Here is a 54,253-nt window from a genome sequence, read left to right as displayed (position 1 = left end):
ACGTCGAAGAAGCCGAGGCGGTCGAGCCACGGCCCGGTCGTGGGGTTCTGGGCGAGGTAGTCGGAGACCCGGCCCGCATCGATGTTGCGCTGCGGGAACACCGAGCCCGGCACGGCGGCCACGGAGAGCAGGAGCAGCAGGAAGAGCGCCGTGCGCATGCTGGTCAGCTGGCGCCAGGCCCACCGGGCCAGGCCGAGCGGTCCGAGCTGGGGCAGCTGGGGCTCGCGGGGAGCCGTGGACAACGACGTATGCCGCTGGGCCGGCTCCGCGTCGCGGGTGGCCCGGGTGGTGGGCTCGGTCATCAGATCGCCACCTGGAACGTTGCGATGAAGTTGATCTGGAGCCAGACGATGACGTTCTCCCACAGCCCGGTCACCATGAGGAGGCCGACGATGATGAGCATGACGCCGCCGAAGGTCTGGATGACTCCGCGGTGCCGGCGCAGCCAGTCGCTCGCCCGACCGGCCCGCTCCCACAGCGCCGCCATGAGGACGAACGGCAGGCCGAGGCCGACGGAGTAGATGGTTGCGAGGATGAGGCCTCGGCCGATCGAGCCGGTCTCTGCGGAGATGGGCGCGGCCATGGCCTGGATCGCCCCGAGCGTCGGCCCCCAGCACGGGGACCATCCGACGGCGAAGGCCGCACCGAGCAACGGGGCCCCGAGCAGACCGGCACGGGGACGCCAACCGAGCTGAGCAGCATACGACTTGCCGGCGCCGAGGAAGAGGACACCCATGACGATGACGAGGGCGCCACCGATGCGCAGCAGCAGGCTCTGGTGCTCCCGGAAGGCCACGCCGATGGCCGACAGGGCGGCCGCCGCAATGAGGAAGACCACCGTGAAGCCGGCCACGAAGAGCAGCGCGCCGAGCACGAGCCGGCCGCGGGAGCGCTGCTCGAGCGACTCGTCGGACAGCCCGGTGACGTAGCCGAGGAACCCGGGGACCAGCGGAAGGACGCAGGGCGAGGCGAACGAGACCAACCCCGCAAGCAGCGCGACGAGGGAGGCGAGGACGAGGGATCCGGTCGCGAGGTCGACGTTCACGGGCGGCGGCTGCTCATGCCTGGGGCTCGGCGAGCACGTCGTCGACGAGGGCGATCACCGTGCTCGTCGTGACGGGTCCGGAGACCCGCGCGGCGATCCGGCCCGCCCGGTCGAGGACGAGTGTGGTCGGGGTGGCGGTGGCCTTGCCCTGGAGCGCCAGGATCGGCACGCCCCCGTCGTAGGCGAGGGACGGGTAGGTGACCCTGTTGGCTTTCTGGAAGGCCAACCCCGTCTCCGGGCTCTCCATCTTGTCGAGCCCGATGAACTGCACGTCCAGCCCGTCGGCCTGCACCTGCTCCCACGCCTTCTGCAGGTCGGGGGTCTCCTCGATGCAGGGCGGGCACCACGAACCCCATACGTTGACGACGAAGACCGTGCCGGTCTTGCCCTCCGTCGACCAGGGCTCACCCTCGAGCGTCGTGCCCTCGAGGCGCACCGCGGGGCCGCGGTTGTCGGGGGCGAGCCGCTCGATGGTGCCGTCGCCGGAGACGTAGTTCTTGCGGTCACCGGCCTTGGCCTGGGCGGCCACGGAGTTCGGGTCCTCGGAGCAGGCGGCAAGCGTCGTGACGAGCCCGCCCGCGATCGCCACGGCTCCCCAGCGCAGGGCCGAACGCCGGTCCAGCTCGCCCATCAGGCGCCCACGCTCTTGCTGGCCCGGGCCAGCAGCGAGGCGGCGGGCTCCGAGTAGGCGACCGACTCGAGCTCGCCGTCCTCGTAGGTGAGGGAGGTGAGGGAGGCCAGGGTGCACTCACGCTTGCGGGGGTCGTGCCAGAGCCGCCGGCCCTCGAGCTTGTTGCGCACCGTCCAGACCGGGAGCTGGTGGGAGACGATGACGGCCTCGTGGCCCTCGGCGGCCTGTCGGGCGTCCTCGATGGCGGCGAGCATGCGCGTCGCGATCTCCTCGTAGGCCTCCCCCCACGACGGCTTGACCGGGTTGAGCAGCTGGGGCCAGTGGCTCGGGTGCAGCAGGTCCTTCAGCCCGACCTGCCTGCCCTCGAAGTAGTTGGTCGACTCCAGAACCCGCGGATCCGTGCGGATCTCCACCCCGTGGGACGCAGCGATCGGAGCCGCCGTCTGCTGGGCCCGCTCCAGCGGGGAGGCGATGACGACCGTGATGTCGTTGGGCGCCAGGTGCCGCGCGACGAGCTCGGCCATCTCGCGGCCCAGGTCCGAGAGGTGGTAGCCCTCCAGCCGTCCGTAGAGGACGCCGGTCGGGTTGTGCACCTCGCCGTGCCGCATCAGGTGCACGACCGTGCGCGTCGGCACGTGCGGTCTCGAGTCTGCGGGCCAGGCGGTCATGGCTCCCAGTCTCTCAAACGTCGTGCCCACGTCCGAATCGGCGTTCGGATGGCGCGACGCCGCGCCCTCAGTCCCCCGCCGCCGCGGCGCGCGCCGCAGCCGGCAGGGCGTCGACCACGTGCGCGACGGCGGCGTCGTCGTGGGCAGCGGAGACGAACCAGCTCTCGAACGAGCTCGGCGGCAGGTGCACGCCCTGCTCGAGCATCGAGTGGAAGAACCGACGGAAGGCGTCGACGTCCTGCGTCTTGGCCTCGTCGTAGTTCCGCACCGGACCCTCCCGGAAGAAGATCGAGAACATCGACCCCGCCCACTGCACCGTGTGCGGCACGGACGCGGCGGTGAGGGCCTCCGAGGCCGCGTCGGCGATCGCCCGGGCTGCCACGTCGAGCCGCGCGTAGACCTCGTCGGTGCACCCACGCAGCGTCGCCAGGCCGGCCGCGGAGGCGACCGGGTTTCCCGACAGGGTTCCCGCCTGGTAGACCGGGCCCGCGGGGGCGAGCAGCGCCATGACGTCGGCGCGGCCGCCGAAGGCGGCGGTGGGGAAACCGCCACCCATCACCTTCCCGAAGGTGAACAGGTCAGCCGGCCCAGCGGCATACGGCCCCTCGACGCCGTAGAAACCGGCACGCGAGCAGCGGAAGCCGGTCATCACCTCGTCGCTGATGAGCAGGGCGCCGTGCTCCCGCGTGATCCGCCGCAGGCCCTCGGTGAAGCCGGGATCCGGAGGCACGACGCCCATGTTGCCCGGGGCTGCCTCGGTGATGACCGCTGCGATCTCATGGCCCCGCTCGGCGAACGCCGCCTCGACCGCATCGAGGTCGTTGTAGGGGAGCACGATCGTCTCGCCCGCGCTCGACCGCGGCACGCCCGCGGAGTCGGGAAGTGCGAAGGTCGCCACCCCGGAACCGGCCGAGGCGAGCAGCGCGTCGACGTGCCCGTGATAGCAGCCGGAGAACTTCACGATGACGTCGCGCTGGGTGTAGCCGCGCGCCAAGCGGATCGCCGACATCGTCGCCTCGGTGCCGCTGTTGACGAGGCGCACCTGGTCGACCGGCTCGATGCGGGCGACGATCTCCTCCGCCAGGGCGACCTCGTTCTCCGAGGGCGTGCCGAAGGAGAAGCCGCGGGCGGCCGTCTCCTCGACCGCCCGGAGGACGTCGGGGTGGGCGTGCCCGAGGATCATCGGCCCCCACGAACAGATCAGGTCGACGTAGCGGTTGCCGTCCACGTCGGTGAGCCACGCACCCTTGCCGGAGGCCATGAAGCGCGGGGTCCCGCCGACGGCCCGGAAGGCTCGGACGGGCGAGTTGACACCCCCCGGGATCACGGCGCTCGCCCGGGTCAGGAGGCCCTCCGATCCCCGGAAGCCGTCGCCTGCAGTCGATCCAGAGAGCGCACCTGAAGTCATGGGGCCATTGTCCCAGCGGCCACCCGGTGGGCAGCGGGCGGGTCAGGCGTCGGTCAGCCCCTGGGGGTCGAGGTGGTCACGGACGATGCCCATGGCATCACCGATGGCCTTGAACTGCTCGGCAGTCATGATGTCGACGATGTTGTCGCGAACGCTCTGCACGTGCACCTTGGCGATGTCCTCGACCGCCTGCCGGCCGCTCGGCGTGAGCACCAGCTCGACCCCGCGACGGTCACCGAGGCACTGCTCCCGCGCGACCCAGCCGCGCGCCTCGAGGCGCTTGGCCGTGTGCGTCAGCCGGCTGCGCGACTGGACCACCATCGCGGCGAGCTCGGACATCCGCAGGCGCTGGGAGGGGTGCTCGGAGAGCATCGAGATGATCTCGTACTCGCTCAGCTGGAGGCCCGACTCGTGCAGCGCGTTGTCGAGTGCCGTCTCGAGCAGTCGCGTCCCCCGCAGGATGGCCCGCCAGGACCGCTGCTCGGACTCGCTGAGCCACTTCACGTCGTCAATCACGGACATCACCTCGACCACCCCCTTCGACCGGTTGGAGCGCGCTCAATCCCCGCGGCTGACCAGATCCTAGTTGGCTCGGACGCTCGCGCAGGTCATGACGTGCGGTAAGGAGGCTATCGAATCGCCGGCTCAGCCGAGCCAGTCGGCTGCTTCCAGGGCGAAGTACGTGAGGACGACGTGGGCGCCGGCCCGCCGGATCGACAGGAGCGACTCCAGGGCGGCGGCCCTTCGGTCGATCCAGCCGTTCGCCGCCGCGGCCGAGATCATCGAGTACTCGCCCGACACCTGGTAGGCCGCGACCGGCACCGAGGATCGCTCCGCGGCAGCCGAGACGACGTCGAGGTAGGCCATCGCGGGCTTGACCATCACCAGGTCGGCTCCCTCGGCGAGGTCGAGGTCGATCTCGCGGAGCGACTCGACGATGTTGGCCGGGTCCTGCTGGTAGGTGCGCCGGTCGCCCTCGAGGCTCGACTGGACGGCGTCGCGGAACGGCCCGTAGAAGGCCGAGGCGTACTTGGCGGCGTAGGCGAGCACGACGGTGTCGGTGAAGCCCGCGTCGTCGAGCGCCTCGCGGATCGCGGCCACCTGGCCATCCATCATCCCCGACGGGCCGACGACGTGCGCTCCCGCGCGCGCCTGGGCGACCGCCATCTCGCCGTAGATCTCGAGCGTCGCGTCGTTGTCGACGCGCCCGCGGTCGTCGAGCACGCCGCAGTGACCGTGGTCGGTGAACTCGTCGAGGCACGTGTCGGCCATGACGACGAGATCGTCCCCGACCTCTGCCCGGACCCGCTCCAACGCAACATTGAGTATGCCGCTGGGCTCGGTCCCGCCCGAGCCGCGCGCATCCTTCGTGGTCGGGACCCCGAAGAGCATGATGCCGCCGACCCCGAGGTCGACCGCGCGCCGGGCCTCGGCAGCGAGGGTGTCGAGCGTGTGCTGGACGACCCCGGGCATGCTCTGGATCGGCCGGGGCGAGTCGGCGCCCTCGGCGACGAAGGCCGGCAGGACGAGGTCCTTGGGGTGCAGGCGCGTCTCCGCGACGAGGGCCCGGAGGGCGGGGTTCTGACGCAGCCGGCGCGGTCGTTCGATCATCGGGTGAGGTCCTTGGGTCAGCGGGCTCGGCGCCGCGAGGCGGGCCGCTTGTCGCTCGGTCGCTGGAGGGGCTGACCCGACTCCGCCGCCGCCACCGCCAGGCCGACACCGTGGCCCGCCAGGGCATCGACCAGGCTGATCGCCGATGCCTCGGGGGCGAGAACGTCGACGCTCAGGCCGTGCTCCTCGGCGGTCTTGGCCGTCGCCGGGCCGATGCAGGCCACCACGGTGGCCGCGTGGGGCTTGCCCGCGATGCCGACGAGGTTGCGCACCGTCGAGCTCGACGTGAAGAGGACCGCGTCGTAGTCGCCGCCCTTGATCGCGTCACGAACGTGCTGGGCGGGGGGTGCCGCACGCACCGTCCGGTAGGCGGTGACGTCGTCAACCTCCCAACCCATGTCCCGCAGCCCGGCGACGAGGGTCTCGGTGGCGATGTCCGCCCGCGGGAGCAGGACCCGGTTGATCGGGTCGAGCACCTCGTCGAACTCCGGCCACACCTCGAGGAGCCCGGCGGCCGACTGCTCGCCGCTCGGCACGAGATCCGGGTTGATGCCCCAGTCGCGGAGGGCGTCCGCGGTGACGCCACCGACGGCGGCGACCTTCAGGCCGGCGAAGGCCCGGGCGTCGAGGCCGAGCTCCTCGAAGCGCTCGCGAACCGCGCGCACCGCGTTGGTCGAGGTGAAGCCGATCCACTCGTAGCGCCCGGTGACGAGGCCACGGATCGCCTTCTCCATCTGCTGCGGCGTGCGCGGCGGCTCGACGGAGATGGTCGGCACGACGTCGGCCACCGCGCCGTAGCCGGCCAGCCGGTCGATCATCGGGCCGGCCTGCGCCTGGGTGCGCGGGACGAGGACCTTCCAGCCGAAGAGCGGCTTGGTCTCGAACCACGAGAACTCGTCACGCATCGCGACGTTCGGCGAGACCACAGCAGCGGAGATCTCACCGGTGAGGCGGCCGAGGGTTCCCTCGGCGTCGGCGAGCGTGGTCGTCCACGAGGTCTGGCGCACCGTGGTGCCCTGCTCGACGAGGGCGACCTGCGACTCGGCCGGTCGGCCGCACTCGAGCAGGCCGGTCAGGGCCGCACCGATGGCCTCCGGGGACCCGAGGATGACGAGCGTGTCGTCGTCGGTGCAGTAGCGGGTCAGGTCGTGGCCGGACTGGTCGGCGTTGAGGACGTGCACCGACGACGTGCCCTTGGACGTGAGGGGCACCCCGGCATACGTGGCCACGGCGGTCGCGGCGGAGACACCCGGGACGACGTCGAAGGTGATGCCGGCCTTGCGACAGGCGCGCACCTCCTCGACGAGTCCGTTGAACGTGGCGGGGTCGCCATCCATGAGACGCACGACGATGCCGCCGTTGACCACGGACTTGGCGGCCTTGACGACGAGCTTGGCCCGGACGGCGTGGGTCAGCTCCTGGCCGTTCTCGCCGTGGGCCGCGTCGACGATCTGCACGTCCTCGCGGGTGTGCTGCAGCACGAGGTCCTCGCGCATCAGGCCGTCGAGCACGACGACGTCCGCCGCTGCGAGCAGGTCGCGCGCCCGCACGGTCAGCAGCCCCGGGTCGCCTGGGCCGGACCCGACGAAGGCGACTCGCGCCGGCATCGTCGGGACCGTGGGGGTCGTCGCCGTCTGCTCTGACGGCTGGCGTGTGCGAGTCACGAAACTGGCTCCGAGGGTCGGGATGCGGGGGTGGAGGGCCGGTCGAGGTCGGCGGCGCCGTCCTCGAGCAGGATCTGTGCGAGTCGTCGGCCGAGCGCCTCTGGATCGTCATACCGACCCGTGAGGGACCGACGCAAGTCAATTCGGCCGTCCTCGGTCCCGGCGAAGGCGCGCAGCGACAGCTCGAGCCCCTCCTCGCCGTCGACGACCTCGGCCAGAGCGCCCACCGGGGCCGTGCAGCCGGCCTCGAGGGCGGCGAGCAGGGCCCGCTCGGCCGTGATGCTCGCGCGGGTGTCCGCGTCCTCGAGGATGCCGACGGCAGCGATGACGTCAGGGCGGTCCGCGCGGCACTCGACCGCGAGCGCACCCTGGCCGGGAGCGGGCAGGACCTGGATCGGGTCGAGCACCTCGGTGACGACGTCGAGCCGGCCGAGGCGGGCCAGGCCGGCGCGGGCGAGGATGACGGCGTCGAGCTCACCGGAGCTGACCAGGCGCAGCCGCGTGTCGACGTTGCCGCGGATCGGGCGGATCTCCACGCCGAGTCCGAGGGCGGCGAGCTGAGACGTGCGGCGCGGCGAGCCGGTGCCGATGACGGACCCGGGCGGCAGCTCGCCGAGGGTCAACCCGTCGCGGGCGACGAGGACGTCGCGGCTGTCCTCGCGGGGTGGCACGGCAGCCACGACGAGGCCGGGCTCGGGGGCGGTGGGCAGGTCCTTGAGCGAGTGGACGGCCACGTCGACGCGGCCGTCGGCCAGGGCCTGGCGGATCGCTGCGGCGAAGACACCCGTGCCGCCGATGGTGGTCAGCAACCCGCCGGAGACGTCACCCTCCGTGGTGATCTCGACCAGCTCGACCTCGTGGCCGGCCGCGCGAAGCTGGTCGGCGACCCAGCCGGACTGGGTCGTCGCCAGGGCAGAGCGCCGGGTGCCGAGACGGAGGACCGTCATGAGACTCCTCGCTTGGGTGGTGAGGACACGTTGGCCACATCCTTGGGCTCGAGGTCGAACAGCTCACGCAGCGCAGCCGCGTAGTCCGGACGGTTGGGGTCGACCGCGAACTCCTTGATGCGCGCCGTCGGCGTGTGGAGCAGCTTCTCGACGATGCGGTGCACGGCGCGGCCGATCTCGGCACGGGTCCCGTCGTCGAGGTCGGGCACCTTCTGGTGGAGCCGGTCGAGCTCGGTGGCCACGACGGCGGCCGCCCGAGACCGGAGGGCCGCCACGGTGGGGGCCACCTTCTTCTCGATCCGACGGGTCAGGTAGTCGGCGACCTCGGCGGTCACGAGCTCACCGACGCGGTCGACCTGCTGGAGATCCGCGCGGCCGGCGAGGAGCACCCCGAGCTCCTCGAGGTCGATCACCCGCGCGGTGGCCACCGGCTCGGCCCAGCTGTCCGCCGGGGCGACGTCCCGGGGCAACGCGAGGTCGATGAACACCTGCGGTCGCCCGTCCCGAGCAGCTGCGCTGCGAGCCACGAGCTCCGCGGGGATGACGTGACCGACCGCTCCCGTGCACGTGATGACCAGGTCGCTCGCCAGGATGACGTGCTCCAGCTCGCCCCAGGGGCGGGCCGTGCCGCCGACCGACGCCGCGAGACGCTCGGCGCGAGAGGGCGTCCGGTTGACGACGGTCAGGTCGTTGATTCCGGAGCGTGCCGCGGTGGCCACGGCGAGGCCGCTCATCGCGCCAGCGCCGACGACGGCGGCGCGGCAGCCCGAGAGGTCGCCGAGGACCTTCTCCGCTTCCTCGAGCCCCATCTGGACGAGCGACAGGGAGTGCTGGTCGATGTCCGTCTCGGAGTGGGCCCGCTTGCCCACCCGCAGCGCGTGCTGGAAGAGGGAGTTGAGCGACTCCCCGGCGCGGCCGGTCTGCTGGGCCACGGCGAGCGCGTCCCGCATCTGACCGAGGATCTGGGCCTCTCCGACAGCCATCGAGTCGAGGCCGCAGGCGACGGTGAAGGTGTGCGCCACGGCGCTGTCGTCGAAGCGGACGTAGAGGTGGTCGGCGATGCCCTCGGCCCGGACGGCGAGTTCCTCTGCCGGGTCGGCCGGCCGGACGTCGAGGCCGCAGGGCAGCCCTTCGGGCCGCGTGCCGGCCGCGGTGGCGAGCGCCTCACCGATGGCCGCCACCGCCGGGTGGAAGGCGGGGACCTCGGCGTAGACCTCGAGCCGGTTGCACGTCGACACGACGACGACCTCGGTCGCCGTGGCCGAGGAGAGAACTGTCGACGCGATGTTGGCCGCCCGGTCCGGCGACTCCGCCAGCCCTTCGAGGACGGCGAGCGGCGCCGTGTGGTGGGACAGTCCGATCACCAGCAGGCTCATGTCGCCACCGCCTCGGGGTCTGCAGCGTGGGCCACGCAGCCGTCGAGGGCGTGGGCCGCCCCGACCGGCTGGAGCCCCGCCAGGGCCTTCTGCTGTGCATGGAAGGCAAGGATCTGCAGCTCCGTCGAGAGGTCGACGCGCCGGACGTCGACGTCCTCGGGCACGGAGAGGACCGCTGGAGCGAAGTTGAGGATCGACCGGACGCCGACCTCCACGAGCTCGTCACACACCGTCTGCGCGGCAGCGGCCGGGGTCGCGATCACGCCGATGGCGATGGGATCGGCCCCATGCCGGGAGCGCAGCTCGCGAAAGGGCTGGATCGCCACCCCTGCGACCGTCTCGCCCCGCAAGGCAGGGTCGTCGTCGAAGAGGGCGACGATGCGGAACCCCTTGGTGACGAAACCGGAGTAGGAGGCGAGCGCGTGGCCGAGGTTGCCCATCCCGACGATGGCCACGGGCCAGTCCTGGGTCAACCCGAGAGCGCGGGAGATCTCGAAGGCGAGGGTGTCCACCTCGTAGCCGACGCCGCGGACACCGTAGGACCCCAAGTGGCTCAAGTCCTTGCGCAGCTGGGCCGAGCGCACCCCAACGGCCGCCGACAGCTCCTCTGACGAGACGGACAGCACACCCTGCTCCGCGAGCCGCGAGAGGGATCGAAGGTACTCAGGGAGCCGCGCGACGGTCGCGTCGGGGATCTCGCGACGCACTGCTGGGTCGGCCGACACGCTTGGTCACCGGCTCCTCTCATCTGAGGCGGTCGGGCCCTCGCGGGTTCGCCCGGAAGGCCACGAACGCGGAGCACGTGGGTACCCATTCAGGCTAGACGTTTGTGAACCTATGCACAAAGTGAGCGAGCATTACCTCCACCACATGGACATTGCTGCCACCATGTGCTGCCTGGCTCAGCGTCGTGGGGACTGCAACGCGGCGCGCAGCCTGGCCTCGTCGACCCGCCAGAAGTCATGCCGCTGCCCGTCGACCAGCGTCACGGGGATCTGATCGGCGTACTTGGCGCGCAGCTCGTCGTTGTCGTCGATCGAGCGCTCCTCCCACGACTCACCGAGCTCGCGGGTCACCCGCTCGATGACGAGCTTCGCCTCGTCGCAGAGGTGACAGCCGGGTCGGCCGACCAGGGTGACTCGAGGCTCGCCTGCACGCATGGGCCCATGCTAGGCCTGCGGCGTCGACGCGTCGTTCCAGCGCAGGATGGCCCCGATGCCGTCCTTGGCCTCGAAGGGCTGGGCCACCAGCGACAGCTCGGCACCGACCGGGGCGAGCGCCCAGAGCAGCGCGTCCTCGTCATGGTTGCTCCCGCCGTCCCGCGTGGCCGCGGAGTCCGGCCGCTCCCAGACGTCCGGGTGGAGCAGCACGTGGGCGACCTGGGCCTTTGCGATCGCCGCCTGCACGGCGTCCCAGCCCTCGACGGCCGACCCCGCACCCGTCGCGTCGCCGAACCGTTCGATGAGGCGAGCATCCCGCTCCGCGCGCAGCCGAGCCAGCTCCCGGTCGCGCGCCGTGACCTCAGCGGCCTCGGACGTGCCGGCCGCCCGGCCCCCGGTGTCCAGCCGCACGATGCGGTCGGCCAGCGCGCCCGGCGCCTGCTCCACGAGGTAGGAGGTCATGTGGTCCTCCCCCTCGAGGAACACCACACCGGGCCGGATCCTCCGGACCAGCCGGTCCAGCTCGGCGGCCACCTGCGTGGCGTTGCGCTTCCAGGAGTCCTCCGCCCGAGCCTGGAACCGCCGCTGGGACGCTCCCCCGGCAGCCACCTTGCGAAGCTCGTCATGGTCACCGGTGACGTCCGTCGCGCTGACGAGGGCTCCGGTCGGGTCGATCACCTCGATGTCGGCACCCTCCCGGTCCAGCTTGACCACGGCATACGTCTCCTTGCCGTCGAGGCCCCGGACGACGTCCATGAGCCGCGGGACGGGGCCGAAGGACGCACCCTCGCGACGTGGACGACCCTCGATGCCGATGTCGAGCAGGAGGCTGCCGTTGCTGGCGCAGGCGACGTGCGTGCGCTCCCCCACACCGTTCGCGTCTCCCATCAGGGCCGCGTCGAGGGCATCGAGGGTGGCGTCGTCGGCACCGGATCGCTCGAGGTCCCTGCGGGCAGAGCCCCACGAGGCGAGTCGATGGCTGCGACTGGTCGGATCGATGTTGCTCGCGTCGAGCGTCGCGCAGGCGAAGGGCCCCTCGAGGTCCACCAGGGGTTTGAGCCAGTCGAGTTGCATCGGTGCCTCCAAGAGTCGTCACGAATCGTCACGAGTGGTCTCGGGCTCGTCTCCTCGAGCATCTCCTCAAAACGCTACCCCTCCCGGCCGGCGGGTGCCCACCGAACCGTCGACGGGGTCCACGACCACACCACGGTCCGGACCGTCGCCAAGGCCGTCTCCATCGTCTTCCTGCTCCGTCCGCACCCGCGCGCGACCACGGCTCGGGACGCCGTGACCCACCCAAGGGGTTGACACGTCAGCGACACTGGCGGGATGCACGGCCCCTTGACGGCGCAGTTCAGCCGTCCCAGCACAGCGGCCGCCGGACCTCCGGCGCCGCTGTTTGCTGTGTCGGGAGCCGTCGCCCATCCGGGAGTGGCCCCTGCGTGGCCGCCGAGGTCTGCGCCGTCCTGGCGCACCGCCCTCGACGCGCTCTGGGCGGCCGTCGAGGGGGGCGACACCAGCAGCGCGACCGTCGGGGCCGACTGGGGCGCCCAGCGCCACGGCCCCGATGCCGGCGCCGGGTCGATCCCCGGCCAACGGAGTGTGCCTGGCCCTGCGCCGCGGAGTGCCCGCGACGAAGCCGCGCAGACGCGCATCGAGGCGCTCGTCCGCCTTGCCCAGGAGGGTGACCGCGAGGCCTTCGCCCAGCTCTACGACGCCTACGTCGACACGGTCTTCCGCTACGTGCTCGTCCGCGTGGGCAACCGCCCCCTGGCCGAGGACCTCACCTCGGAGACCTTCATCCGCGCCATGCGTCGCATCGACAGCTTCACGTGGCAGGGCCGCGACATCGCCGCCTGGTTCGTCACCATCGCGCGTAACCTCATCGCCGACCACGTCAAGTCCGCCCGGTTCCGCTTCGAGGTGACGACGGCCGACATGCGTGACGCCGACGAGCAGGTCGACGCACCCGAGGCCGAGGTCCTCGCGCGGCTGCGGGACGAGCGCCTGGTCTCAGCCATCCGCCAGCTCGGTCCCGAGCAGGCGGAGTGCATCACCCTGCGCTTCCTCCAGGGACTCAGCCTGGCCGAGACAGCGAGGGTTCTCGGCAAGTCCGAAGGGGCGGTCAAGCAGCTCCAGCTGCGCGCCACGCGAGCCCTGCGCAAGTCGCTGGAGGGAGTGGAGCTCTGACCGCGTAACCCCGGCCCACCCCTCGTCGTTTGCCGCACGCCGGGCGTCCCCGACCACCGCACCCCTCGACGGACCACTCACCAGACCACCCACCAAACCCACCCACCAGACCACCCACCAGACCTGGAGCAGCGCATGGACCTCGGCCCCGGCACGGACGCCGACCTCCTCCAGCGTGCCCTCGACGGCGAGCCGGTCGAGCGCCCGGGCATCGTCGAGCTGGTCACCGTGCTCCACGCCATCGAGGCGGTCGACCAGACGCGGCTGGCGCCGCGCGCGGAGTTCGTCTCGAACCTGCGGGAGCGTCTGCTCTCCGAGGCGCACCCCATCGCGGCCACTTCCACCGCGGACACCGCCGTGGACACCACCGTGGACACCACCGTGGACACCGCCGTGGATGTCCCCGACCTGCGGACCACTCCTGAGGGCGCCTCCGTCTCCGTCCTGCGGGTGTCGCGCCCGCTGCGTCACCTCGCGGCTGCGGCTGCCGCCGTCATCCTGCTGGCAGGCGGCCTCGGCGTCATGTCGCGGCAGGCGGCCCCCGGCGACCTGCTCTATCCGATCAAGCAGGTTCTCGACCGGGCTGCGGTCCAGCTCGCTGGCAGCACGCTCGACGCCGGGCTGACCCACGTCGCGCAGGCCGAGCAGCATGTCGCCGAGGCCCGCGAGCTGATCGACCGCGGCGACGTGGTCGCCGAGGACCTGTCGGTGGCCTTCGACGCCGCCGCACAGTCGACGACGTCGGCGCGGGCGCTTCTCCTCGAGGTCTACCGCACCGAGGGACGGCCCGAGGCGCTGACCTCGCTGGCCGACTTCGTCGCGCGCACGCTGCCGCAGGTCGAGGCGATGCGCCCCGCCGTCCCGGCCGGCGCCGTTCCCGCGTGGGAGCGGCTCCACGGGCTGCTCGCCCAGACCCAGCTGGAGTCCCTGCGCGAGCTCACCGCCTGCTCAGCGTGCGGTGAGCGGGCGGCCGCGGCCGAGCTTCAGCTCGAGCTGCTGCTCGGTGGCTCCGGCGTCGCGACTCCCGGCCTGACGGTCGGTCCCGTGGTTCCTCCGGCCGCCGGGCTCCCCGGCGCACCGGAAGCCACCGTCCCGGCGCCGCTGCCGACCGAGGGGACGCCGCTCCCCGGAGTGAGCGTCGCCCCGCCACCAGCCACGATCGGCTCGGCCACCGTGAGCCTGCCCGGGGTCGGCATCACGACGAGCGACGCGACCGTGGGTGGGGGCGGGGTCACACTGCCCAGCGCGACCATCAGCCTGCCGACGATCGGGCTGTCCTCGACCGTGGCGGTCGGGGGTGGCGGCGTGACCCTCTCCGACACCACCCTCTCCGACACCACCCTCACCGCTCCGAGCCTGTCCGTGGACCTCGATCCCACGCTCCCCTGAGCCGCGATCGAGCGCGACGCGGCCGTCAGATGAAGACGGACCGTCGCTGCATGAGCAGGCTGTAGAGCGTCTGCTGGATCGTCTCGCGCACCTGGTCGGTGAGGTCGAAGACGAGCATCGGGTCGTCCGCCGCCTCCGGGCCGAAGGCCGTGGTGTCGATTGGCGGGCCGAACTCGATGAGCCACTTGCTCGGCAGCGGGATGGCACCGAGGGGCCCCAGCCAGGGGAAGGTCGGAGTGATCGGCACGTAGGGCAGGCCGAGGAGACGGGCGAGCGTCGGCATGTTGCCGATCATCGGGTAGATCTCCTCGGCGCCCACGATGGAGCAGGGCACGATCGGCACGCCCGCGCGCAGGGCTGCGGCGACGAAGCCGCCTCGCCCGAACCTCTGGAGCTTGTAGCGATCGCTGAACGGCTTGCCGACGCCCTTGAACCCCTCGGGCCAGACGCCGACGAGGTGCCCGCCAGCGAGCAGCCGCTCGGCGTCCGTGTTGGCGGCGAGCGTCGATCCGGAGCGCCGGGCGATCGGCCCGACGAACGGGGTCTGGAAGACGAGGTCCGCACCCAGCATCCGCAGGTGGCGGTGGCGCGGGTGCTCGTCGTAGACGGCGACCTGGGTCATCAGCGAGTCCATGGCGACCGTGCCGGAGTGGTTCGCCACGACGAGGGCACCACCGGTGTCGGGAATGTTGTCGATGCCCTTCACCTCGACGCGGAACCACGACTTGTAGAGCGGCCGCAGGATGGGCAGGTGGACGTGCGTGGTGTAGTCCTCGTCGAAGCCGAACTCGTCGACCGTGTAGTCGCCCGTCAGCCTCCTGCGCACGTAGGCGAGGGTCTCGGCCACCTGGCGCTCGACCTCTTCCGCGGGGACGCCGGCGGCCGTCGCCGCGGCACGGAGCAGGTTGACCGCGAGCTCCACGAGCTCCGCCGGCCCGGGTCGGGCCTCGGAGGAGAACTCGGCGGCCTCGAGCACGGCACCGACGATCCGCTCCGCCGTGTGTTGCAGCCCTTCCGCGAGGCCCGCCGGTCCTGTGGCGGGCTCCGGCGCCGAGTCCGTATGCCGCTGGGCCGGCTCCGCGAGCAGCGCCACCTTCTCGTCGGGGGCAGGTAGCGACGGCACCGGACGCAAGGCTCGCTCCCGAGCCCGTTGCTCGCGCCGATCCCGGATCGCCCTGCGCGGTGGTCGCTTCCGGGTCGGGGTGCCCGCAGACCGGTCCTTTTCGGCTGTTGCGTCGCCGGCGACCGGAAGGCTGGCGTCCTCCGGCAGGGCGGCCGTGGCGTCGCGCCGCGCCGCACTGACCTCCAGCGGCGTTGCACTGGTGATCAAGGGGGTGCCGGACCGTCGGCGCCGCTCGCCGGTGGCCCGAGCGGCTCCGGCCGCGAAGGCGGAGCGCGAGGCCGGCACTGGTCGAACGGCGGCCTCGGCCTCCGCGGCCTGCGTGCCGGCGGCCTTCGTGGGGGCAGCCGCCTTCTTCGCCCCGGGGGTCTTCTTCGGAGCAGCCGCCCTCTTCGGTGCAGCCGCCCTCTTCGGTGCAGCCGCCCTCTTCGGTGCAGCCGCCTTCTTCGGCCCGGCGGCCTTCTTCGGGGACTGCTTCGCGGCCGTCACTGGGAGAGCCTCTCGAAGACGCGCGCCAGGGCTGCCGCGCCGCCACCGGCCGCGCCGGTGACCGCCCCGGTCACGGCCTCGCCGACGCCCTCGACGTCCGCGACGACGGAGTGGACGCCGGCGGCGAAGGCCTCGAAGGCCGCGCGCGTGGAGTAGCGCGGCTCGAACTCGAGCACGTGGCGCATCCGGGTCGTGTCCAGCCCCCGGCCGAAGGCGAGGAACGCCACCTGATCGGGCGAGAAGTCCGCAAGGCCGCTGCGTTTGACGATGTTGCCGATCAGGCCTGCGGTCGCGAGCGGAACCGGGAGGACCGGGCGGCGCACCATCGCGAGGCACTGGAGGAGCGTGAGGAAGCCGTCCCCGGCCACGTTGACGATGCCGACGGAAGGCCCAGTCGTGGCCGTGACGAGAGCAGCGATGGCGTCGTCCTCGTGGAGGAACTGGAGCCTGGCGTCGTAGCCCAGCGGCACCGGGATGAGCGGGAGCGTGAAGTAGTCGGTCACGGCGGTGCGGATCTGGGGGCCGATGACGTTGGCCAGCCGGAGCATGGTGATCTCGACGTCGGGGCGGCGCCGCGAGAACCCTCGGACGTAGCCCTCGACCTCGATGGAGTCCTTGCCGAACCCGCTGCGGGGGGTCGACTTGGCATTCATGTCCTCGGCGAACATCGCGGGGTCCCGCGGCGAGGACCCATAGATGGCGGCCGACGACTTGACGACGAGGCGCTGGACCGAGGGCGCCTTCTGGCACGCGGCGAGCAGCTGCATGGTGCCGATGACGTTGATCTCCTTCTGCGTCACCCGCCCGCCCGTGTCCTTCGGAGTCGCGATGACGTTCATGTGGACGACCGTGTCGACCTCGGCCTGGTTCATGATCCGCCCGATCATCGGGTTGCGGATGTCGGCGCGGACGAACTCGGCTCGGCCGATCGAGTGCCTCGGGGGGATCACGTCGACCCCGAGGATCCGCTCGATGCCGGGGTCGGCGCTCAGGCGGCGCGCGTAGAGACCCCCGAGATAGCGGGACACGCCGGTGACGAGCACGATCCTGGCCATCGGCTCCTCCTGTCTGCGCGCGTCATGGCGGACGGGGGCCGACCAGCCCCCCGGCGGTCATTGCGTGGACTTCGACACCACCCTATCCACGCGCAGGCCGCGTTGCGGACTCCGGTCCGTGATGTCGGTGACGCGCGGGGGCGAGCCGGCGGGTCAGGCAGCCGGCGCCGGACAGCAGTCGACCCCCGCCTGAGAGGCGAGGGTCGAGACGTGCGGGCCAGGCCCGCTACCTGTGCGAGTCAGGTCACTTCTTGTTACGACGCTGGTGACGCGTCTTGCGAAGCAGCTTGCGGTGCTTCTTCTTCGCCATCCGCTTCCGGCGCTTCTTGATGACAGAGCCCATGGTTGTCCTTGATCCGTTGACGGTGCTGTGTGCCGACCTGCGCCGACCACCCGTCAATCAGGAAAGTCGACTCCTCGAGCCGAGCCGAGGGCCAAGCGTAGCGTGTCGGCGGGGCTGACCCAAAAGGAGCGGCCTCGAAAGAGCAGTTTCTCCCCATGGGGGTCGGGGTCGACCCGAGCCCGAGAGGGAGAAACTGCTCCTTCAACCTGTCACGCGGTGTCGATGAACGACTGCTGCAGGTACTTGTGCACAGCATCCTCCGGGACCCGGAAGGAGCGCCCGACCCGGACGGCGGGCAGCTCGCCGCCGTGGACGAGCCGATACACCGTCATCTTTGACACGCGCATGATCGAGGCGACCTCGGCAACGGTCAGGAACCGCACCTCGGCGAGCTGACGCTCATTCGACATGTGATACCTCGATCTCTCCGACACACGCATGTCGCCGGCTTCCCCTCCGGCGAAACATCACACGGGTGCAGAAAGCAACATTAGAGGCTCCTGTGACTGGAGGGGAAGAGTGAAGAGCGCCTCGTCGTCCCGGCGCAAGTCGACACGCCGTGTCCACTGCAGACAAAGATGGCCGTATGCCGCTGGGCGCAGGCCCGCGCAGACGCGCGGGCCCGCGTCACACCACTGCCCCGCGCGCCACGAGCTGCCTTGGGACACAAAGGGTCACGGCATGATCCGGTGCAGGTCCCGCGGGAACAGCGCAACCTCCCGGACGTTCTTCGCCCCGGTGAGACGAGCCACCCAACGCTCCAGGCCGATCGCGAAGCCGCCGTGCGGTGGCATCCCGTGCTCGAACGCGGCGAGGTAGCCGGCGAGCGTCGCAGGGTCCTGGCCGGCCCGCTCGAGGGCGGCCCGGTAGTCGCTCGGACGATGGAGCCGCTGGCCTCCGGTCGTCAGCTCCAGGCCTCGGAACAGCAGGTCGAAGGAGTTCGACCCCTCGAAACCATCGCCACCCGGCTCAGCCAGACGGGCCTGACGGGGGTGCATGGGGGACGAAGCCGCCCATGGGTGCGTGTAGAAGGGCCGCTTCGCCATCGGGTAGCCCTCCACGGCAAGGAAGTCCGAGCCGTGGGTGGTCAGGGCCCACTCGCCCAGCGCCCTCTCGTGCGCCGGGCTGAGGTCGGGCTCGGCCGGGTCGGCGCCCACGAGCTCCAAGGCGTCCGCGAAGTGGATCACGGGGAACTCCTCCGGCACCCGGGGCAGGTCCACGTGAAGGAGCGAAGCGGCCTCAGCGGCATACGACTCGATGGCCTCCACCATCCCGGCGAGGGCAGCCCGGAGGATGACGAGCACGTCGCGGTGGTCCCGGATGAAACCGAGCTCCGCGTCGAGCGAGGTGTACTGCGCCAGGTGACGAACGGTGTCGTGCGGCTCCGCCCGGAAGACCGGACCCACCTCGAAGACCCGCTCGAACACTCCGACCAGCATCTGCTTGTAGAGCTGCGGCGACTGGGCGAGGTAGGCCGGGCGGCCGAAGTAGTCGACCTCGAAGACGTTGGCCCCCGACTCGGTGGCGCCGCCGACGAGCTTCGGCGTCGCGATCTCCGTGAAGTCGAGAGCGGTGAGCGCCGAGCGGAAGCCGCGCAACGAGGCACTCGCGATCTCCCACGCCGCTCGGTGCCGTGGATGCCGGAGCGTCACGGCCGCATGGTCGAGATGCGTCGCCAGCCCGGCCCCGAACGTCGGTCGCCACAGCTCGACCGGAGGCGCGACGGCAGGCTCCGTCAGCGCAGTGAACGTCGGCTCCACCAGCTCCGCCCCTCCAGGGGCCGCGGGGTTGAGCGACACGGTGCCCGTGACCTCGACCGTCGTCTCCTCAGGTATGCCGCTGAGCCGGCTGATCGTCTCTGCGTCCTTGACGACGACCTGGGTCAGACCCGTCCGGTCCCGCACCACGACGAACGTCACCGACGCGAGCGTGCGGCGCCGGTGCACCCAGCCCGCGATGCACGCCGGGGAGCCGTCGGGCAGGGATGCGAGGTCGCGTGCGAGGACTCGCTGATGGATGTCGGTCGGTTGATGGGTCGGTTGCATTCCTTCACCTCCTGGGATGTTGCCCCGGAGGTGCGGGCGATGGGGAGAGTCGCTGTGCCACCACACCTTCGCCGCCGCATGATCGCGGTCGGCCTCTTGGTCACGCTCGGCTCAGGATCGTCAGGCCCGTCAACGCCGTACATCCATGGTGCCAGATCCGAGCGCACCCTCTCGCCACTTTTACAGGGTGCATGGCGTCCGGCATCAGACGTCAGTCGACGTTCAGTCGAACCCTTGCGACCGACTCCTCGGCGCTCCGATCCTCCCTCGCTGGCGCTCGGTCGATTCTCACGCCGTCGTCGTCAGTCGAACCTTTCCGACCGACTCCTCGGCGCTCCGATCCTCCCTCGCTGGCGCTCGGTCGATTCTCACGCCGTCGTCGTCAGTCGAAGTGCACGTCCAGGCCGTGGTGCGGGAACACCGCCGACCGCGTCGCCATGATGGCCCGGTCCACCTCGCTGCCCGGGTCGTAGCCGAGGTCCCACGAGCGCCACCACAGCGGCCCATCCTGAGTCGTCAGGTCACCCATGCGGCGCGGCGCCGGTCGGCCCGTCACCTGCTCGACGTGCTCGCGCCAGTCCTCCGGGATCTCCGTGGCCGTCGGGATCGGACGGTGCGCGGCGATCGCCGTGAGGTGCGTCCACGTGCGAGGCACGACGCCCACCACCTCGTAGCCACCACCACCGAGCGCGACCCACTTGCCCTCGCACACCTCGTGCGCGAGCCGGTGGAGCGAGTCCGCGGCCGAGCGCTGCGCATCGACGGTCATCGCGAAGTGCGCCAAGGGATCCTCGGCATGGGTGTCACAGCCGTGCTGGGTGATGAGCAGGTCCGGCTTGAAGGACCGGACGATCGGCATCACCGTGGCGTGGATGGCCCGCAACCAGCCCGCATCCGAGAGCCCCGGCGGCAGTGACACGTTGACGGCCATGCCCTGCGCGTCCGGGCCGCCGATGTCCGTCGGCCACCCCGTCCCCGGAAAGAGGGCGCGACCCGTCTCGTGCAGCGAGATCGTCAGGACACGCGGGTCGTCCCAGAAGATCCGCTCGACGCCGTCGCCGTGATGCACGTCGACGTCGACGTAGGCGACCCTCTCGGCGCCGTGGTCGAGGAGCCACTTGATGCCGACCGCGATGTCGTTGTAGATGCAGAAGCCACTGGCCCGGTCAGGCATCGCGTGATGCAGGCCACCGGTGAAGTTCACGGCATGGCTGGTCTCCCCCTCCCAGACCGCGCGAACCGAGTCGACGGTGCCGGTCACGATCCGGGCACTCGACTCGTGCATGCCCTCGAACGCCGGGTCGTCCTCGGTGCCGATGCCGCGGGCGGGGTCCGCCTCGTCCGGGTCGGCGGACGCCGCCTTGACCGCCGCGACGTACTCCGTATCGTGGATCGTCTCGAGCAGTTCGTCGCTCGCCGGCTCGGCCCCACACACCTCGACACCGGGAGCGTCGAACAGGCCGAGGGCCTCGCACAGTCGAGCCGTCAGGTCCAGCCGGATGGGCGCCATGGGGTGGGTCGGCCCGAAGTTGTACTTCGTGAACGAGGGGTCCCAAACGACGCGGGCCTGACTTGGCATGATTGAGACGCTATCGCGTCCCTGCAGGGCGCGGACTGTGGACGAAGGGAATCCCATGGCGCGGAACAAGTTGTTCGAGGACGACGTGCTCGTCATCGGCCTCGGACGTTTCGGCTCCGCCGTCGCCATGGAGCTGACCAAGCTCGGGCATCGGGTCATCGCCGTCGAGCGCAACAACGCGCTGGCCGAGTCGTATGTCAACAAGTTCGCCAAGGTCGTGCACGCCGACATGGCTCAGGCCTCGGCCATCGACATGATCCGGGCGGCTGAGCCGAAGATCGCCGTCGTCGGCATCGGCTCCTCCGTCGAGTCCTCCGTGCTCGCCTCCGCCAACCTCGTCGACGCGGGCGTCCCGTCGATCTGGGCCAAGGCCCTCTCCCAGGAGCACAAGCGCATCCTCGACCGCATCGGCGTGCACCACGTCATCTCGCCCGAGTCCGACGCTGGCCGGCGAGTGGCCCACCTCGTCAACGGCCGGCTGCTGGACTACATCGAGTTCGACGACGGCTTCGCCATCGTCAAGATCAAGCCGCCGTCGGAGACGATCGGCTTCACGCTGGAGCAGAGCCAGATCCGCCGGAAGTACGGCGTGACCGTGGTGGGGGTCAAGGCGCCGGGCGAGGACTTCACCTACGCGGTGCCCCAGACCAAGGTGTCGCAGCACCACATGCTCATCGTCAGCGGCCCGACGGAACTGATCGAACGGTTCGCGGCGCGCCCCTGAGGCCGCCTGGCGGGCTCAGGAGCGCGGGATCGGCTCAGGGCCCGACCACTCCGGGGTCCTGCCCGAGCGGCAGGACCATCGCGATCTCCTCTTCGCCGTCCTCCGCCGACGCGACCCCCATCGGGCGGCGCTCATCCGTCGGCCGGAAGCCCATGCCGCTGGCGAAGGCGACCGCTCGGCCGTTCTCCGTCCCGACCCAGTAGTAGAGGTGGCTCTGGCCGCGGCGCTGGGCGAGCGCCGCGCCGTTCTTCACGAGGGTGGTGGCCACGCCCGTGCCGCGCAGCTCTGGCTTGACCCACAGCCCGAAGAGCTCGCCGGCGTCGGCCCCGTCGTCGGTCTCGGCCGTGCCCACACTGACCACGCCCACAGCGGCGCCGTCACGCTCCGCGATGAGCCGGGCTGAGCGCGTCATCCGGGTGCGCCAGAAGTCTTCGTCGAAGGCTGCTTCTTGCTCGAGGGTGGAGGCGAAGGCCTCGGGTGACTCGCGAAGGGCCTCGAGCCGCACCTCCCGATAGTCCTGCCACTCCTCCTCGCCCAGGGGGCGCACGGTGATCTCGCTCATGGCACCACCTTGGCATGGGGCCCGTGGCCCTGCACCTGAGGGTCGGTGAACTCACGGTGACCCGCACGGGCCGGCCCTCGTGCACGGTGGATCAGAAGCGGTGGACCATCTCGATCTCGTGGATGTCCTCGCGCCGAGGATGGGGCTCCGTCCCACCCGTCCGGACGAAACCGCACCGCTCGTAGAGCGCCAACGCCCCGACATTGTGGCTGCCGACCTCGAGCACCACCTCGGTCTTGCCGAGCCGCCGTGCCTCCTGGAGCACGGCGTTGACCAGCGCCTCACCCACGCCTCGGCCACGAGCGCGCGGGGCGACGTAGAGCCCGAACAAGGTCGCGGTCGTGGCCCGCTCGGGCTCCCAGTGCGATCCCAGCCCGGCGCTGCCGATGGTCCCCTGCTCGTCGCGGGCATGGAGGAGCCAGGCGCCCTCGATCCGCTCCCGCCAGTCGGCCTCGTCGTAGACGGCCTCGTCGGCGTAGGTGAACCAGAAGGCGTCGGGAGCGTCCCGGAGCATCTCGAGCCGGATGTCGCGGTGGCCTTCCCAGTCGTCCGGGCGGACCTCGTGCAGATGGATTCGTGGAGGGAGAGAACCGCTCATGCCCCCAGCCTGCCACGGGCCATTTCGAGTGGCGACCGTCACACTCCCCCAGTAGGTTCGCGACCGTGCGACCCGACCGGTCGCCGTGCAGTCACCCAGCCTCCCGATAGGAGCACTGTGAAACCAGCAGCAACCCGGACCTTGGTTATCGCGGCCGCGGCAGCCCTGAGCCTGACCGCGTCAGTCGCGGCGGGGATGGCCACCGCCGCCCCGGCAGGTCCCGACACCAGCTACCTCGTCCTGGCCCCGGAGGGCGCGTCCACCGCCGAGGCGTCCGCGCGGATCGCCGCGGCGGGAGGCACGGTCGTCGCCGACTACGCCAAGATCGGCGTCCTCGTCGCGCGGTCGACCAACCCCGGGTTCGCGACCGACGTGCAGGGTCAGGGCGTCGAGTCGGTCGCCTCCACGGAGGGGCTCGGCTCGATGCTCGAGGAGGCCGAGACCCTCGGCGAGGTCTCGGTCGAGGACGCGACTTCGGCCGGCGACCCGAGCGGAGAGCCGTTGTGGGACCTCCAGTGGGACATGCCGCAGATCGACCTCCCCGAGGCGCATGCGGTGACGACCGGCTCGTCCGACGTCGTCGTCGGGGTCCTCGACAGCGGCATCTCGAGCACCCACCCCGACCTCGCGACCCAGATCGCCAAGGACAAGAGCGCCTCGTGCCTCGGTGGTGTCGCCGACACGAGCGAGGCCGCCTGGAACCCCACGACCTCCGACCACGGCACGCACGTCGCCGGCACCATCGCTGCGGCCATCAACGGCGTCGGCGTCACGGGTGTCGCTCCCGGCGTCAAGGTGGCCTCGGTCAAGGTCGTCAGCGACGCCGGCTACATCTTCCCCGAGGCTGCCGTCTGCGGGTTCATGTGGGCTGCCGAGAACGGCATGGAGATCACCAACAACAGCTACTACATCGACCCGTGGGAGCTGAACTGCCGGGACGACGAGCGGCAGCGGCCGGTGTGGCTCGCGGTCCAGCGCGCCATTCGCTACTCCCAGAGCAAGGGCGTGCTCAACGTCGCATCGGCAGGCAACTCCAACTACGACCTGCAGAAGAAGAACCACGACAGCGGCAGTCCCAACGACGGGAGCGCCCCGGTCGAGGACCGTGTCGTCAACTCGGCGTGCCTGGTCCTGCCGGGTGAGGCCCCCGGCGTCGTCACCGTCTCCTCGACCGGTCCGACGCACCAGAAGTCGTACTTCTCGTCCTACGGCCAAGGTGTCGTCGACGTGACGGCACCCGGTGGTGACGCCCGGTTCCGCACCCAGGGCGCGTCCGTGATCGCGGCAGACGCGATCCTGTCGACGACGTGGAACAAGACCACCGGCGCGAACGGCTGGGGCTACAAGCAGGGCACGTCGATGTCCGGCCCGCACGCCGCGGGCGTCGCCGCCCTGGCGATCTCCGCACACCCGGGGCTGAAGCCGGGCTCGCTCGCCTCGCACCTGGAGCGGACTGCCACGCCGCTCTCCTGCCCGGAGGGCGTCTACGACCCGGTGCCCCTGCTGCCCAATGGTCATGGCTCGGACTACCAGGCAACCTGCTCGGGCGGGTTGCGCACCTCGTTCTACGGCGCCGGCGAGGTCAACGCCTTCGCGGCCGTCAAGTAGCGGGGAGACCAGACGCGGGCGCGGTTCGTGCAGGTGCTGCCTGCCCGAACCGCGCCCCTGCCTGGTGAATGGGGTCAGACGTGGCCGGACGCGAGCTGCCGGGACCGGGCCGCCGCGGCCTCCATGGCATTGACGAAGGCGGCTCGCACCTTGTGGTCGTCGAGCTGGCGCAGCGCCGCCACCGTCGTGCCGCCCGGCGAGCTGACCTGCTCGCGCAGCACCGTCGGGTGCTCGTGCGTCTCCTTGAGCATCGTGGCGGCGCCGTAGAGCGTCTGGACGACGAGCTCGGTGGCCGTCGCCCGGGGCAGCCCCAGCACGACACCAGCCTCGATCATCGCCTCGACGACATAGAAGATGTAGGCCGGGCCGCTGCCGGAGATCGCGGTGACCGCGTCCAGGTGCTTCTCCTCGAGGCGCACGACCTTGCCGCAGGAGGACAGGAGGGCTTCCGCCTCCGAGAGGTGGGCGTCCGTGCAGTGACGGCCTGGCGAGATGCCGGCCATCCCCTGGTCGACGAGGGCCGGAGTGTTCGGCATCACGCGGACGACCGAGGAGCCCTCCGGCAACCTCGCCTCGAGGAACTCCGTCGTGATGCCGGCCGCCAGGGAGACCACGGTGTTGCCCTCGCGGACGTGGTCCCGGATCTCGTCGAGCAGCCCCTCCATGTCCTGCGGCTTGACCACCAGGACGAGAGTGTCGGCCAGGTCGGCCGCCTCGGCGTTTGAGAGCGCGCGCACGGCGTACTTCTCCGCCAGCAGTGCCGCCCGCTCCGGGTTGCGCTCCGTGATGACGAGGTCCCCGGCGTCACGGCCCGAGCGCAGCAGCCCCGACAGCAGCGTCTCGCCCATCACACCGGCGCCGAAGATCGCAGTGGTTCCCATGGGTCAGCCTCTCGTTGCCAGTCCGCGGACGAAGAACATGACGTTGGCCGGCTTCTCCGCCATCCGGCGCATCAGATAGCCGTACCACTCCTGGCCGTAGGGGATGTAGACCCGCATCTGGTCGCCGCGGTCCGAGATGCGTCGCTGCTCGTCGGGCCGGATGCCGTAGAGCATCTGGTACTCGAACGACGTCGCGGCGCGTCCCGCCTGCGCTGCCAAGGCTCCCGCGATCTCGACGAGCCGAGGGTCGTGCGTGGCGACCATCGGATAGCCGTCCCCCTGCATGAGGATCTTCAGGCAACGGACATACGCCTTGTCCACCTCTGCGCCCGACTGGAAGGCGACCGACTCGGGCTCCTTGTAGGCGCCCTTGCAGAGCCGGACCCGTGAACCGGCTGTCGCCAGGTCCCGGCAGTCCGCCTCGGTCCGGTACAGATAGGACTGGAGCACCGCCCCGACGCTGGGGAAGTCGGCCCGCAGCTCGCGCAGGGCCTCGAGGGTGGCGTCCGTCGTCGTGTGGTCCTCCATGTCGAGGGTGACGGTCGTGCCCGCCAGGTCGGCCAACGTGCAGATCTCCCGGGCGTGCTCGAGGGCGATCCGGTCGCCGTCGCCGGGGAGTGCCTGCCCGAGCGCACTCAGCTTGAGCGAGACCTCGACCGAGCCGTTCTCGGTGAGTCCCCCGTCCCGGAGTGCGGTGAGCAGCTCGAGGTAGGCGTCCTTGGTCTGCTTCGCCAGGGTCAGATCCGTCGTGTCCTCGCCCAGGTAGTCGATCGTCGCCATCCGGCCCGTGGCCGCCATCTCCGAGGCAGCGCGCACCGCGTCGGCGTGCGCGGCGCCCGGCACGAACCGCTTGACGACGGAGCGAGAGACCGGCGCCTTCTGGATGACGTCGCGAATGGCCTCCTGCTTGGAGAGCTGAAGGAGCGAGTTGCGCAGCAGGTCGCTGGCGTCCACTGGGACCTCCGATCGGTCTTGGCCACCGTCACCGTGGTGGCTGCCGCAAATCTACCGCCGTGCGGCAGACTCACCACATGGACGTACGGCTCCCGCTTGACGACCTCGGCGCAGGCCTCGGGGAGGCCGCGACGGTACTCCGCGCCAACGCCATGGCCGCCGGTCTCGACACGCCCGTGCCCACCTGTCCCGGCTGGACCGTCGCTCGCATGGTCGCGCACGTCGGCATGGCCCATCGCTGGGCCGCGGCACACCTCGCAGGATCACCCGTCGACGACCCGGAGGGCCTGGAGGAGGCCGCCCTGTCGCAGCGGGACCTGCTCGGGTGGTTCGACGACGGTGCCACGGCACTGCTGCAGGCCATCGTCGACGCCCCCGACGACCTCACGGCCTTCGTCTTCCTCAAGAACGCGCCGCCGGCGAAGGTCTTCTGGGCCCGGCGACAGTGCCACGAGACCACCATCCACGCCGTCGACGCCCTCGCCGCGCGGCTCGGTCGGCCCCCACACCGCAGCGAGGTCTGGATCCGCCCCTCCCTCGCGCTCGACGGCCTCGACGAGCTGCTCCGCGGCTTCGTCCCGCGCCGGAGCCAGGGCATCCACCCGCCCACCGAGACCACCGTGCTCGTCAGCCCCGATGACTCCCCCGTCTCCTGGCGGCTCGGCATGGGACCCGACCACCCCGTCGAGGTCACCGTCGACGACGGACCGAGCCCAGCGGCATACGGCAGCATCGACCGAACGCTCGCGGGGCACCCGGTGGACCTCTACCTGCGACTGTGGAACCGGAGCGCCGACATCGACCCGTGGTGGCACGAGCTCGTCACCATCACCTGGAAGTGAGCCCCGATGCCCGCACTCGACCACCTCGTCAAGGAGGCCTACCCACGCTCGACGAAGTACGACGCCAAGTGGCTCGTCGACCTCGACATGGGTCCACACCCGCTCTGGCTCCTCGAGGACCTCGCGACCGACCTCGACCTGCGACCCGGGATGCGCGTCCTCGACCTCGGGTCCGGGCTCGGCGCCACCTCCGTGTTCCTCGCGAAGGAGTACGGCGTGCGCGTCGTGGCGGCCGACCTCTGGGTCGACCCGACGGAGGCAACCGAGGTCTTCCGGAAGGAGGGAGTCGACGATCGCGTGCTCCCCATGCGCGTCGACGCCGGCCAGCTGCCCTTCGGGGCACGCGCGTTCGATGCCATCGTCAGCATCGACGCGTGGGAGTACTTCGGGACCGGTGACCACTACCCGCCCTACCTCGCGAGATTCCTCAAGCCCGGAGGCCAGCTGGGGGTCGCCACTCCGGCCCTCACGACCGAGGTCCGCGAGCTCGGCGAGATCCCCGAGCACATCGACAAGGTCGTCGGGGCCGAGACGGCCGCCTGGCACACCGCGGCCTGGCTGCGCAGCCAGTGGGAGTTCTCCCGGGCCTTCGCATCGGTCACCGCTCGCGAACAGGTCGATGCGTGCGCCAACTGGCTGCTCTGGGAGCGGGCCGTCATGGAGCTCAAGGGACGCATGACCTCGCCCGTGCAGCAGATGCTCGAGGCCGACGGCGGCGCCTTCGTGACCTTCGCCCTCGTGACCGGGCGAGTGACATGAGCGTCGACGAGCGGGATCTGGGCTTCCTGCGGCGAGCGGTCGAGCTGGCCCGGCTCGCACTCGAACGCGGCGACGAGCCCTTCGGCTCCGTGCTCGTCTCGGGCGAGGGCGAGGTGCTCTTCGAGGACCACAACCACGTCGTCGCGCTGGAGGGGACGCAGCATCCGGAGTTCGCGATCGCCCGCTGGGCCGGAGCACACCTCGAGCCGGCCGAGCGGGCGCTGGCCTGCGTCTACACGTCCGGCGAGCACTGCCCCATGTGCTCTGCGGCGCACGGATGGGTCGGGTTGGGGCGGATCGTCTACGCCGCCAGCTCGGCGCAGCTCGGGCAGTGGCGAGCGGCGTGGGGACTGCCGGCCGGGCCGGTGCGTGGCCTGGCGATCCGGGAGGTCGTGCCGGACGCGGTCGTGGACGGGCCGGCGCCCGAGCTGGAGGCCGAGGTCAGGGCGCTGCACGAGGCGTGGGCGCGGCGGTCCTGAGGCCCGGGTCGCCCGGCCGCCATGTGCGGACCCTGGTCCCCGAATGGCGGGATGCCGGCCCGCGCGGCCGCCATTTGGGGGCCCTGGTCCCCGAATGGCGGAGGGGCGGGAGGAGCGCCAGTGACTCCGGGGCTGGGAGCGAGCTCAGCGGCATACGGCGGGGAGGGTGGTTTGGGTACAGGAGGGGCGTTCCGCTGACGGCGAACAGGAGGCCGAACGTGCGTGGCACACGCTCAGGATGGGAACACTCACGCACGGGCCCGCGTTGTGCGGGGTGCCTGCTCACAGCGGGCGCAGATAGCATCGAGGTATCTCGATCAGGCAGGAGAAGACATGTTTGAACGGTTCACCGATCGGGCCCGACGGGTGGTGGTCCTGGCGCAGGAGGAAGCACGCCTGCTCAACCACAACTACATCGGCACCGAGCACATCCTCCTGGGTCTGATCCACGAAGGTGAGGGCGTGGCCGCCAAGGCTCTCGAGAGCCTCGACATCTCGCTCGAGGCCGTGCGGGCGCAGGTCCAGGAGATCATCGGCCAGGGACAGCAGGCCCCGACCGGTCACATCCCCTTCACGCCGCGCGCGAAGAAGGTCCTCGAGTACTCCCTCCGCGAGGCGCTGCAGCTCGGCCACAGCTACATCGGCACCGAGCACATCCTCCTCGGCCTGATCCGCGAGGGCGAGGGCGTCGCCGCCCAGGTCCTCGTAAAGCTCGGCGCGGAGCTCAACAAGGTGCGCCAGCAGGTCATCCAGCTGCTCTCCGGCTACCAGGGCCAGGGCGGCCAGGGCGAGAAGACCGGCGCGGGCGTCGGCCAGGCGACCGGTGAGGGCACCCCGGCGGGCTCCCTCGTCCTCGACCAGTTCGGCCGCAACCTGACGCAGGCCGCCCGCGAGGGCAAGCTCGACCCGGTCATCGGGCGCGAGAAGGAGATCGAGCGGGTCATGCAGGTGCTGTCCCGCCGCACCAAGAACAACCCCGTCCTCATCGGCGAGCCCGGCGTCGGCAAGACCGCCGTCGTCGAGGGCCTGGCCCAGGACATCGTCAAGGGCGAGGTGCCCGAGACGCTCAAGGACAAGCAGCTCTACACCCTCGACCTCGGCTCTCTCGTGGCCGGCAGCCGCTACCGCGGCGACTTCGAGGAGCGCCTCAAGAAGGTGCTCAAGGAGATCCGCACCCGCGGCGACATCATCATCTTCATCGACGAGATCCACACGCTCGTCGGTGCCGGTGCGGCCGAGGGCGCCATCGACGCCGCGAGCATCCTCAAGCCGATGCTCGCCCGCGGTGAGCTGCAGACGATCGGCGCGACGACGCTCGACGAGTACCGCAAGCACATCGAGAAGGACTCGGCCCTCGAGCGCCGGTTCCAGCCGATCCAGGTGCAGGAGCCGACGCTCCCCCACACCATCGAGATCCTCAAGGGCCTGCGGGACCGCTACGAGGCGCACCACCGGGTCACCATCACCGACAGCGCTCTCGTCGCGGCCGCCAACATGGCCGACCGCTACATCAACGACCGGTTCCTCCCGGACAAGGCGATCGACCTCATCGACGAGGCGGGAGCGCGCCTGCGCATCCGCCGGATGACGGCTCCGCCGGACCTGCGCGAGTTCGACGAGCGGATCGCCCACCTGGTGCGCGAGAAGGAGTCCGCGATCGACGGGCAGGACTTCGAGCGCGCGGCCCGCGTCCGCGACGAGGAGAAGAAGCTGCGCGCCGAGAAGGCCGAGCGCGAGGCGCAGTGGAAGTCCGGCGACATGGACGTCGTGGCCGAGGTCGATGACGAGCTCATCGCCGAGGTCCTCGCAGCCAGCACGGGCATCCCCGTCTTCAAGCTGACCGAGGAGGAGTCGAGCCGACTGCTCCACATGGAGGACGAGCTGCACAAGCGGATCGTCGGCATGAACGACGCCGTCAAGGCGCTGTCCCAGGCCATCCGGCGCACCCGGGCCGGCCTCAAGGACCCGCGGCGCCCCGGTGGGTCGTTCATCTTCGCCGGCCCGACCGGTGTCGGCAAGACCGAGCTGGCCAAGACGCTCGCCGAGTTCCTCTTCGGCAGCGAGGACGCGCTGATCAGCCTCGACATGTCCGAGTTCTCCGAGAAGCACACGGTGAGCCGACTCTTCGGCTCCCCGCCCGGCTACGTCGGCTACGAGGAGGGCGGCCAGCTGACCGAGAAGGTCCGCCGCAAGCCGTTCTCCGTCGTGCTCTTCGACGAGGTGGAGAAGGCCCACCCGGAGATCTTCAACAGCCTGCTGCAGGTCCTCGAGGACGGCCGCCTGACCGACTCGCAGGGTCGGATGGTCGACTTCAAGAACACCGTCATCATCATGACGACCAACCTCGGCACGCGGGACATCTCCAAGGCGAGCATGGGCTTCAGCGCCGGACCCGACAGCCGCTCGGACTACGAGCGGATGAAGGCGAAGGTCACGGACGAGCTCAAGCAGCACTTCCGGCCCGAGTTCCTCAACCGTGTCGACGACACGATCGTCTTCCCGCACCTGACCCGCGAGGAGATCACCCAGATCGTCGACCTCGAGATCGCCAAGCTCGACAAGCGGCTCAAGGACAAGGACATGGGCATCGAGCTCACGCAGGCAGCGAAGGACCTGCTCGCCAAGAAGGGCTACGACCACGTGCTGGGCGCCCGGCCGCTGCGCCGCACCATCCAGCGCGAGATCGAGGACGCCCTGTCCGAGAAGATCCTCTACGCGGAGTTCACTTCCGGCCAGTACGTCAAGGTCGACACCGAGGGCGAGGGCAAGGAGGAGAAGTTCACCTTCTCCGACATGGCTCGGCCCGGTCACCGGCCGGCCGACGACCTGCCGGAGCTGCCGGACGGGCCCGCCCTGGACGAGGCCCTCGGGGCCGAGTTCGTCGGCGTGCCTGACCCGACCCGCGACGTCACCGGCAGCGCGGGACCGTCCGCGCCGTCGGGCACTGAGACGGCCTGAGGTCGCGAGCCGACCAGACGGACACAGACGAAGGGGCCGAGGACAACTCCTCGGCCCCTTCGTCTCCCCTGGATCACCCCTGACCACTCCCCCACGTGTCATACCCGGGGCCGACCTCGTCGTAACGCGTCCCCGACCGTCGTCCGATTCGCCCGCCCGCGGTGCGGGCCCCGCCTTGGATCATGACGCACACAGAAACATCATCGAGCCGTATGCCGCTGGGCTCGCACGCGCACGCCCCCTCCCTCCCAGCCCTCGACGGTCGCCTCGTGGCCCGAGGGCTGTGCTGGTGTCGGTGCTGGCGTCGGTGCTGACGTAGGTGCTGGCCTCGCGCCGTCCCGTCGAGCGTGCGGCGACGGAGACGCCATGGCCGGTCTGCTGAGAGGTTCGTCTACCGTGGCCCTGTGACCCTCGGACGCGTCCGCCCCCGGCCCCACGCCACTCGCGCCGCCATCGGTGCGCTGGCTGCGACCGGCCTCCTGCTCACCGGCTGCACGAGCGACCCGCCGGCCCCTGGTCCCTCCAGTCCATCGGCATCCTCGACGAGCACCCCCGCCGCTCCGTCGCCTCAGCCGACGTCGGCCGTCCGCGGCGCGCCGGCTGAGCTCCAACAGCTCATCGAGCGGGTCTACGCCGGCTCCGACCTCGGCCGGGACGCCAACGCCGCGACCGCCAAGGCCCTCGCCGAGCGCACGGCCGCGGGCACCCAGGCGGTGCCGGCGGGCGCGAAGGCGACCATCGGGTCCTGGTTCGGCACCCCGGTCGCAGTCGTCACGGCGGGCGACGACGTCCACCTCGCCGTCGGTCCGAAGTGGAAGCTCGTCGGTGGCTGGTGGCCCTCGCTCGGCCTCGATGACGCCGTCGTCGGAGGCGGCCCCCGGTGGGTGCTCGCCCTGGGCTCCGATGCCCGTCGCGGCCAGGCGATCGACCGGGCCCGCGCCGACACCCTGCAGGTCGTCGGCATCGACGGCAAGGGCGGCGGAGGCGTCATGGGGATCGCCCGCGACCTGTGGGTGCCCCTCAGCACGGGCGGCAAGGGCAAGATCAACTCGGCCATGTCGCTCGGCGGGCCGCAGGCGCAGCTGCGCACGGTGCGAGGGGCGACCGGCCTGCCCATCGAGGGATACGCCCTGATCGGCTTCTATGGGTTCGTCGACCTGGTCGACGACCAGGGGGGCATCCCCATCGTCGTGCCCGAGACCGTCGATGCCTCACACGCCCGCATCGTGATCAAGAAGGGCGAGCAGACCCTCAGCGGCAAGGAGGCCCTCGCCTACGCCCGTGAGCGAAAGACCCTGCCGGACGGTGACTTCGGTCGTTCGCGTCACCAGGGCGAGCTGCTCCTCGCCGCCGCGGTCAAGGCCAAGCTCGCCGGTCCCCTCGCCATCCCCGGCGCGCTGACGAGCTTCAGCAAGGTCGGCAAGAGCGACCTGAGCGCAGCAGAGATGCTGACCTTCGCGGCGGCCCTCTACCGGCTCAACCCGACCAAGGTCGGCCGGGACGTCGCAGCGGGGCCCTTCGGCTGGGCGGGCTCCCAGTCGATCGTCGTGCTCGGCAACGATGCGCGCCGCCTCTTCACCTCGTTCGAGGACGGCAACCTCCGATGACCACCCCGTCTGCGGAGCCCGTCCTGCGTCGCGCCCGCACCGCCGACATCCGCGGCATCCGCGCCCTCGTCGCCCCCCTCGCCGAGCGGCGGGTCCTCGTGAGCAAGGAGGCGGTGACCTACTACGAGGCGGTGCAGGAGTTCCGGGTCGCCGAGCTCGACGGTGAGCTGGTCGGCTGCGGGGCCCTGCACGTCATGTGGGAGGACCTGGCCGAGATCCGCACCCTCGCCGTGGCCGACACCCAGCTCGGCACGGGTCTCGGTGGCCGCATTCTCGAGGCCCTCGTCGAGGACGCCCGCGAGCTCGGCGTGCGGCGGCTCTTCTGCCTCACCTTCGAGGTGCCCTTCTTCACCCGGCACGGCTTCGCCCCCATCGAGGGCCAGGCCGTGTCGGCGGACGTCTACGCCGAGCTGCTGCGCTCCTACGACGAGGGCGTCGCGGAGTTCCTCGACCTCGAGCGCGTCAAGCCCAACACGTTGGGCAACACCCGCATGCTGCGCACGCTCGAATAGCTCGTATGCCGCTGGGCTCGCTTCCAGCGCCAACGAACCCAGCGGCATACGGGCTCTTCACCTCTGCCCGGCGGAGCTCGCGTAGATGCGGCGAACGACGTCCTCGATGTCGGGTTCCTCGACGGCGAGGTCACGGATCGTGGCCCGGCGGGACACTTCCGTGAGCACGGCCGCCGCGGTCGTCCGGGCGCCGTCGAAGGCGAGGCGTTGACGCAGGCCGTCCGACTCCACAGCGACGAGACGGGCACCCGGGACGTCCTGGAGTGGGCGCGTGGGCTCGGCCAGGTCGATGACGAGGAGCCGCTCCGCGCCGACCGTCGCGGCGAGGCCCGGCAGGGTGCCGTCGTAGGCGAGCCGGCCGTGGTCGACGACGAGGACGCGGCTGCAGAGTCGCTCGACGTCGCCCATGTCGTGCGTCGTCAGGAGCAGCGTGGTGCCGCGCTCGCGGCGCTCCTCGACGAGGAACTCGCGCAGCCGCTGCTTGGAGAGCACGTCGAGACCGATGGTCGGCTCGTCGAGCACCAGCAGTCGGGGTGAGTGGAGCAGGGCGGCCGCGATCTCGGCGCGCATCCGCTGGCCCAGGGAGAGGGAACGGACCGGGGTGGCGAGCTGCCCACCCATCTCCAGCTCGTCGACGAGGCGGGCGGTCCGGTCGCGGGCTGCCGCGGGATCCAGGCGGTGGATCGCGGCCAGGATGGTGAACGACTCGCGGAGCGGGAGGTCCCACCACAGCTGCGAGCGCTGCCCGAAGACGACGCCCACCTGGCGAGCCACGTCGATCCGCCGACGCATGGGGTCGAGTCCGCAGGTGCGGACCTGCCCGGCCGTGGGCCGCAGGATGCCCATGAGCAGCTTGATCGTCGTGGACTTGCCGGCTCCGTTCGCGCCGATGTAGCCGACCGCTTCGCCGGGCTGGATGCCGAACGAGATGTGGTCGACGGCGCGGACCCTCCGGCTCTTCCGGCCGAGGCCGCCATAGTCACGCACCAGGTTCGTGACCTCGATGATGGGACCGGCCTGCCCGGTCGGCGAGGTCGGGGCGTCGTGGTCAGGACGAGTCATCCGCCTGCTCCTTGGTAGTGGCGGGTGCCTGCTCGCCAGCACCCTGCAGCAAGGAGCCACGCGAGGACGGCGGCAAGCGGGGTGAACCAGGCCAGCCAGGACGGGGCCAGGTGGTCGCCGGGGAGGTCGAGGATCGCAACGGCCGGCAGGTAGGCGATGAACGCGGTCGGCACGACGAACGTCCAGAAGATGCGTAACAGGTCCGGGAAGACCCGCTGCGGCTGCTGCGCTGCGTAGGCGCCGCCGTAGGTGAAGGCGTTGGTGAGCTCGGCGCCGTCGACGACGTAGAACTGCAGCCCGCCCGCTGCCGTGAACAGCGCGGCGAAGATGGCGGTGCCGCTCACCAGGGTGAGGACGATGATGGCGACGGTGGCCGCGCTCCACGCGATGTCCCCGATCGAGAGAGCGACTCCGAGGGCCCCGAGGGCGACGCTCAGGCGCCCGATCCTGCGCAGCGAGATGTCGCTCGCCATGAACTGGGCCAGCAGCGGCAGGGGACGGACGTAGAAGGCGTCGATCGTGCCGGCCCGGATGTAGGTCGGCAGCTGGTCGAGGTGGCCGACGAGCATGTCGGCCACCGAGAAGCACACGTTGGACAGGGCGAAGACGAGCAGGGCCGCGGAGAAGTCGAGCCCGCCGAGCACGTCGACGTTGTGGAAGATGACCAACACCTCGGCCAGCTCGGTGAGGCCCACGCCGAGAGTGCCGACGACATCGGTGACGAAGGAGGTCCGATACTGCAGCTGCGCCCGCATCCGCGAGCGGAGGACGACGCGGTAAGGGGTGAAGTCAGCCACCCTGCACCTCCAACCGGCGTCGACCGGACTGCAGGACGACCTGCGCCATGACGACGAGGGCGACGGCCCAAGCGAGCTGCGTGGCCAGCGTCCCCCAGACGGCGGCGCCGTCGACGCGACCGGACAGGATGTCGAGGGGGTGCTGGAGCATCGAGGGGAACGGCGTCCACTCTGCGAAGGTGCGGAGCCAGTCCGGGAACCACGGCACTGGCACATAGAGCCCACAGAGGAACCCGGTCGTGATCATCCACAGGAGACGGATGCCGCGGATCTCGACGATCCAGAATGCCGACAGGTTGACGATGAAGCTCCCGCAGAACGCGACGACCACAGCGACAGCGACCGAGAGCAGCCCAAGGATCCAGGAGCCGATGCCCGGCGGCCAGGCGAGGTCGAAGAGCAGCGCGCCGATGAGCAGGGCCGGCAGCCCTCGCGCGAGGAAGTTCACTCCCGCGCGCCCGATGTCCTCGGCGAGGTAGACGAGCTGCGGGCCAGCCGGGCGCAGGAAGTCGACGGCGATGTCACCGGTCCGCACCCGCTGCCCGACCTCCTGGAAGCCCCAGAGGTTGACGACGCCGAGCAGGGCCTGGCCCCACCAGACGAAGGCGAGCACCCTGGGACCGTCATAGCCGGCGATGTGAGTGCCCGCCGAGCCGATCGCGCCGAGGAGCACGGACGCCCGGATGACTCCGAAGACCGAGTTCGTCGCGGTCCCGGCCAGGAGTGCGAGGCGGTACGTCGAGTGGCGGCGGAACCCGGCACGGACGAGCAGGAGGAAGGTCCTCATCGATGGCTCGCCAGCATGACCGCCGACCCTACCGCCGGGCCCGCCGGTCGCAAAGTGCATGATGGTCGACCGACGGCGGAGCCGACGTGGGCATCGCTGCGTCACATCACGGAAGGCCGGCGGCGGCGCCGGACCCCTGGTAGCCCGAGGAGGCGTGCGCATGGCGCGGATCGAGGCCAACTGCTCTCAGTGCGGTGGCGTGGAGTTCGAGGACGGCTTCATCGAGGACAACGGTCAGGGCTCGCAGGGCTTCGCGCGCTGGATCGCTGGTCCGTTGCAGCGCGGGCCGTTCGGCGGGGCCTTCCGGTTCGGGGCTCCTCGGTGGGTGGTCGACGCGATCCGCTGCACCCTCTGCGGCCACCTCGAGCTCTACGTCCGCGATCGCGCGTAGCCCGTTGCTCAGGCGGGGAGGCGGAACCGGTTGCGTCCCAACGGTTCCACCAGGCCGTCAGCGACGAGGGAGTCGAGGCAGCGCAGCACCTGGGCGCGTTCGGGACCGGCACCGTCGAGCGCGGTGAGCGGCACGGGCCGGTGCTCCTCGCGCAGGCGGCGCAGGATCTCTCCGCGCACCTGTCGGTCCGTGCCGTGCCAGGCCTGCCCACGTCGCGGGGGCCCTTCGTAGGCAGGCCGGCCCGCCACGTTCCAGGCGCACAGGTCGGCGACCGGACACTCCTCGCAACGGGGCCCGCGTGCGACGCAGACGAGCGCGCCCAGCTCCATGACGGCGACGTTCCAGACGTTGGCCTCGTCTCGCGCCGACGATTCCGTATGCCGCTGGGCCGGCATCGCGCGCGTCGCCAGGTCGGTCTCGGCCCGGGTGAGGGTCAGATGAGGGAACGCCTTGCCCTCGACCGTGCGGGCCAGCACCCGGCGGACGTTCGTGTCGACGACGACCTCGGGGATGCCGAAGGCGAAGCACGCGACCGCTGCGGCGGTGTAGGCACCGACGCCCGGGAGGGCGAGCAGCTCGGCGGGCGTGGTCGGCACGTCTCCCCCATGTCGCTCGACCATGACCGTGGCTGCCTCGTGGAGCCGCAGCGCCCGGCGCGGGTAGCCGAGCCGCCCCCAGGCCCGGACTGCATCGCCCGGCGCCGCGGCAGCCAGGGCGGCCGGTGTCGGCCACCGCTGCATCCAGTCACGCCAGATCGGCTCGACGCGGGCGAGCGGGGTCTGCTGGGCCATCACCTCGGAGAGGAAGACGCCCCACGGGCCGCAGTCCGGCTCCCGCCACGGCAGGGCGCGTCCGGCGCGGGCGTACCAGGCGTTGATGCGCCGGCGCAGGGCCCGCATCATCATCTCGTCAGGCGCACTGGGGGGAGCGCTGCAGGCAGCACCCGCCCTGGCCGCGGACGTCATCGGCTGGGTCAGACGTAGCGCTCGAGGATCGAGGACTCCGCGAGGCGTGACAGGCCCTCCCGGACCGCACGGGCGCGCCCCTCGCCCACACCGTCGACGAGCATGAGGTCCTCGATCCCGGCTGCAAGCAGTCGCTGGAGGGACTCGAAGTGGTTGACGAGGCGCTCCACGATGGCCGTCGGCAGGCGGGGCACCTTGGTGAGGAGGCGATAGCCCTGCGGGCTGACGGGCGCGTCCAGGCTGTCGCCGACGATCGAGAAGCCCACGGCCCGAGCCCCGGCCGACAGGTCGAGCAGCTCGACGGAGTTGAGCGCCTCGAGGTTGGCCAGGGCGTCGTCGGCGGTGAGGTCCGACTTGGTCGAGGGCAGGTAGTCGCGGATGACGAGCTCCCGGTCGTTGCCGAGACCGCCGACGAGCTCCTCGAGCTGCAGGCTGAGCAGGCGGCCGTCGGTGCCGAGCTCGACGACGTAGTCCTGGATCTCGGCGGAGATGCGGCGCACCATCTCGAGGCGCTGGAGCACCGAGGTGACATCGCGGATCGTGACGAGATCCTCGATCTCGAGCGCGGAGAGCGTGCCCGTCACCTCGTCGAGTCGGGCCTTGTAGCGCTCGAGGGTCTGCAGTGCCTGGTCCGCCCGGGACAGCGTCGTGGGCGATCCCTCGACGACATGCCGCTTGTTGCGCACGTAGAGCGCGACGACGCCCATCGACTGGCTCACCGAGATGACCGGGAAGCCGGTCTGCTTGGCGACGCGCTCGGCGGTCCGGTGTCGCGTGCCGGACTCGGACGTCTCGATGCTCGAGTCGGGCACGAGCTGGGTGGCTGCCCGCAGGATGCGGGTGCCCTCGCGGTCGAGCACGACCGCCCCGTCCATCTTGCACAGCTCGCGCACCCGGGTGGCGGAGAACTCCACGTCGAGCTGGAAACCGCCCGTGCAGATCGTCTCGACGACACGGTCGTGGCCGAGCACGATCAGCGCTCCGGTGCGCCCGCGCAGGATCCGCTCGAGACCGTCGCGCAGCTCCGTGCCGGGAGCGACCGCGGCGAGGGCCGCGCGGAGCAGCAGCTCGTCGTCGTTCCTGTCCATCACATCCCGTTCAGCCGGTGGGCGCCTCAGGTCGGCTCGGGGCCGTCTCGTCGGCGTCGGTGAGTTGTCGTGAGTTTGTCGAGTTCGGCGTCCCCGCCTCGATGCCGAGGTTCGTCGGGGTCGGTGGTCCGAAGTCTAGGCGCTGTCGCGGGCCAATGCTGGTGTCCCCTGCACCACGGCGAGGCGACGCATCGTCTCGATGGCCTCGGCGACGTTGCCCACCTCGATGACGTCGAGGTTGTCGGGGACGGGCGAGTCGGCGCGGCTGCCTTTCGGGACGACGGCGTGACGGAAACCGAGACGGGCGGCTTCGGCGAGGCGCCGGCCGATTCCCGTTGCCCTGCGGACCTCCCCGGCGAGGCCCACCTCCCCGATGGCCACCACGTCGACGGGCAACGGCCGGTCGAGCACGGACGACGCGAGGGCACAGACGAGGGCCAGGTCCGCGGCGGGCTCGGTCAGTCGCACGCCCCCGACGGTCGCCGCGAAGATGTCCTGCGCCCCGACCGGGGCACCCGCCCGCTTGTCGAGGACGGCGATCACCATGGCGAGCCGCGATGCGTCGAGACCGCTGGAGGTCCGGCGGGGTGAGGGCAGCGTCGAGGGAGCCACGAGCGCCTGCACCTCGGTGACGAGCGGCCGGCGGCCCTCGAGCGTGACGGTCACACAGGTCCCGGCCACGGCCGTCACCCGGTGCGAGAGGAACAGCCCGCTGGGGTCCGCGAGCCCGATGATGCCGGCCTCGGAGAGGTCGAAGCAGCCGACCTCGTCGGTCGGTCCGTAGCGGTTCTTGACGGCCCGGACCAGCCGCAGCCGGGAGTGACGGTCGCCCTCGAACTGGACGACGACGTCGACGAGGTGCTCGAGCACCCGCGGCCCCGCGATGGACCCGTCCTTGGTGACGTGGCCGACGAGGAGCATCGCGATCCCCCGGTCCTTGGCCATCCGGATCAGGCTCGCGGCGACCTCGCGCACCTGCGAGACGTTGCCCGCCTGGCCCTCGACGTCAGCGCTGGCAATGGTCTGGACGGAGTCCACGATGAGCAGCTCGGGTGCCGTCCCCTCGACGTGGCCGAGGACCGTGGCGAGGTCGGTCTCGGCCGCCAGGTAGAGCGTGTCCGCGAGGGCGTCGATGCGGTCTGCGCGCGCTCGGACCTGCGCGGCGCTCTCCTCCCCACTGACGTAGAGCGTGGCGGCTCCCTGCCGTGCGGCGCGGGCGGCGACGTCCAGCAACAGCGTGGACTTGCCGATGCCGGGCTCCCCCGCCACGAGCACCACCGCGCCGGGGACCAGTCCGCCGCCCAGGACCCGGTCGAACTCTGCGACGCCGGTGGGCCGGGCGGCCGCCGTGGTGAGGTCGACCTCGGCGATGGGTGTGGCCGGTCGCAGCACCTGGGCGGGCGCCGTGCGAGGAGCGGCCGTGCCGCCGGCCTCCGCCACCGTGCCCCAGGCCTGGCACTCACCGCAGCGGCCCACCCACTTGACGGTCGCCCAGCCGCACTCCGCACAACGGAAGCGAGGTGAGTGCCGGCTGGTCGACTTGGTGGCCATGCCCGCAACCGTAGAGGGGCGGGACGACAACGCCCGCGAGCAACGCCGACCGCGAGCGGGACGTCCAAGGAGCCGTCAGGGCCGTGCCGCACACCGTGGGATCATGAACGCATGGAAACGGTCCTGCCCTATGTCCTTGCGCTGCTTCCGACGCTGGGCGTCACCTGGCTCTTCTTCGTCATCATCCGCAACATTGTCGAGGGCGACCGGCGAGAGAGAATTGCGATGGCCAAGTGGGAGGCCGAGCGCGATGCCGAGGCTGCCGGCAATTCACCCGAACAAAACTGAGCAGCATAGCCCAGTCTCAGACGATTCACGTCATCCACAAATGGCCGCCAGGAATTCCCGCTGAATGCCAATTGCGTGTAAATTGAAGGGTGACGCGAATGCAATGCATTCACGGCACCTCAATTACCATCACGACACCAGATGGAGAAACATGGCTCAGCGAGTCGAAGTCGTCCTCATCGACGATGTTGACGGCGGTCCCGCCGACGAAACTGTCAGCTTCGCGATCGACGGGGTCTCCTACGAGATCGACCTCAGTGACAAGAATGCAAGCAAGCTGCGCGACGCCCTGGCTGCCTGGACCGGCCACGCCCGTCGCAGCGGCGGCGCACGCGGCGGCCGTCGCCGCGGCTCCTCCGGGGGCGGCGCCAAGCGGGGCGACCTCGCGGCCGTCCGCGAGTGGGCCCGCGCCAACGGGCACCAGGTCTCGGACCGTGGCCGGATCTCCGCCGAGATCCAGGCCGCCTACGACAAGGCCCACTGACCGGACCTTCGCTCGAGGGGTCACCCGCCTTCCCGGCGGTGGCCCCTCGAGCGCTGTCCGGGGCCGTTGCGTCCGGGTCGTCTCATGGCGTCGGCCCGGCGACGCCGGCCGCCAGGTCTCCGTCCCGCTCGACCCGTTCGAGCACCTCCTCGAACCGCAGCTGGCGCAGCTCCTCCCCGTCGCTGCCCGCCTCCACCTCGGACCAGGTCCGGGGGGCCGCCACCGTCGGAGCCTCCCGACCACGCAAGGAGTAGGGGCAGATCGTCGTCTTGGCCGCCACGTTCTGGCTCCAGTCGAGGAAGATCTTGCCGGGCCGCAGCTCCTTCGCCATCTTCCAGACGATCCGGTCCGGATACTTCTTCGTCAGCTCCTGAGCCAGCTGCTGGACGGTGTCCCGGATCTCGTCGCTCGTGTGCGCGCCCCCGGGCAGGCCGGCATACAGCTGCACCCCCTTGCTGCCACTGGTCACCGGCACCGTCTCGAGCCCGATCCCGGCCAGCCGGTCGCGGACGATGACGGCCACCCCCGCGACCTCGCGAAGCCCGGTGCCCGGCCCCGGGTCGAGGTCGATGACCAACCGGTCGGGGTTGAGCGGCACGGCGTCGCGCCCGTCTCCCTCGAAGCGCCACTGCGGCACGTGCAGCTCCAGGGAGTTGAGGTTGGCGAAGAAGGTGAGGGCGGCGAGGTCGTCGATGAAGGGAAACACCGGGTCGCGGCCGGCCCGGCGAATCCACTCGGGGGTCCCGGGCGGCACGTTCTTCTCGAAGAACTGCATGTCGCCCACACCGTGCGGATAGCGAATCCGGGTCACCGGCCGGTCGGCCAGATGCGGCAGCAGGACCGGCGCGATACGGGCGTAGTAGTCGATGACCTGCGCCTTTGTCGTGCCCGTGGCTGGATACATCACCTTCTCGAGGCTGCTCAGCTTCAGCCGCCGGCCCTCGACCTCGACGGTGACCTTCGGCCCGGGGACGCTGCGCGGCGGCCCGACCATCACTCGCCCCCGCCGAAGAGGTCCTCGACGTCGTCGGGGGTCAGGTCTGCCCGCAGCCGTTTGAACGCCGGTTGCCGCAGGCGGCCCTGGTGCCCCAGGCCCAGGGACTCGACATCCGCCACCAGCACGGGACGGACCCAGCGGGCACCGGCCGCGTCCTCGCGCGGGACCGGCTGCGCGAACGGAGACTCCGCGAGCTCCAGCGGCGCGAGCGTCCGGCGCAGCGCGTCACCGGCCCGCCCGGCGAGTCCCGCCCCCACCCTGCCGACGAACCGCAGGCCCTCGGGACCCGGCGTGCCGACGAGCACCGCGCCGAGGCGGTCCCGCACGGTTCCGGTGGACTCGGGTCGCCATCCGCCGATCACCACCGAGGTGCTGCCGCGGTGCGGGGACTTCAGCCAGTCCGGCGAGCGGACGCCGGGCCGGTAGAGCGAGCTCGTTCGCTTGCTGACGATGCCCTCCAGGCCCTGCTCGCGCGTGGCGGCGTGGAGCAGCCGGCCGTCCTCGAAGGTGGGCGGCGTCTGCCATCGAGGCCCGTCCAGCTCCAGTCGCTCCAGCGTCGCGCGCCGGTCGCTCCAGGTCCGTCCGAGCAGGTCGACGCCGTAGAGGCGGAGGAGGTCGAACGTCATCAGGGTCGCTGGACTGCGCTCGGCGAGGAGCAGGGCACGTCTCGCGCTCGTGACGTGGAACCGCTCGGCCAGCAGGCCGAACGACGGCTTGCCCGCGTCCAGGCAGACGATCTCGCCGTCGAGCAGCATGTCGGCGTACTCGTCCACCAGCCCGGACAGCTCCGGAAAGGCCACCGTGACGTCGCGCTCCGTGCGCGAGGTCAGACGCAGGGTGCCGCCATTGACGTCGGCGAGGATGCGCATCCCGTCCCATTTCACCTCGTGAATCCACGCCGCCCCCGACGGAATGGTCGGTGTCGACGTCGCGAGCATGGGGCGCATGGGTGCATTCTGGTTCTCATGCGAGCCATCTGGAAAGGCGCCGTCTCCTTCGGACTGGTCAACGTCCCGGTCCGACTCTTCTCCGCGACGGAGAACCATGACGTGCAGTTCAGACAGGTTCACGTGAAGGACGGAGGCCGTATCAAGTACCAGCGGGTCTGCTCGATCGACGGCGAGGAGGTCCCCTATTCGGACATCGCCAAGGGTTATGAGACCGCCGACGGGCAGATGGTCGTCCTGACCGACCAGGAGATGAAGTCGCTGCCGTCGCGGTCCTCGAAGGAGATCTCGATCGAGAAATTCGTCCCGGCCGACCAGATCGATCCCTTGCTCTTTGACCGCTCCTACTACCTGGAGCCGGACAAGACCGGCCTCAAGCCATATGTCCTGCTCCGGGACGCCCTCGAGAAGGCCGATCGGATGGCCCTGGTCACCGTTTCCATCCGCACCCGGATGACGCTGGCGGTGCTTCGGGTGCGCGACGGCGTCATCGTGCTCCAGACGCTGCTCTGGGCGGACGAGGTGCGTCAACCGGAGTTCGACTTCCTCTCCGAGGACACGCAGGCCACCGACAAGGAGCTCGCGATGGCCTCGTCCCTCGTCGACTCGCTCGCCGGCGACTACGAGCCGGACGAGTTCGAGGACGACTACTCCGAGGCGGTCGAGGCGCTCGTCGCCAGCAAGATCGAGGGCGGGGAGGTGAAGGAGGCGCCTGCCGCGCCGGCCGAGGAGACCGAGGTGGTCGACCTGCTGGCGGCCCTGCAGCGCAGCGTCGACAAGGCCAAGGCGGCGAAGTCCGGCGGCACGTCGACGAGCGAGATCCGCGAGGAGGCGGCCGAGCCGGCCGCCTCGTCCGGCAAGCAGGGCGCGAAGAAGACGGCCAAGAAGGCCCCCTCCAAGAAGGCTCCGGCCAAGAAGACGACCGCGAAGAAGGCGGCCGCCACGTCGACGACGAAGAAGGCTGCGACGAAGCGCAAGGCGAGCTGACCAACCGGCGGAGGCCGCCCAGGGGGTCGCCGCGGCAACGCGATCCGGGTCCGCAAGGATGTGGCCATGCAGACCGTCTCCGTCGAGGAACTGAGCTCCAGGCTCCAGTCGCTGCCGCCCAACCCACGCATCGTCTGCAGCGGCAACATGGCCATCCCGTGGGAGGGCGTCACGGTCATCGACCAGGCGCTGCCCACCTACGTCCTCAACGCCCTCAACGCGCCGCCCGGCCTGCCGGACCGGGAGGGGGTCACGGTCGAGACCTGCTTCGTCGGCGCCGGGATGCGCCGCCACCCTCGCCTGCGTTACGTCCCGTCCCGGCTCTCCCTGGTGCCGCTCCTCTTCACGCGGACCTTGCTGCCCGACGCGGTCCTCCTCCACTGTGCGCCGCCCCGCGACGGGCAGCTCAGCCTCGGCGTCGAGGTCAACGTCCTGCCCGCTGCGATCGAGGCGTGCCGGGCCCGGGGCGGCCTGGTCATCGCGGTCGTCAACGAGCGGATGCCCTACACCTTCGGTGACGCCCAGGTCCCGGTCGACCATGTCGACCTCGCGCTCGAGGTCGACACCCCGCTGGCCGCTCACATCCCGGGCACGCCGGACGAGGAGAGCGCCGCGATCGGCGAGCGGGTCGCCTCCATGGTCCTCGACGGCTCCACGATGCAGCTCGGCATCGGCGCCGTGCCGGACGCCACGCTCAACGCGATCATCGACCGCAAGGACCTGCGCGTCTGGACCGAGATGTTCTCCGACGGGGTGCTCGCGCTCGACGCAGCCGGCGCCCTCGACCGGGACCACCCGCTCGTCACGTCCTTCGTCTTCGGCAGCCAGGACCTCTACGACTGGGTCGACGGCAACCCGTGGGTGCGCATGCTGCGCACGGAGAAGACGAACGACCCCGGCCTCATCGCCCAGCAGCGCCGGATGACGTCCGTGAACACCGCCCTCGAGGTCGACCTCTTCGGGCAGGCCAACGCCTCGCGGATCAACGCGCGGATCCACTCCGGTTTCGGCGGCCAGACCGACTTCATCGTCGGTGCGCTGCACTCTCCCGGCGGCCAGTCCTTCATCGCGCTCCGGTCGTGGCACCCCAAGGCGGACGTCTCCACGATCGTGCCGCTCGTGGACGAGCCAGTGACGAGCTTCCAGCAGAGCGCCATCGTCACCGAGAACGGCGTCGCCAGACTGTGGGGACACGACGAACGCGAGCAGTGCCGCGACCTCATCGACCAGTGCGCCCACCCAAGGGTGCGCGCGGAGCTCTGGGAGGAGGCGGCAGCGCTCGGGCTCGCCTGAGTGCCAGCCACGTCCAGAAGCGGGCGTATGCCGCTGGGCCGGCTCAGCGGCATACGATCGTCGTCGTCCGGCTGGGTCGTACGCTGAGGGCATGACCAGCCCCGCCCGTCCCGAGCTGCCGGTCGCTGTCGTCACGGGCTGCACCCGCGGGATCGGCCGGGCCATCGCCGAGGACCTCGCCCCGACGCACCACGTCGTGGTCGGCGGGCGGACCGAGGAGTCGGTGGCCCGGGTCGTGGGCGCGCTGCCGTCCGCCGAGGGCTTCGTCGCGGACCTGGTCGACTGCGGTCCCGGGGGCTCCCTGGAGACGGCGCTCGCCGACCTCGTGCCCCGCCTGCCGCGGGTCGACGTGCTCGTCCACTCCGCCGGGGTCCTCCATCGCGGGCTCATCGCCGACCTGCCGGCCACGGACTGGGACGCGGCCATGCGGGTGAACGTCGTCGCCGTGGCGGCGGTCACGCGAGCCCTGTTGCCGGCCCTGCGAGCCGCGCAGGGACTGGTCCTGGCGATCAACTCCGGAGCCGGACTGACCTCGACGCCGACGATGGGCCCATACTGCGCCTCGAAGTTCGCGCTGCGGGCCTTCACCGACGCGCTGCGCGAGGAGGAGCGTGAGAACGGCGTGCGGGTGACCTCGGTCCACCCGGGGCGCGTCGACACCGACATGCAGCACGAGATGAACGACTTCGAGGGCGGCCCCTACCAGCCGGAGGACTACCTGCAGGTCGAGTCCGTGGTCCGCGCGGTGCGGCTCGCCGTCGACGCCAGCGACGAGGCGTGCATCGACATGGTGAGTGTGCGACCGCGTGGATTCCGCGTCTGAGTGCTCGGCTCCGCGCCGGTCAGATCCGGCTGGCCCCTCGGGTCGGGACGATGGCGAACTGAGCGAACGCCAGCGCCTCGACCAGCGCCGCCTCGCGCTGGTCGGGGGCCATCTTGCGCGTGCCGACCTCGACGACCACGTCGCCCGACCAGCCCGTCGCAGTCAGGTGCTCGAGGACCTCACCGCAGGGCTGGCTGCCCCGGCCGGGCACGAGGTGCTCGTCCTTGAAGGACCCGAGGCCGTCGGCCAGGTGCACGTGCGCCAGCCGGCTGCCGAGCTCGCGCACCATGTGCAGCGCATCCGAGCCGGCCGTTGCCGTGTGAGACAGGTCCATCGTCACGTTGTCATAGGGCTGGTCGACCGGGTCCCAGTGCGGCAGGTAGGCCATCATCTCGCGCCGCGCGGTCCGCCACGGAAACATGTTCTCCACCGCCAGACGGATCCCCGTGTCGTGCTCACGCAGGGCGATCCCGTCGACGAAGGTCGCCGCGTAGTCCCGCTGCCAGCGAAACGGCGGGTGCAGCACGACCGTCGACGCGCCCACCTCCAGGGCGAGCTCGATCGAGCGGTCGACCTTGCCCCACGGATCGGTGCCCCACACCCGCTGGGTGAGCAGCAGGGTCGGCGCGTGGACCGATGCGATCGGCAGTCCGTGGTGCTCGCTGAGGGCGCGCAGCGCACCCGGCTCCTGCGTCACCGGGTCCGTCCAGACCATCACCTCGACCGCCTCGTAGCCGAGGCGCGCAGCCGTCGCGAAGGCCGTCGCTGCGTTGTCGGGATACACCGCGGCCGTGGACAGCCCGATGCGGATGGTCATGGGGAACATTCTGCGACACGACCCTGGGGGACCGACGACCGGACCGGCGTAGCGATCACTCCGGGCCGAGGTGGTCGAGGCGGCGCAGGATCAGCCCCTCGCGCAGCGCCCACGGGCAGATGTCGAGCCGGTCCACCCCGAGCAGGTCCATCGCCGCCTGCGCCACGAGCGCCCCCGCCAGCAGCTGGTGGGCACGGGCGGTCGAGACCCCGGGCAGAGCAGTGCGCGCCGTGACGTCGAGGCCCTTGAGCTTGTCGACGATCATGGCCAGGTCGGCCCGGAGGAGCGCGCGCGGGACAAAGGGACCCTCGTCACGGGGCGCCGCTCCGGCGATCCGGGCCAGCGAGCGCATCGTCTTGGAGGTGCCGACGGCTCGGTCGGGGGCGCCGGCCGTGAGCAGGGGCCGCACCTGCTGCGCCAGGCTGGTGCGGATGTGGGCCCGCACGGCGCGGGTCTCCTCCGGCGTCGGTGGGTCGCCCGGGAGGCGCTCGCGCGTGAGCCGGCCGGCACCGAGGGGCAGGCTGATCGCGACGTCGGGCTCCTCGTCCAGACCGGTCGCCAGCTCGAGCGACCCGCCACCGATGTCGATGACGAGCAACCGGCCGCTCGACCAGCCGAACCATCGGCGCACCGCGAGGAAGGTCATCCGGGACTCGTCGACCCCGCTGAGCACCTCGAGGTCGACGCCGGTCGCCTGGCGGACGCGGGCGATGATCTCCTCGCCGTTCGGGGCCTCACGCAGCGCCGACGTGGCGAAGGCGAAGAGGTCCTGCACGCCGTGGTCCTCGGCGATCTCCAGGCACTCGCCCAGGAAGTCGACGAGGCGCTCCACGGTGTCCTCGCTGACCAGCCCCTCAGGGGTGATGTGCTCCGAGAGCCGCAGGTCGATCTTGTGCGAGAACGTCGGCAGCGGATGGGCACCGGGGTGGGCGTCCACCACGAGCAGGTGCACGGTGTTGGACCCGATGTCGATGACGCCCAGGCGCATGCGTCCAACCTACCCGCCACACCGTGCGCCGGCGGGGTCTCAAGACGGCTCAGGGTGTCCGGCGGCTCAGCGTGAGCGAGGCCAGCGCCAGCGCCAGCACGATGAAGCCGACGACGATCGCCATCGACCAGAGACCCGCGCCGGTCGCCTCCGGATGCGCCGTGACCTCCTTCATCGCGTCGACCGCGTAGGAGAGCGGAAGCACGTCCGAGACGGCGCTCAGCACATCCGGCAGACGGTCCCGGTCGACGAGCAGGCCGCACAGGAGGAACTGGGGAGTGATGAAGGCCGGCATGAACTGGACCGCCTGGAACTCCGTGCGGGCGAAGGCGCTCGCGAGCAGACCGAGGGACGTGCCGAGCACCGCGACGAGAACCGCGACGAGCACGAGCATCCACAGCGGGCCGACGACGTCGAGATCGCAGACCCAGATCGCGAAGGAGGTGGCGAGGAGCGCCTGCACCACGGCCAGCAGACCGAAGGCGGCTGCATAGCCGAGCATGAAGTCGGCCTTGCCCATCGGCGTCGTCAGCAGCCGCTCCAAGGTGCCCGACTGTCGCTCACGCAGCGTCGCGACCGAGGTGACGACGAACATGACGATCATCGGGAAGACGCCCAGGAGGGCCGGTCCGATGGAGTCGAAGATCGGCGTGTTGTTGTAGATCCAGGCGATCAGCCCGATGGAGACCATCGGCACCACCATGATCAGCGCGATGGTCCGGTGGTCCGTGCGGATCTGCCGCAGCACCCGCCCCGCCGTGGCCAGCGTCAGTCCCGGGTTCACCAGATCTCCTCTCCGCCGGTGGACTCCACGAGGCTGAGGAAGGCCGCATCGGCGTCGCTCTCGCCAGTCCGCTCGAGCAGCTCCGCCGGCGTCACGTCGGCCAGCAGCCGCCCCTCGCGCAGCAGCACCAGACGGTCACACCGCGCTGCCTCGTCCATGACGTGGCTCGACACGATGAGCGAGTGTCCGTTGGCGGCCAGGTCGCGGAAGAGGTTCCACAGGTCGCGCCGGAGGACCGGGTCGAGGCCCACCGTCGGCTCGTCGAGGACGAGGAGAGTGGGGCGCCCGACGAGGGCGCAGGCGAGCGACACCCGGGACTCCTGCCCACCGGAGAGGTCGCGGACCAGCTGGTCCGCGTGCGAGTCCAGGTCCACCTCGGTGATGGTGCGATCGACCGCCGCGGTGAGGGCTGCTCCGCGCAGACCGAGGGCTCGACCGAAGTAGCGGATGTTCTCGCGGATCGTGAGGTCCGAGTAGATGCTCGGTGACTGGGTCAGATAGCCCACCTCGCGGCGCAGCTGCGCGGAGCCGGCCGCATGGCCGAGGACGGTCACCGAACCGGACTCGACGATCTGCACGCCGACGATCGCGCGCATCAAGGTCGTCTTGCCGGACCCCGATGGGCCGAGCAGGCCGACCACCTGACCTGACGGCACGACCAGGGAGATATCGGGCAGGACCCGTCGCTTGCCACGCACGACGTTGAGACCACGGACGACGACCGCGGGCCCTCCCTCGGTCTCGATCATGACCCCGAATGTAGCGCTCCCCCTGACGCGTTGACGCCCCCCACGCGCGGATCGACAATCGAAGTGTCCGGTCCGCCACGGATCGACGGACCCAATGTGAAAGAGGGTCGATCCCACCATGAAGCGACGGATGCAACTCCAGGATCTGCTGCCTCTCATCGCCGGCGTCTACGCCTTCCTGTCGCCCGTCTGGACGACGACGACCGACCGCGCGACCATCACCATGGTCGTCCTCGGCATCATCACCGCCCTCGCCGCCATTGCGGAGCTGGTGCGTCCCGACGCCATCCCGCTCGAGGGCCTCCTGGTCCTCCTCGGCGTGGCGTTCTTCGTCTCGCCCTGGGTCATGGGCTTCAGCGGCACCGCCCCGATGGCCTGGACGGCCTGGATCATCGGCGCCGCGACGTTCCTCGTCGGGGCAGCCGACCTCCAGCTGACCCGGGTCCACCACCGGGACACCATGGCGGCTCAGCACTGAACCGCGCCAACCCGACTGCGCGCCGCGCCGCGACGCGCAGTCGTGCCAGCACGAGGAGTCGGGCCAGGACGTAAGGTGAGGCGGTGGCTGAAGCATCGCTTGACCTGCCCCGCGTCTGGGTCGAGTTCACCGACCCTGCTGATGCAGGTCAGCGGTTTCGCTGCGACCTGACCTGGCTGACCAGCTCGTGGACCTGCATCTTCGGCAGCGGCTGCCACGGCATCTACGCCGACCGTCCTGACGACGGGTGCTGCACCCTGGGCGCTCACTTCACCGACAAGGACGACCTGGAGCGAGTGGCAGCGGTGGCGGCCGAGCTCGGTGAGGACGAGTGGCAGTACCGCGACGTCGGCACGGCCACCGGACGCCGGGCGGACTGGACCGAGAAGGAGGACGGGGCCCGCAAGACCCGCGTGGTGGACGGGGCCTGCATCTTCCTCAACCGGCCGGGCTTCCCGGCCGGGGCCGGCTGTGCCCTGCACCAGCACGCGGTCCTCACCGGGGTGCAGCCGCACACGGCCAAGCCCGACGTCTGCTGGCAGCTGCCGATCCGCCGCTCCTACCGGACCGTCGAGCTGCCCGACGAGACGAGCTACCTCGAGGTGACGATCACCGAGTACGACCGGCGCGGCTGGGGTCCCGGTGGCCACGACCTCGACTGGTACTGCTCGGGCAATCCCGAGGCGCACGTGGGGCGTGAGCCGGTCTACCGCTCCAACGCCCCCGAGCTCATCGAGCTCATGGGCAAGGCTGCCTACGACGAGCTCGCGCTGCGCGCGGAGGCGCACCTGGCCCAGGTGCGGGCGGTCCGCTCCCGCGGGGCGCACCGGCTGCTGCCCCTCATCGTCCACCCGGCCACGATCGAGGCACAGGCCGACAAACCCCGAGCGAGGCGGTCCACGGCATGAGCGACATCATCCCCTCCCCCAACATCTGGGACACCCCGGACGTCTACGAGGTGGAGAACCGCGGAGTCGACCGCGACGACGTCATCGGGACGGCCATGCGGGAGGTGCTCGACTGGGCCGACCGGGACGTGATCGACATCGGTTGCGGCACGGGTTACCACCTGCCGATGTTCGCCGCGACCGCCCGCTCGGTCCTCGGCATCGAGCCGCACCCACCACTGGCCGTCCTTGCCGCACAGCGCGTCTCGGACCTCCCGAACTGCTCGGTTCGCGAGGACGGAGCCGCCTCGATCGGGGTTCCCGACGCCTCCTTCGACGTCGCCCATGCCCGTTGGGCCTACTTCTTCGGGCCCGGCGCCGAGCCGGGCCTCGCCGAGCTGTACCGGGTCATGCGCCCGGGCGGCGCCGCCTTCGTCATCGACAACGACGCGTCCCGCTCGACGTTCGGCAGCTGGTTCCGACGAGCCCTGCCGACCTACGACCCTCGCGCCGTCGAGCGGTTCTGGACGCGTCAGGGCTGGTCGCGCGAGCGACTCGACATCCGCTGGGACTTCGACACGCGGGAGGAGTTCGAGTCGGTCGTGCGCATCGAGTTCGCGCCCGACCACGCCGACCTCATCCTCGCCGAGCATCCCGAGGCCACCGGCGTCGACTACGCCGTCAACCTCTGGTGGCGCCGCTACTGACGCGGACCCGGGGAGTCAGCCCAGCGGCATACGGCATCGTCGAGGGTGCCGGTCAGTCCTCGAGGTCGAGAGCGAGATCGATGATCGGGGAGCTGTGCGTCAGGCCGCCCACCGAGACGAAGTCGATGCCGGTGGCGGCATGGTCCGCGACGACCTCGAGCGTCAGCCCACCCGTCGCCTCGATCTCGACGGGTTCGCCTGCGGCGCGGAGCAGCTCGACGGTCTCGCGGAGCACCGGGATCGTCATGTTGTCGCACATGATGAACCGCGCACCCGCGTCGTAAGCCTCCTGTGCCTCTGCGGGCGTCTCCACCTCGACTTCGATGGTGACGTCGGGGAAGGCTTCCCGCACGAGCCGGTAGGCGTCGGCCACCGACCCCGCAGCCAGCTTGTGGTTGTCCTTGATCATCGCGACGTCATAGAGGCCCATCCGCTTGTTGGTGCCACCGCCGGCGCGGACCGCGTACTTCTCGAGCAACCGCAGGCCCGGCGTCGTCTTCCGGGTGTCGAGGACCATGGTGCTCGTGCCCTCGAGCGCATCGGCCCAGCGGCGCGTGTGGGTGGCGACCCCCGTCAGCCGGCTCATGATGTTGAGGATCGTGCGCTCGGCCGTGAGGATCACCCGGGTCGAGCCGTTGATGCGCGCGATGACGTCCCCCCGCTCGACGCGGCTGCCGTCCGGCGCGACGGTCTCGACCGAGGGCACCGCTGCCCCGTGGAGGTCGGCCACTGCCTGCAGCACGAGCTCGACGACGGGTCCACCGGCGACGACACCCGCCTGGCGCGCCACGATCTGCCCCGCCCGCACCTGCTCGGCAGGGATCGTCGCGAGTGTCGTCACATCCAGGCCATCGGGCCCGAGGTCCTCCCGCAGCGCGGTGGCGACCAGCTCACGCGCCGCTGCCTCAGGGAAGTCGTTCATGCTGCTCCTTGGGATGGGTCCGGGTGTCGGGGGCCGGGTGCGTCTCGTCGAGACCGAGGCCGACGAGGTTCGCTGCCGGCACGGAGTCGACGGTGACCGTGAGGTGCCCGTCGGCCTCGCGTCGGATCACCGTGTGGTGCAGGAAGTTCGCGTCATCGCGCTCGGGGAAGTCCTCGCGCACATGCCCGCCGCGGGTCTCCTCGCGCAGCGATGCCGCGAGGGTGAGCGCCTGGCCGAGATGGACGAGGTTGGTCGTCTCCCAGCTCTTGGGGCTGCCCGTCTTGCCGTCGTCGGCGCCGGCGAGCTCGCCCAGCCGGGCGAGGGTGGTCTCGAGCGACGACCGCGAGCGCACCGAGCCGGCCCCGGCGGTCATGGCGCGCTGGACGGCGAGGCGGCGCTTGCCGCGGACCAGGGCGGGCTGGTCGGATGGCGCAGGGGCCGGCGAGACTGGGGTGGGCTCGGGCAGCTCACCTGCGGCGAGCCGCCGCGTCAGGTCGTCGGCGATCCGCCGGGCGAAGACGAGGCCCTCGAGGAGCGAGTTGCTCGCGAGGCGGTTGGCCCCGTGGACACCCGTGCACGAGGTCTCCCCACACGCATAGAGGCCCTCGAGGCTGGTCCGCCCGAGCAGGTCCGTGCGGACCCCTCCGCTGGCGTAGTGCTGGGCCGGGGCGACGGGCAGCAGCTCGGTCGCCGGGTCGAAGCCCAGCTCGCGGCAGCGCTCCACGATCGAGGGGAACCGCTGCTCGAGGAACGACGCGCCCAGGTGGCGGCAGTCGAGGAAGACGTGGTCGGTGCCCGTCGCCCGCATCCGCTCGATGATGGCGCGCGACACGACGTCGCGGGGCGCGAGGTCGGCGAGCGGGTGCCGGCCCTTCATGAAGCGCGTGCCGTCCGCGTCGACGAGGAAGGCGCCCTCTCCACGCACCGCTTCGGAGATGAGCGGCTGCTGGCCCGTCGAGCCCTCGCCGAGATAGAGGACCGTCGGGTGGAACTGCACGAACTCGAGGTCGGTCAGCTCGGCGCCGGCGCGCAGGGCGGCCGCCATGCCGTCACCCGTCGCGACGGCGGGGTTGGTCGTGGAGGCGTAGATCTGTCCGAGCCCGCCCGTGGCGAGGACGACCGCGCGCGCCTGTGCGGCGCCGACCCCGTCGACCTGGCCCTCGCCGATGACGTGGAGCGTCACCCCGGACACGCGGCCGTCGTCGTCGGACAGCAGGTCCACCACGAGAGCGTGCTCGATGACCTCGATGCCGGGGTCGTCCCGCACCCGGTCGAGTGCCGCGATGAGCGCCCTGCTGATCTCGCGTCCCGTGGCGTCGCCCCCGGCGTGGAGGATCCGGTCGCGGTGGTGCCCGCCCTCACGGGTGAGCGCGATCTTGCCGGTCTCCCCGCGGTCGAAGTCCGCGCCGATGGCGATCAGGTCCCAGACCGCGTCGGGGCCCTCGTTGACGAGCGCGCGGACGGCGTCGACGTCGCAGAGCCCGACCCCTGCGACGAGCGTGTCGTGGATGTGCTCCTCAGGACTGTCGTCGGGGGACATGACGGCCGCGATGCCGCCCTGGGCCCAGGCCGTGGACCCCTCGTCGAGCACGGTCTTCGTGACGAGCAGGACGCGGTCGACCCGGCGGCGCAGCCGCAGGGCCGTGGTGAGACCGGCGATGCCGGAGCCGACGACGATGACGTCGGCCGTGGTCGTCCAGCCCGGCGCGGGGGCGCGCAGCCGACGCGGGATGTGGATGGCGCTCGCGCTCACGCGGCCCTCCTTCGGTGGTCCGTCACGACGCATACCGTATGCCGCTGGGCCGGCTCACGCGCGGACCGCTCAGTCCTGGTAGTCGTGGTGCCGCTCGGTCACCGCAGACGTCTTGAGCCCGAAGCCGTCGGGCACGTCACCGGCGTCGTGGCCCACCTCGATGATGCGGTTCTGCCGGTCGACGAAGACGACCTGCGGCTCGTGGGCGCGGGCCTCGGCGTCGTCCATGCAGGCGTAGGCGATGATGATCACCGTGTCGCCGGGCGAGATGAGCCGGGCGGCGGCGCCGTTGATGCAGACGATGCCGGAGCCGCGCTCCCCCTCGATCGCGTAGGTGGTCAGGCGGTTGCCGTTGTCGACGTCGACGACGTCGACCTGCTGGCCGGGCCAGAGGTCGGCCGCGTCGAGCAGGTCGCGGTCGATGGTGAGGGAGCCGACGTAGTGCAGGTCGGCCTGCGTCACCGTCGCCCGGTGGATCTTGGAGTGGAGCATGAAGCGCTGCAC

General features: G+C 71.0%; 57 protein-coding genes (1 of these 57 cut by a window edge). 19 read left to right on the top strand and 38 right to left on the bottom strand.

From position 1 onward, the window contains the following. The 13 genes from resB to OO014_RS04070 all read right to left on the bottom strand — a co-directional run. Window positions 1–302: the beginning of a cytochrome c biogenesis protein ResB gene (gene resB, locus OO014_RS04130; RefSeq protein ID WP_272461008.1), read on the bottom strand. Its footprint begins 1,345 nt before the window's first position; 302 of the gene's 1,647 nt are visible here — the first part of the coding sequence; the start codon lies at window positions 300–302; its stop codon lies beyond the left edge, outside the window. Beyond that, window positions 302–1,045, bottom strand: coding sequence for a cytochrome c biogenesis CcdA family protein (locus OO014_RS04125; RefSeq protein WP_272461007.1), 744 nt, complete (start codon window positions 1,043–1,045; stop codon window positions 302–304). Before OO014_RS04125 ends, resB begins: the two co-directional genes overlap by 1 nt. A gap of 13 nt (window positions 1,046–1,058) precedes the next feature. Next, a complete protein-coding gene (locus OO014_RS04120; RefSeq protein WP_272461006.1) occupies window positions 1,059–1,676 on the bottom strand; it encodes a TlpA family protein disulfide reductase in 618 nt (205 codons plus the stop codon). After that, window positions 1,676–2,344 carry a histidine phosphatase family protein gene (locus tag OO014_RS04115; protein WP_272461005.1) on the bottom strand — a complete coding sequence of 223 codons (669 nt, stop codon included), beginning with the start codon at window positions 2,342–2,344 and terminating at the stop codon, window positions 1,676–1,678. Before OO014_RS04115 ends, OO014_RS04120 begins: the two co-directional genes overlap by 1 nt. Before the next feature lie 67 nt (window positions 2,345–2,411). Then, window positions 2,412–3,752: a glutamate-1-semialdehyde 2,1-aminomutase gene (gene hemL, locus OO014_RS04110; protein ID WP_272461004.1), complete on the bottom strand. Its 1,341-nt coding sequence runs from the start codon at window positions 3,750–3,752 to the stop codon at window positions 2,412–2,414. 42 nt (window positions 3,753–3,794) lie between these two features. Then, complete coding sequence (locus OO014_RS04105) at window positions 3,795–4,274, bottom strand: MarR family winged helix-turn-helix transcriptional regulator (RefSeq protein ID WP_272461003.1); 480 nt, start codon at window positions 4,272–4,274, stop codon at window positions 3,795–3,797. Window positions 4,275–4,397: 123 nt separating this feature from the next. Beyond that, complete coding sequence (gene hemB, locus OO014_RS04100; protein ID WP_272461002.1) at window positions 4,398–5,363, bottom strand: porphobilinogen synthase; 966 nt, start codon at window positions 5,361–5,363, stop codon at window positions 4,398–4,400. Between the two features lie 17 nt (window positions 5,364–5,380). After that, a complete protein-coding gene (locus OO014_RS04095) occupies window positions 5,381–6,970 on the bottom strand; it encodes a uroporphyrinogen-III synthase (RefSeq protein ID WP_272461001.1) in 1,590 nt (529 codons plus the stop codon). A gap of 53 nt (window positions 6,971–7,023) precedes the next feature. After that, a complete protein-coding gene (gene hemC / locus OO014_RS04090; protein WP_272461000.1) occupies window positions 7,024–7,974 on the bottom strand; it encodes a hydroxymethylbilane synthase in 951 nt (316 codons plus the stop codon). Next, a complete protein-coding gene (gene hemA / locus OO014_RS04085; protein WP_272460999.1) occupies window positions 7,971–9,350 on the bottom strand; it encodes a glutamyl-tRNA reductase in 1,380 nt (459 codons plus the stop codon). Before hemA ends, hemC begins: the two co-directional genes overlap by 4 nt. Beyond that, window positions 9,347–10,075 (bottom strand): redox-sensing transcriptional repressor Rex, encoded by a 729-nt coding sequence (locus OO014_RS04080; RefSeq protein WP_272460998.1) that lies wholly within the window; start codon window positions 10,073–10,075, stop codon window positions 9,347–9,349. Before OO014_RS04080 ends, hemA begins: the two co-directional genes overlap by 4 nt. A 177-nt stretch (window positions 10,076–10,252) precedes the next feature. Further along, window positions 10,253–10,510 carry a glutaredoxin family protein gene (locus tag OO014_RS04075; protein ID WP_272460997.1) on the bottom strand — a complete coding sequence of 86 codons (258 nt, stop codon included), beginning with the start codon at window positions 10,508–10,510 and terminating at the stop codon, window positions 10,253–10,255. A gap of 9 nt (window positions 10,511–10,519) precedes the next feature. Continuing rightward, on the bottom strand, window positions 10,520–11,584 hold the full coding sequence (locus OO014_RS04070; RefSeq protein WP_272460996.1) for a Vms1/Ankzf1 family peptidyl-tRNA hydrolase: 1,065 nt from the start codon (window positions 11,582–11,584) through the stop codon (window positions 10,520–10,522). Window positions 11,585–11,839: 255 nt separating this feature from the next. Between OO014_RS04070 and OO014_RS04065 the strand changes: the two genes are divergently transcribed. Next, on the top strand, window positions 11,840–12,700 hold the full coding sequence (locus OO014_RS04065; RefSeq protein WP_272460995.1) for an RNA polymerase sigma factor: 861 nt from the start codon (window positions 11,840–11,842) through the stop codon (window positions 12,698–12,700). Window positions 12,701–12,835: 135 nt separating this feature from the next. Beyond that, window positions 12,836–14,089, top strand: a complete 1,254-nt coding sequence (locus tag OO014_RS04060; RefSeq protein WP_272460994.1) for a hypothetical protein — start codon at window positions 12,836–12,838, stop codon at window positions 14,087–14,089. Window positions 14,090–14,114: 25 nt separating this feature from the next. Here the strand turns inward: OO014_RS04060 and OO014_RS04055 are convergent, their stop codons facing one another. The 6 genes from OO014_RS04055 to OO014_RS04030 all read right to left on the bottom strand — a co-directional run bounded on the left by OO014_RS04055 (window position 14,115) and on the right by OO014_RS04030 (window position 20,720). Continuing rightward, a complete protein-coding gene (locus OO014_RS04055) occupies window positions 14,115–15,698 on the bottom strand; it encodes a lysophospholipid acyltransferase family protein (protein WP_272460993.1) in 1,584 nt (527 codons plus the stop codon). Beyond that, a complete protein-coding gene (locus OO014_RS04050; RefSeq protein WP_272460992.1) occupies window positions 15,695–16,753 on the bottom strand; it encodes an NAD-dependent epimerase/dehydratase family protein in 1,059 nt (352 codons plus the stop codon). Before OO014_RS04050 ends, OO014_RS04055 begins: the two co-directional genes overlap by 4 nt. Before the next feature lie 244 nt (window positions 16,754–16,997). Next, entirely contained in the window at window positions 16,998–17,096 is a 99-nt protein-coding gene (locus OO014_RS04045; protein ID WP_003792170.1) for a 30S ribosomal protein bS22, read from the bottom strand. A 209-nt stretch (window positions 17,097–17,305) separates the two neighbouring features. After that, window positions 17,306–17,506: a helix-turn-helix domain-containing protein gene (locus OO014_RS04040; protein ID WP_272460991.1), complete on the bottom strand. Its 201-nt coding sequence runs from the start codon at window positions 17,504–17,506 to the stop codon at window positions 17,306–17,308. Window positions 17,507–17,770: 264 nt separating this feature from the next. Continuing rightward, window positions 17,771–19,141, bottom strand: coding sequence for an aspartate--tRNA(Asn) ligase (gene aspS / locus OO014_RS04035; protein ID WP_272460990.1), 1,371 nt, complete (start codon window positions 19,139–19,141; stop codon window positions 17,771–17,773). 382 nt (window positions 19,142–19,523) lie between these two features. Continuing rightward, window positions 19,524–20,720, bottom strand: a complete 1,197-nt coding sequence (locus OO014_RS04030) for an acetoin utilization protein AcuC (RefSeq protein WP_272460989.1) — start codon at window positions 20,718–20,720, stop codon at window positions 19,524–19,526. A gap of 55 nt (window positions 20,721–20,775) precedes the next feature. On the opposite strand from OO014_RS04030, the gene OO014_RS04025 reads away from it, so the two are divergent. After that, window positions 20,776–21,444 carry a potassium channel family protein gene (locus tag OO014_RS04025; protein ID WP_272460988.1) on the top strand — a complete coding sequence of 223 codons (669 nt, stop codon included), beginning with the start codon at window positions 20,776–20,778 and terminating at the stop codon, window positions 21,442–21,444. Window positions 21,445–21,478: 34 nt separating this feature from the next. Here the strand turns inward: OO014_RS04025 and OO014_RS04020 are convergent, their stop codons facing one another. Both OO014_RS04020 and OO014_RS04015 read right to left on the bottom strand, forming a co-directional pair. Then, window positions 21,479–22,006, bottom strand: coding sequence for a GNAT family N-acetyltransferase (locus OO014_RS04020; protein WP_272460987.1), 528 nt, complete (start codon window positions 22,004–22,006; stop codon window positions 21,479–21,481). A gap of 91 nt (window positions 22,007–22,097) precedes the next feature. Beyond that, window positions 22,098–22,604 (bottom strand): GNAT family N-acetyltransferase, encoded by a 507-nt coding sequence (locus OO014_RS04015; RefSeq protein ID WP_272460986.1) that lies wholly within the window; start codon window positions 22,602–22,604, stop codon window positions 22,098–22,100. Window positions 22,605–22,721: 117 nt separating this feature from the next. Here OO014_RS04015 and OO014_RS04010 point away from each other — a divergent pair, with 117 nt between their 5' ends. After that, window positions 22,722–24,212: a S8 family peptidase gene (locus OO014_RS04010; RefSeq protein ID WP_272460985.1), complete on the top strand. Its 1,491-nt coding sequence runs from the start codon at window positions 22,722–22,724 to the stop codon at window positions 24,210–24,212. 74 nt (window positions 24,213–24,286) lie between these two features. On the opposite strand, the gene proC is transcribed toward OO014_RS04010, so the two are convergent. Together proC and OO014_RS04000 are read right to left on the bottom strand one after the other, a co-directional pair. Then, window positions 24,287–25,093: a pyrroline-5-carboxylate reductase gene (gene proC / locus OO014_RS04005; protein ID WP_272460984.1), complete on the bottom strand. Its 807-nt coding sequence runs from the start codon at window positions 25,091–25,093 to the stop codon at window positions 24,287–24,289. A 3-nt stretch (window positions 25,094–25,096) separates the two neighbouring features. Next, on the bottom strand, window positions 25,097–26,047 hold the full coding sequence (locus tag OO014_RS04000; protein ID WP_272460983.1) for a proline dehydrogenase family protein: 951 nt from the start codon (window positions 26,045–26,047) through the stop codon (window positions 25,097–25,099). A gap of 77 nt (window positions 26,048–26,124) precedes the next feature. On the opposite strand from OO014_RS04000, the gene OO014_RS03995 reads away from it, so the two are divergent. The 6 genes from OO014_RS03995 to OO014_RS03970 all read left to right on the top strand — a co-directional run bounded on the left by OO014_RS03995 (window position 26,125) and on the right by OO014_RS03970 (window position 33,204). Then, the gene (locus OO014_RS03995) at window positions 26,125–26,889 is read left to right on the top strand and encodes a maleylpyruvate isomerase N-terminal domain-containing protein (protein ID WP_272460982.1); all 765 of its coding nucleotides are present in this window, start codon (window positions 26,125–26,127) and stop codon (window positions 26,887–26,889) included. Between the two features lie 6 nt (window positions 26,890–26,895). After that, window positions 26,896–27,648, top strand: coding sequence for an SAM-dependent methyltransferase (locus OO014_RS03990; protein ID WP_272460981.1), 753 nt, complete (start codon window positions 26,896–26,898; stop codon window positions 27,646–27,648). After that, on the top strand, window positions 27,645–28,127 hold the full coding sequence (locus tag OO014_RS03985) for a nucleoside deaminase (RefSeq protein ID WP_272460980.1): 483 nt from the start codon (window positions 27,645–27,647) through the stop codon (window positions 28,125–28,127). The genes OO014_RS03990 and OO014_RS03985 overlap by 4 nt, the downstream gene beginning before the upstream one ends. A gap of 333 nt (window positions 28,128–28,460) precedes the next feature. Further along, a complete protein-coding gene (locus tag OO014_RS03980; RefSeq protein ID WP_272460979.1) occupies window positions 28,461–31,085 on the top strand; it encodes an ATP-dependent Clp protease ATP-binding subunit in 2,625 nt (874 codons plus the stop codon). Window positions 31,086–31,489: 404 nt separating this feature from the next. Beyond that, complete coding sequence (locus tag OO014_RS03975) at window positions 31,490–32,692, top strand: LCP family protein (protein ID WP_272460978.1); 1,203 nt, start codon at window positions 31,490–31,492, stop codon at window positions 32,690–32,692. Beyond that, window positions 32,689–33,204 carry an amino-acid N-acetyltransferase gene (locus tag OO014_RS03970; protein WP_272460977.1) on the top strand — a complete coding sequence of 172 codons (516 nt, stop codon included), beginning with the start codon at window positions 32,689–32,691 and terminating at the stop codon, window positions 33,202–33,204. Before OO014_RS03975 ends, OO014_RS03970 begins: the two co-directional genes overlap by 4 nt. A 57-nt stretch (window positions 33,205–33,261) precedes the next feature. Here OO014_RS03970 and OO014_RS03965 read toward each other — a convergent pair whose 3' ends face one another. From OO014_RS03965 to OO014_RS03955, 3 genes are read right to left on the bottom strand one after another with little or no spacing between them, the layout of a single operon-like run. Continuing rightward, a complete protein-coding gene (locus tag OO014_RS03965) occupies window positions 33,262–34,266 on the bottom strand; it encodes an ABC transporter ATP-binding protein (RefSeq protein ID WP_272460976.1) in 1,005 nt (334 codons plus the stop codon). After that, entirely contained in the window at window positions 34,263–35,063 is an 801-nt protein-coding gene (locus OO014_RS03960; protein ID WP_272460975.1) for an ABC transporter permease, read from the bottom strand. Before OO014_RS03960 ends, OO014_RS03965 begins: the two co-directional genes overlap by 4 nt. Further along, a complete protein-coding gene (locus tag OO014_RS03955; protein ID WP_272460974.1) occupies window positions 35,056–35,850 on the bottom strand; it encodes an ABC transporter permease in 795 nt (264 codons plus the stop codon). Before OO014_RS03955 ends, OO014_RS03960 begins: the two co-directional genes overlap by 8 nt. A 160-nt stretch (window positions 35,851–36,010) precedes the next feature. Here OO014_RS03955 and OO014_RS03950 point away from each other — a divergent pair, with 160 nt between their 5' ends. After that, complete coding sequence (locus tag OO014_RS03950) at window positions 36,011–36,241, top strand: hypothetical protein (protein WP_272460973.1); 231 nt, start codon at window positions 36,011–36,013, stop codon at window positions 36,239–36,241. 8 nt (window positions 36,242–36,249) lie between these two features. On the opposite strand, the gene OO014_RS03945 is transcribed toward OO014_RS03950, so the two are convergent. The 3 genes from OO014_RS03945 to radA form a co-directional block, all read right to left on the bottom strand. Continuing rightward, window positions 36,250–37,146, bottom strand: coding sequence for an A/G-specific adenine glycosylase (locus OO014_RS03945; protein ID WP_272460972.1), 897 nt, complete (start codon window positions 37,144–37,146; stop codon window positions 36,250–36,252). Window positions 37,147–37,214: 68 nt separating this feature from the next. Continuing rightward, window positions 37,215–38,294, bottom strand: coding sequence for a DNA integrity scanning diadenylate cyclase DisA (gene disA / locus OO014_RS03940; RefSeq protein ID WP_272460971.1), 1,080 nt, complete (start codon window positions 38,292–38,294; stop codon window positions 37,215–37,217). Window positions 38,295–38,429: 135 nt separating this feature from the next. Next, complete coding sequence (radA, locus tag OO014_RS03935; RefSeq protein WP_272460970.1) at window positions 38,430–39,845, bottom strand: DNA repair protein RadA; 1,416 nt, start codon at window positions 39,843–39,845, stop codon at window positions 38,430–38,432. A 111-nt stretch (window positions 39,846–39,956) separates the two neighbouring features. Between radA and OO014_RS03930 the strand changes: the two genes are divergently transcribed. Further along, complete coding sequence (locus tag OO014_RS03930) at window positions 39,957–40,133, top strand: hypothetical protein (RefSeq protein ID WP_272460969.1); 177 nt, start codon at window positions 39,957–39,959, stop codon at window positions 40,131–40,133. Window positions 40,134–40,284: 151 nt separating this feature from the next. Next, window positions 40,285–40,617: a histone-like nucleoid-structuring protein Lsr2 gene (locus tag OO014_RS03925; RefSeq protein ID WP_272460968.1), complete on the top strand. Its 333-nt coding sequence runs from the start codon at window positions 40,285–40,287 to the stop codon at window positions 40,615–40,617. A gap of 82 nt (window positions 40,618–40,699) precedes the next feature. Here OO014_RS03925 and ligD (OO014_RS03920) read toward each other — a convergent pair whose 3' ends face one another. Both ligD (OO014_RS03920) and ligD (OO014_RS03915) read right to left on the bottom strand, forming a co-directional pair. Further along, the gene (gene ligD, locus OO014_RS03920; protein WP_272460967.1) at window positions 40,700–41,611 is read right to left on the bottom strand and encodes a non-homologous end-joining DNA ligase; all 912 of its coding nucleotides are present in this window, start codon (window positions 41,609–41,611) and stop codon (window positions 40,700–40,702) included. Further along, entirely contained in the window at window positions 41,611–42,561 is a 951-nt protein-coding gene (gene ligD, locus OO014_RS03915) for a non-homologous end-joining DNA ligase (RefSeq protein WP_272460966.1), read from the bottom strand. The genes ligD (OO014_RS03920) and ligD (OO014_RS03915) overlap by 1 nt, the downstream gene beginning before the upstream one ends. An 18-nt stretch (window positions 42,562–42,579) precedes the next feature. Between ligD (OO014_RS03915) and OO014_RS03910 the strand changes: the two genes are divergently transcribed. The 3 genes from OO014_RS03910 to OO014_RS03900 all read left to right on the top strand — a co-directional run bounded on the left by OO014_RS03910 (window position 42,580) and on the right by OO014_RS03900 (window position 45,664). Beyond that, entirely contained in the window at window positions 42,580–43,548 is a 969-nt protein-coding gene (locus tag OO014_RS03910) for a Ku protein (protein ID WP_272460965.1), read from the top strand. Window positions 43,549–43,614: 66 nt separating this feature from the next. Further along, the gene (locus tag OO014_RS03905; RefSeq protein ID WP_272460964.1) at window positions 43,615–44,841 is read left to right on the top strand and encodes an acetyl-CoA hydrolase/transferase family protein; all 1,227 of its coding nucleotides are present in this window, start codon (window positions 43,615–43,617) and stop codon (window positions 44,839–44,841) included. 91 nt (window positions 44,842–44,932) lie between these two features. After that, a complete protein-coding gene (locus OO014_RS03900; RefSeq protein WP_272460963.1) occupies window positions 44,933–45,664 on the top strand; it encodes an SDR family oxidoreductase in 732 nt (243 codons plus the stop codon). A gap of 19 nt (window positions 45,665–45,683) precedes the next feature. Here OO014_RS03900 and OO014_RS03895 read toward each other — a convergent pair whose 3' ends face one another. From OO014_RS03895 to OO014_RS03880, 4 genes are read right to left on the bottom strand one after another with little or no spacing between them, the layout of a single operon-like run. After that, on the bottom strand, window positions 45,684–46,481 hold the full coding sequence (locus OO014_RS03895) for a sugar phosphate isomerase/epimerase family protein (RefSeq protein ID WP_272460962.1): 798 nt from the start codon (window positions 46,479–46,481) through the stop codon (window positions 45,684–45,686). Window positions 46,482–46,536: 55 nt separating this feature from the next. Beyond that, on the bottom strand, window positions 46,537–47,469 hold the full coding sequence (locus OO014_RS03890) for a Ppx/GppA phosphatase family protein (RefSeq protein WP_272460961.1): 933 nt from the start codon (window positions 47,467–47,469) through the stop codon (window positions 46,537–46,539). Between the two features lie 49 nt (window positions 47,470–47,518). Beyond that, window positions 47,519–48,253, bottom strand: a complete 735-nt coding sequence (locus OO014_RS03885; RefSeq protein WP_272460960.1) for an ABC transporter permease — start codon at window positions 48,251–48,253, stop codon at window positions 47,519–47,521. Beyond that, the gene (locus tag OO014_RS03880; RefSeq protein WP_272460959.1) at window positions 48,250–49,002 is read right to left on the bottom strand and encodes an ABC transporter ATP-binding protein; all 753 of its coding nucleotides are present in this window, start codon (window positions 49,000–49,002) and stop codon (window positions 48,250–48,252) included. Before OO014_RS03880 ends, OO014_RS03885 begins: the two co-directional genes overlap by 4 nt. Before the next feature lie 130 nt (window positions 49,003–49,132). On the opposite strand from OO014_RS03880, the gene OO014_RS03875 reads away from it, so the two are divergent. The 3 genes from OO014_RS03875 to OO014_RS03865 all read left to right on the top strand — a co-directional run bounded on the left by OO014_RS03875 (window position 49,133) and on the right by OO014_RS03865 (window position 51,074). Beyond that, window positions 49,133–49,480, top strand: a complete 348-nt coding sequence (locus OO014_RS03875; RefSeq protein ID WP_272460958.1) for an SPW repeat protein — start codon at window positions 49,133–49,135, stop codon at window positions 49,478–49,480. Window positions 49,481–49,563: 83 nt separating this feature from the next. Further along, the gene (locus tag OO014_RS03870) at window positions 49,564–50,388 is read left to right on the top strand and encodes a hypothetical protein (protein ID WP_272460957.1); all 825 of its coding nucleotides are present in this window, start codon (window positions 49,564–49,566) and stop codon (window positions 50,386–50,388) included. Beyond that, complete coding sequence (locus OO014_RS03865) at window positions 50,385–51,074, top strand: class I SAM-dependent methyltransferase (RefSeq protein ID WP_272460956.1); 690 nt, start codon at window positions 50,385–50,387, stop codon at window positions 51,072–51,074. Before OO014_RS03870 ends, OO014_RS03865 begins: the two co-directional genes overlap by 4 nt. Window positions 51,075–51,126: 52 nt before the next feature. On the opposite strand, the gene nadC is transcribed toward OO014_RS03865, so the two are convergent. The 3 genes from nadC to panD form a co-directional block, all read right to left on the bottom strand. Continuing rightward, entirely contained in the window at window positions 51,127–51,996 is an 870-nt protein-coding gene (gene nadC / locus OO014_RS03860; RefSeq protein WP_272460955.1) for a carboxylating nicotinate-nucleotide diphosphorylase, read from the bottom strand. Continuing rightward, a complete protein-coding gene (locus tag OO014_RS03855) occupies window positions 51,980–53,782 on the bottom strand; it encodes an L-aspartate oxidase (RefSeq protein ID WP_272460954.1) in 1,803 nt (600 codons plus the stop codon). Before OO014_RS03855 ends, nadC begins: the two co-directional genes overlap by 17 nt. A 36-nt stretch (window positions 53,783–53,818) precedes the next feature. Next, on the bottom strand, window positions 53,819–54,253 hold a 435-nt coding region (gene panD, locus OO014_RS03850), incomplete at its 5' end, for an aspartate 1-decarboxylase (RefSeq protein WP_272460953.1).

It is taken from the genome of Intrasporangium calvum, from assembly GCF_028446585.1.
GTDB classification, from domain to species: Bacteria; Actinomycetota; Actinomycetes; order Actinomycetales; family Dermatophilaceae; genus Intrasporangium; species Intrasporangium calvum_A.
This window is presented reverse-complemented; position numbering and strand designations above follow the sequence as displayed.

What these genes read in the sequence shown, in the direction of transcription:
- hemA (WP_272460999.1), bottom strand. Translation starts at nt 9,350, where the DNA reads ATGAGCCTGCTGGTGATCGGACTGTCCCACCACACGGCGCCGCTCGCC.
- OO014_RS03970 (WP_272460977.1), top strand. Translation starts at nt 32,689, where the DNA reads ATGACCACCCCGTCTGCGGAGCCCGTCCTGCGTCGCGCCCGCACCGCC.
- OO014_RS04120 (WP_272461006.1), bottom strand. Translation starts at nt 1,676, where the DNA reads ATGGGCGAGCTGGACCGGCGTTCGGCCCTGCGCTGGGGAGCCGTGGCG.
- disA (WP_272460971.1), bottom strand. Translation starts at nt 38,294, where the DNA reads ATGGACAGGAACGACGACGAGCTGCTGCTCCGCGCGGCCCTCGCCGCG.
- OO014_RS03980 (WP_272460979.1), top strand. Translation starts at nt 28,461, where the DNA reads ATGTTTGAACGGTTCACCGATCGGGCCCGACGGGTGGTGGTCCTGGCG.
- OO014_RS03900 (WP_272460963.1), top strand. Translation starts at nt 44,933, where the DNA reads ATGACCAGCCCCGCCCGTCCCGAGCTGCCGGTCGCTGTCGTCACGGGC.
- OO014_RS04115 (WP_272461005.1), bottom strand. Translation starts at nt 2,344, where the DNA reads ATGACCGCCTGGCCCGCAGACTCGAGACCGCACGTGCCGACGCGCACG.
- OO014_RS03945 (WP_272460972.1), bottom strand. Translation starts at nt 37,146, where the DNA reads ATGATGATGCGGGCCCTGCGCCGGCGCATCAACGCCTGGTACGCCCGC.
- OO014_RS03865 (WP_272460956.1), top strand. Translation starts at nt 50,385, where the DNA reads ATGAGCGACATCATCCCCTCCCCCAACATCTGGGACACCCCGGACGTC.
- OO014_RS03905 (WP_272460964.1), top strand. Translation starts at nt 43,615, where the DNA reads ATGCAGACCGTCTCCGTCGAGGAACTGAGCTCCAGGCTCCAGTCGCTG.
- OO014_RS04015 (WP_272460986.1), bottom strand. Translation starts at nt 22,604, where the DNA reads ATGAGCGGTTCTCTCCCTCCACGAATCCATCTGCACGAGGTCCGCCCG.
- proC (WP_272460984.1), bottom strand. Translation starts at nt 25,093, where the DNA reads ATGGGAACCACTGCGATCTTCGGCGCCGGTGTGATGGGCGAGACGCTG.
- OO014_RS03890 (WP_272460961.1), bottom strand. Translation starts at nt 47,469, where the DNA reads ATGCGCCTGGGCGTCATCGACATCGGGTCCAACACCGTGCACCTGCTC.
- ligD (WP_272460967.1), bottom strand. Translation starts at nt 41,611, where the DNA reads ATGGTCGGGCCGCCGCGCAGCGTCCCCGGGCCGAAGGTCACCGTCGAG.
- nadC (WP_272460955.1), bottom strand. Translation starts at nt 51,996, where the DNA reads ATGAACGACTTCCCTGAGGCAGCGGCGCGTGAGCTGGTCGCCACCGCG.
- OO014_RS04040 (WP_272460991.1), bottom strand. Translation starts at nt 17,506, where the DNA reads ATGTCGAATGAGCGTCAGCTCGCCGAGGTGCGGTTCCTGACCGTTGCC.
- OO014_RS03965 (WP_272460976.1), bottom strand. Translation starts at nt 34,266, where the DNA reads ATGACTCGTCCTGACCACGACGCCCCGACCTCGCCGACCGGGCAGGCC.
- aspS (WP_272460990.1), bottom strand. Translation starts at nt 19,141, where the DNA reads ATGCAACCGACCCATCAACCGACCGACATCCATCAGCGAGTCCTCGCA.
- hemC (WP_272461000.1), bottom strand. Translation starts at nt 7,974, where the DNA reads ATGACGGTCCTCCGTCTCGGCACCCGGCGCTCTGCCCTGGCGACGACC.
- OO014_RS04050 (WP_272460992.1), bottom strand. Translation starts at nt 16,753, where the DNA reads ATGGCCAGGATCGTGCTCGTCACCGGCGTGTCCCGCTATCTCGGGGGT.
- OO014_RS04020 (WP_272460987.1), bottom strand. Translation starts at nt 22,006, where the DNA reads ATGAGCGAGATCACCGTGCGCCCCCTGGGCGAGGAGGAGTGGCAGGAC.
- OO014_RS03950 (WP_272460973.1), top strand. Translation starts at nt 36,011, where the DNA reads ATGGCGCGGATCGAGGCCAACTGCTCTCAGTGCGGTGGCGTGGAGTTC.
- hemL (WP_272461004.1), bottom strand. Translation starts at nt 3,752, where the DNA reads ATGACTTCAGGTGCGCTCTCTGGATCGACTGCAGGCGACGGCTTCCGG.
- OO014_RS03930 (WP_272460969.1), top strand. Translation starts at nt 39,957, where the DNA reads ATGGAAACGGTCCTGCCCTATGTCCTTGCGCTGCTTCCGACGCTGGGC.
- OO014_RS04105 (WP_272461003.1), bottom strand. Translation starts at nt 4,274, where the DNA reads ATGTCCGTGATTGACGACGTGAAGTGGCTCAGCGAGTCCGAGCAGCGG.
- OO014_RS04075 (WP_272460997.1), bottom strand. Translation starts at nt 10,510, where the DNA reads ATGCGTGCAGGCGAGCCTCGAGTCACCCTGGTCGGCCGACCCGGCTGT.
- OO014_RS04045 (WP_003792170.1), bottom strand. Translation starts at nt 17,096, where the DNA reads ATGGGCTCTGTCATCAAGAAGCGCCGGAAGCGGATGGCGAAGAAGAAG.
- OO014_RS03875 (WP_272460958.1), top strand. Translation starts at nt 49,133, where the DNA reads ATGCAACTCCAGGATCTGCTGCCTCTCATCGCCGGCGTCTACGCCTTC.
- OO014_RS04030 (WP_272460989.1), bottom strand. Translation starts at nt 20,720, where the DNA reads ATGCCAAGTCAGGCCCGCGTCGTTTGGGACCCCTCGTTCACGAAGTAC.
- OO014_RS04095 (WP_272461001.1), bottom strand. Translation starts at nt 6,970, where the DNA reads ATGCCGGCGCGAGTCGCCTTCGTCGGGTCCGGCCCAGGCGACCCGGGG.
- OO014_RS03925 (WP_272460968.1), top strand. Translation starts at nt 40,285, where the DNA reads ATGGCTCAGCGAGTCGAAGTCGTCCTCATCGACGATGTTGACGGCGGT.
- OO014_RS04070 (WP_272460996.1), bottom strand. Translation starts at nt 11,584, where the DNA reads ATGCAACTCGACTGGCTCAAACCCCTGGTGGACCTCGAGGGGCCCTTC.
- OO014_RS03995 (WP_272460982.1), top strand. Translation starts at nt 26,125, where the DNA reads ATGGACGTACGGCTCCCGCTTGACGACCTCGGCGCAGGCCTCGGGGAG.
- OO014_RS03955 (WP_272460974.1), bottom strand. Translation starts at nt 35,850, where the DNA reads ATGAGGACCTTCCTCCTGCTCGTCCGTGCCGGGTTCCGCCGCCACTCG.
- hemB (WP_272461002.1), bottom strand. Translation starts at nt 5,363, where the DNA reads ATGATCGAACGACCGCGCCGGCTGCGTCAGAACCCCGCCCTCCGGGCC.
- OO014_RS03895 (WP_272460962.1), bottom strand. Translation starts at nt 46,481, where the DNA reads ATGACCATCCGCATCGGGCTGTCCACGGCCGCGGTGTATCCCGACAAC.
- OO014_RS04060 (WP_272460994.1), top strand. Translation starts at nt 12,836, where the DNA reads ATGGACCTCGGCCCCGGCACGGACGCCGACCTCCTCCAGCGTGCCCTC.
- radA (WP_272460970.1), bottom strand. Translation starts at nt 39,845, where the DNA reads ATGGCCACCAAGTCGACCAGCCGGCACTCACCTCGCTTCCGTTGTGCG.
- OO014_RS03880 (WP_272460959.1), bottom strand. Translation starts at nt 49,002, where the DNA reads ATGATCGAGACCGAGGGAGGGCCCGCGGTCGTCGTCCGTGGTCTCAAC.
- ligD (WP_272460966.1), bottom strand. Translation starts at nt 42,561, where the DNA reads ATGCGCCCCATGCTCGCGACGTCGACACCGACCATTCCGTCGGGGGCG.
- OO014_RS03855 (WP_272460954.1), bottom strand. Translation starts at nt 53,782, where the DNA reads ATGCGTCGTGACGGACCACCGAAGGAGGGCCGCGTGAGCGCGAGCGCC.
- OO014_RS03985 (WP_272460980.1), top strand. Translation starts at nt 27,645, where the DNA reads ATGAGCGTCGACGAGCGGGATCTGGGCTTCCTGCGGCGAGCGGTCGAG.
- OO014_RS03990 (WP_272460981.1), top strand. Translation starts at nt 26,896, where the DNA reads ATGCCCGCACTCGACCACCTCGTCAAGGAGGCCTACCCACGCTCGACG.
- OO014_RS04025 (WP_272460988.1), top strand. Translation starts at nt 20,776, where the DNA reads ATGGCGCGGAACAAGTTGTTCGAGGACGACGTGCTCGTCATCGGCCTC.
- OO014_RS03910 (WP_272460965.1), top strand. Translation starts at nt 42,580, where the DNA reads ATGCGAGCCATCTGGAAAGGCGCCGTCTCCTTCGGACTGGTCAACGTC.
- OO014_RS04065 (WP_272460995.1), top strand. Translation starts at nt 11,840, where the DNA reads ATGCACGGCCCCTTGACGGCGCAGTTCAGCCGTCCCAGCACAGCGGCC.